66 protein-coding genes, 1 riboswitch and 1 other annotated feature (1 of these 68 only partly in view) are annotated in these 56256 nt (G+C 40.0%); of the genes, 6 read left to right on the forward strand and 60 right to left on the reverse strand.

Annotation, left to right across the window (positions count from 1 at the left end; all coding sequences use genetic code 11):
- Positions 1-401: 401 nt before the first annotated feature.
- The 7 genes from thiE to TT13_RS00035 all read right to left on the reverse strand — a co-directional run bounded on the left by thiE (position 402) and on the right by TT13_RS00035 (position 6863).
- Complete coding sequence (gene thiE / locus TT13_RS00005) at positions 402-1040, reverse strand: thiamine phosphate synthase (protein ID WP_052348504.1); 639 nt, start codon at positions 1038-1040, stop codon at positions 402-404.
- A 5-nt stretch (positions 1041-1045) separates the two neighbouring features.
- Positions 1046-1840, reverse strand: a complete 795-nt coding sequence (thiD, locus tag TT13_RS00010; RefSeq protein ID WP_027698068.1) for a bifunctional hydroxymethylpyrimidine kinase/phosphomethylpyrimidine kinase — start codon at positions 1838-1840, stop codon at positions 1046-1048.
- 10 nt (positions 1841-1850) lie between these two features.
- On the reverse strand, positions 1851-2591 hold the full coding sequence (thiM, locus tag TT13_RS00015) for a hydroxyethylthiazole kinase (protein WP_027698069.1): 741 nt from the start codon (positions 2589-2591) through the stop codon (positions 1851-1853).
- Positions 2592-2691: 100 nt separating this feature from the next.
- A riboswitch (TPP riboswitch) is annotated at positions 2692-2790 on the reverse strand.
- Between the two features lie 58 nt (positions 2791-2848).
- Entirely contained in the window at positions 2849-3376 is a 528-nt protein-coding gene (locus TT13_RS00020) for a ferritin-like domain-containing protein (protein ID WP_027698070.1), read from the reverse strand.
- 4 nt (positions 3377-3380) lie between these two features.
- Positions 3381-3608: a heavy-metal-associated domain-containing protein gene (locus TT13_RS00025; protein WP_027698071.1), complete on the reverse strand. Its 228-nt coding sequence runs from the start codon at positions 3606-3608 to the stop codon at positions 3381-3383.
- Between the two features lie 58 nt (positions 3609-3666).
- Positions 3667-5508 carry a heavy metal translocating P-type ATPase gene (locus TT13_RS00030; RefSeq protein ID WP_027698072.1) on the reverse strand — a complete coding sequence of 614 codons (1842 nt, stop codon included), beginning with the start codon at positions 5506-5508 and terminating at the stop codon, positions 3667-3669.
- A 194-nt stretch (positions 5509-5702) separates the two neighbouring features.
- The gene (locus tag TT13_RS00035) at positions 5703-6863 is read right to left on the reverse strand and encodes an ATP-binding protein (RefSeq protein ID WP_045476245.1); all 1161 of its coding nucleotides are present in this window, start codon (positions 6861-6863) and stop codon (positions 5703-5705) included.
- A 154-nt stretch (positions 6864-7017) separates the two neighbouring features.
- Between TT13_RS00035 and TT13_RS00040 the strand changes: the two genes are divergently transcribed.
- Positions 7018-8439, forward strand: a complete 1422-nt coding sequence (locus TT13_RS00040; RefSeq protein ID WP_027698073.1) for a C69 family dipeptidase — start codon at positions 7018-7020, stop codon at positions 8437-8439.
- Between the two features lie 86 nt (positions 8440-8525).
- Here the strand turns inward: TT13_RS00040 and TT13_RS00045 are convergent, their stop codons facing one another.
- The gene (locus TT13_RS00045; protein WP_027698074.1) at positions 8526-9854 is read right to left on the reverse strand and encodes an McrC family protein; all 1329 of its coding nucleotides are present in this window, start codon (positions 9852-9854) and stop codon (positions 8526-8528) included.
- A complete protein-coding gene (locus TT13_RS00050; protein WP_052348491.1) occupies positions 9835-11130 on the reverse strand; it encodes an McrB family protein in 1296 nt (431 codons plus the stop codon). The genes TT13_RS00045 and TT13_RS00050 overlap by 20 nt, the downstream gene beginning before the upstream one ends.
- 353 nt (positions 11131-11483) lie before the next feature.
- Between TT13_RS00050 and TT13_RS00055 the strand changes: the two genes are divergently transcribed.
- Positions 11484-12416, forward strand: a complete 933-nt coding sequence (locus tag TT13_RS00055) for a site-specific integrase (protein WP_027698075.1) — start codon at positions 11484-11486, stop codon at positions 12414-12416.
- Between the two features lie 187 nt (positions 12417-12603).
- On the opposite strand, the gene TT13_RS00060 is transcribed toward TT13_RS00055, so the two are convergent.
- From TT13_RS00060 to TT13_RS00075, 4 genes are read right to left on the reverse strand one after another with little or no spacing between them, the layout of a single operon-like run.
- Positions 12604-15699: a type I restriction endonuclease subunit R gene (locus TT13_RS00060; RefSeq protein ID WP_027698076.1), complete on the reverse strand. Its 3096-nt coding sequence runs from the start codon at positions 15697-15699 to the stop codon at positions 12604-12606.
- Between the two features lie 30 nt (positions 15700-15729).
- Complete coding sequence (locus TT13_RS11020; protein ID WP_027698077.1) at positions 15730-16881, reverse strand: restriction endonuclease subunit S; 1152 nt, start codon at positions 16879-16881, stop codon at positions 15730-15732.
- Complete coding sequence (locus tag TT13_RS00070; protein ID WP_027698078.1) at positions 16882-19479, reverse strand: type I restriction-modification system subunit M; 2598 nt, start codon at positions 19477-19479, stop codon at positions 16882-16884.
- Positions 19480-19482: 3 nt separating this feature from the next.
- Entirely contained in the window at positions 19483-19710 is a 228-nt protein-coding gene (locus TT13_RS00075) for a helix-turn-helix domain-containing protein (protein WP_027698079.1), read from the reverse strand.
- Between the two features lie 218 nt (positions 19711-19928).
- On the opposite strand from TT13_RS00075, the gene TT13_RS00080 reads away from it, so the two are divergent.
- Positions 19929-20477, forward strand: coding sequence for a restriction endonuclease subunit S (locus TT13_RS00080; RefSeq protein WP_278279331.1), 549 nt, complete (start codon positions 19929-19931; stop codon positions 20475-20477).
- A 157-nt stretch (positions 20478-20634) separates the two neighbouring features.
- On the opposite strand, the gene rpsI is transcribed toward TT13_RS00080, so the two are convergent.
- The 25 genes from rpsI to TT13_RS00200 form a co-directional block, all read right to left on the reverse strand.
- Positions 20635-21027 carry a 30S ribosomal protein S9 gene (gene rpsI / locus TT13_RS00085; RefSeq protein ID WP_027698080.1) on the reverse strand — a complete coding sequence of 131 codons (393 nt, stop codon included), beginning with the start codon at positions 21025-21027 and terminating at the stop codon, positions 20635-20637.
- Positions 21028-21050: 23 nt separating this feature from the next.
- Positions 21051-21494 carry a 50S ribosomal protein L13 gene (gene rplM, locus TT13_RS00090; protein WP_027698081.1) on the reverse strand — a complete coding sequence of 148 codons (444 nt, stop codon included), beginning with the start codon at positions 21492-21494 and terminating at the stop codon, positions 21051-21053.
- Between the two features lie 202 nt (positions 21495-21696).
- Positions 21697-22446 carry a tRNA pseudouridine(38-40) synthase TruA gene (truA, locus tag TT13_RS00095; protein ID WP_027698082.1) on the reverse strand — a complete coding sequence of 250 codons (750 nt, stop codon included), beginning with the start codon at positions 22444-22446 and terminating at the stop codon, positions 21697-21699.
- Between the two features lie 31 nt (positions 22447-22477).
- A complete protein-coding gene (locus TT13_RS00100; RefSeq protein WP_027698083.1) occupies positions 22478-23284 on the reverse strand; it encodes an energy-coupling factor transporter transmembrane component T family protein in 807 nt (268 codons plus the stop codon).
- A complete protein-coding gene (locus tag TT13_RS00105) occupies positions 23274-24140 on the reverse strand; it encodes an energy-coupling factor transporter ATPase (RefSeq protein ID WP_027698084.1) in 867 nt (288 codons plus the stop codon). The genes TT13_RS00100 and TT13_RS00105 overlap by 11 nt, the downstream gene beginning before the upstream one ends.
- Entirely contained in the window at positions 24116-24958 is an 843-nt protein-coding gene (locus TT13_RS00110) for an energy-coupling factor ABC transporter ATP-binding protein (RefSeq protein WP_027698085.1), read from the reverse strand. Before TT13_RS00110 ends, TT13_RS00105 begins: the two co-directional genes overlap by 25 nt.
- Before the next feature lie 239 nt (positions 24959-25197).
- A complete protein-coding gene (locus TT13_RS00115) occupies positions 25198-25842 on the reverse strand; it encodes a COG4705 family protein (RefSeq protein WP_242868498.1) in 645 nt (214 codons plus the stop codon).
- A 145-nt stretch (positions 25843-25987) separates the two neighbouring features.
- Entirely contained in the window at positions 25988-27661 is a 1674-nt protein-coding gene (locus TT13_RS00120) for an NAD(P)/FAD-dependent oxidoreductase (RefSeq protein WP_027698086.1), read from the reverse strand.
- A 101-nt stretch (positions 27662-27762) separates the two neighbouring features.
- Positions 27763-28674, reverse strand: coding sequence for a serine hydrolase (locus tag TT13_RS00125; protein WP_052348493.1), 912 nt, complete (start codon positions 28672-28674; stop codon positions 27763-27765).
- Positions 28675-28874: 200 nt separating this feature from the next.
- Positions 28875-29237, reverse strand: coding sequence for a 50S ribosomal protein L7/L12 (gene rplL / locus TT13_RS00130; RefSeq protein ID WP_027698088.1), 363 nt, complete (start codon positions 29235-29237; stop codon positions 28875-28877).
- A gap of 85 nt (positions 29238-29322) precedes the next feature.
- Positions 29323-29817, reverse strand: a complete 495-nt coding sequence (gene rplJ, locus TT13_RS00135; protein WP_027698089.1) for a 50S ribosomal protein L10 — start codon at positions 29815-29817, stop codon at positions 29323-29325.
- Positions 29818-29845: 28 nt separating this feature from the next.
- Positions 29846-29973, reverse strand: a sequence feature (ribosomal protein L10 leader region).
- 67 nt (positions 29974-30040) lie between these two features.
- Positions 30041-30733: a 50S ribosomal protein L1 gene (rplA, locus tag TT13_RS00140; RefSeq protein ID WP_027698090.1), complete on the reverse strand. Its 693-nt coding sequence runs from the start codon at positions 30731-30733 to the stop codon at positions 30041-30043.
- Between the two features lie 144 nt (positions 30734-30877).
- Positions 30878-31303, reverse strand: a complete 426-nt coding sequence (rplK, locus tag TT13_RS00145) for a 50S ribosomal protein L11 (protein WP_027698091.1) — start codon at positions 31301-31303, stop codon at positions 30878-30880.
- 245 nt (positions 31304-31548) lie between these two features.
- Entirely contained in the window at positions 31549-32100 is a 552-nt protein-coding gene (nusG, locus tag TT13_RS00150) for a transcription termination/antitermination protein NusG (RefSeq protein ID WP_027698092.1), read from the reverse strand.
- 103 nt (positions 32101-32203) lie between these two features.
- Complete coding sequence (gene secE / locus TT13_RS00155; protein ID WP_027698093.1) at positions 32204-32377, reverse strand: preprotein translocase subunit SecE; 174 nt, start codon at positions 32375-32377, stop codon at positions 32204-32206.
- 25 nt (positions 32378-32402) lie between these two features.
- On the reverse strand, positions 32403-32552 hold the full coding sequence (gene rpmG / locus TT13_RS11025; RefSeq protein ID WP_082816146.1) for a 50S ribosomal protein L33: 150 nt from the start codon (positions 32550-32552) through the stop codon (positions 32403-32405).
- Between the two features lie 94 nt (positions 32553-32646).
- A complete protein-coding gene (locus TT13_RS00160) occupies positions 32647-33198 on the reverse strand; it encodes a sigma-70 family RNA polymerase sigma factor (RefSeq protein ID WP_027698094.1) in 552 nt (183 codons plus the stop codon).
- 146 nt (positions 33199-33344) lie between these two features.
- Positions 33345-33782, reverse strand: coding sequence for an OsmC family protein (locus tag TT13_RS00165; RefSeq protein ID WP_027698095.1), 438 nt, complete (start codon positions 33780-33782; stop codon positions 33345-33347).
- Between the two features lie 107 nt (positions 33783-33889).
- Positions 33890-34705, reverse strand: coding sequence for a 23S rRNA (guanosine(2251)-2'-O)-methyltransferase RlmB (gene rlmB / locus TT13_RS00170; protein ID WP_045476249.1), 816 nt, complete (start codon positions 34703-34705; stop codon positions 33890-33892).
- Complete coding sequence (locus TT13_RS00175; protein WP_027698097.1) at positions 34692-35120, reverse strand: Mini-ribonuclease 3; 429 nt, start codon at positions 35118-35120, stop codon at positions 34692-34694. Before TT13_RS00175 ends, rlmB begins: the two co-directional genes overlap by 14 nt.
- Before the next feature lie 52 nt (positions 35121-35172).
- Positions 35173-36576, reverse strand: coding sequence for a dipeptidase PepV (gene pepV, locus TT13_RS00180; RefSeq protein WP_027698098.1), 1404 nt, complete (start codon positions 36574-36576; stop codon positions 35173-35175).
- Between the two features lie 4 nt (positions 36577-36580).
- Complete coding sequence (locus TT13_RS00185; RefSeq protein WP_052348494.1) at positions 36581-37915, reverse strand: hypothetical protein; 1335 nt, start codon at positions 37913-37915, stop codon at positions 36581-36583.
- 179 nt (positions 37916-38094) lie between these two features.
- Positions 38095-39504 carry a cysteine--tRNA ligase gene (cysS, locus tag TT13_RS00190; protein ID WP_027698099.1) on the reverse strand — a complete coding sequence of 470 codons (1410 nt, stop codon included), beginning with the start codon at positions 39502-39504 and terminating at the stop codon, positions 38095-38097.
- 165 nt (positions 39505-39669) lie between these two features.
- Positions 39670-40494: an ammonia-dependent NAD(+) synthetase gene (gene nadE, locus TT13_RS00195; protein ID WP_027698100.1), complete on the reverse strand. Its 825-nt coding sequence runs from the start codon at positions 40492-40494 to the stop codon at positions 39670-39672.
- Positions 40487-41989, reverse strand: a complete 1503-nt coding sequence (locus TT13_RS00200; protein WP_045476339.1) for a nicotinate phosphoribosyltransferase — start codon at positions 41987-41989, stop codon at positions 40487-40489. Before TT13_RS00200 ends, nadE begins: the two co-directional genes overlap by 8 nt.
- 737 nt (positions 41990-42726) lie before the next feature.
- Here TT13_RS00200 and TT13_RS00205 point away from each other — a divergent pair.
- The 3 genes from TT13_RS00205 to TT13_RS00215 all read left to right on the forward strand — a co-directional run bounded on the left by TT13_RS00205 (position 42727) and on the right by TT13_RS00215 (position 45365).
- Positions 42727-43560 carry a MetQ/NlpA family ABC transporter substrate-binding protein gene (locus tag TT13_RS00205; RefSeq protein WP_027698102.1) on the forward strand — a complete coding sequence of 278 codons (834 nt, stop codon included), beginning with the start codon at positions 42727-42729 and terminating at the stop codon, positions 43558-43560.
- 62 nt (positions 43561-43622) lie between these two features.
- Positions 43623-44666 (forward strand): methionine ABC transporter ATP-binding protein, encoded by a 1044-nt coding sequence (locus tag TT13_RS00210; protein ID WP_027698103.1) that lies wholly within the window; start codon positions 43623-43625, stop codon positions 44664-44666.
- A gap of 3 nt (positions 44667-44669) precedes the next feature.
- Positions 44670-45365 carry a methionine ABC transporter permease gene (locus TT13_RS00215; RefSeq protein ID WP_027698104.1) on the forward strand — a complete coding sequence of 232 codons (696 nt, stop codon included), beginning with the start codon at positions 44670-44672 and terminating at the stop codon, positions 45363-45365.
- Positions 45366-45818: 453 nt separating this feature from the next.
- Here the strand turns inward: TT13_RS00215 and rplQ are convergent, their stop codons facing one another.
- From rplQ to rplV, 22 genes are all read right to left on the reverse strand, one after another.
- On the reverse strand, positions 45819-46205 hold the full coding sequence (gene rplQ, locus TT13_RS00220) for a 50S ribosomal protein L17 (protein WP_027698105.1): 387 nt from the start codon (positions 46203-46205) through the stop codon (positions 45819-45821).
- Between the two features lie 38 nt (positions 46206-46243).
- The gene (locus tag TT13_RS00225) at positions 46244-47188 is read right to left on the reverse strand and encodes a DNA-directed RNA polymerase subunit alpha (protein ID WP_027698106.1); all 945 of its coding nucleotides are present in this window, start codon (positions 47186-47188) and stop codon (positions 46244-46246) included.
- Positions 47189-47239: 51 nt separating this feature from the next.
- Positions 47240-47626 (reverse strand): 30S ribosomal protein S11, encoded by a 387-nt coding sequence (gene rpsK, locus TT13_RS00230; protein ID WP_027698107.1) that lies wholly within the window; start codon positions 47624-47626, stop codon positions 47240-47242.
- Positions 47627-47656: 30 nt separating this feature from the next.
- Positions 47657-48022: a 30S ribosomal protein S13 gene (gene rpsM / locus TT13_RS00235; RefSeq protein ID WP_027698108.1), complete on the reverse strand. Its 366-nt coding sequence runs from the start codon at positions 48020-48022 to the stop codon at positions 47657-47659.
- A 41-nt stretch (positions 48023-48063) separates the two neighbouring features.
- Complete coding sequence (rpmJ, locus tag TT13_RS00240) at positions 48064-48183, reverse strand: 50S ribosomal protein L36 (RefSeq protein ID WP_004560245.1); 120 nt, start codon at positions 48181-48183, stop codon at positions 48064-48066.
- Between the two features lie 37 nt (positions 48184-48220).
- Entirely contained in the window at positions 48221-48436 is a 216-nt protein-coding gene (gene infA / locus TT13_RS00245; RefSeq protein WP_027698109.1) for a translation initiation factor IF-1, read from the reverse strand.
- 91 nt (positions 48437-48527) lie between these two features.
- The gene (locus TT13_RS00250) at positions 48528-49091 is read right to left on the reverse strand and encodes an adenylate kinase (protein WP_063893026.1); all 564 of its coding nucleotides are present in this window, start codon (positions 49089-49091) and stop codon (positions 48528-48530) included.
- A 2-nt stretch (positions 49092-49093) separates the two neighbouring features.
- Positions 49094-50401 carry a preprotein translocase subunit SecY gene (gene secY, locus TT13_RS00255; protein WP_027698111.1) on the reverse strand — a complete coding sequence of 436 codons (1308 nt, stop codon included), beginning with the start codon at positions 50399-50401 and terminating at the stop codon, positions 49094-49096.
- Entirely contained in the window at positions 50401-50835 is a 435-nt protein-coding gene (gene rplO / locus TT13_RS00260) for a 50S ribosomal protein L15 (protein ID WP_027698112.1), read from the reverse strand. The genes secY and rplO overlap by 1 nt, the downstream gene beginning before the upstream one ends.
- Positions 50836-50861: 26 nt before the next feature.
- Positions 50862-51050: a 50S ribosomal protein L30 gene (rpmD, locus tag TT13_RS00265; RefSeq protein WP_027698113.1), complete on the reverse strand. Its 189-nt coding sequence runs from the start codon at positions 51048-51050 to the stop codon at positions 50862-50864.
- Between the two features lie 11 nt (positions 51051-51061).
- Positions 51062-51565: a 30S ribosomal protein S5 gene (gene rpsE / locus TT13_RS00270; protein ID WP_027698114.1), complete on the reverse strand. Its 504-nt coding sequence runs from the start codon at positions 51563-51565 to the stop codon at positions 51062-51064.
- A 19-nt stretch (positions 51566-51584) separates the two neighbouring features.
- Positions 51585-51941, reverse strand: coding sequence for a 50S ribosomal protein L18 (gene rplR, locus TT13_RS00275; RefSeq protein ID WP_027698115.1), 357 nt, complete (start codon positions 51939-51941; stop codon positions 51585-51587).
- Between the two features lie 87 nt (positions 51942-52028).
- The gene (gene rplF, locus TT13_RS00280) at positions 52029-52565 is read right to left on the reverse strand and encodes a 50S ribosomal protein L6 (protein WP_027698116.1); all 537 of its coding nucleotides are present in this window, start codon (positions 52563-52565) and stop codon (positions 52029-52031) included.
- Between the two features lie 31 nt (positions 52566-52596).
- Positions 52597-52995, reverse strand: a complete 399-nt coding sequence (gene rpsH / locus TT13_RS00285; RefSeq protein ID WP_027698117.1) for a 30S ribosomal protein S8 — start codon at positions 52993-52995, stop codon at positions 52597-52599.
- Between the two features lie 45 nt (positions 52996-53040).
- On the reverse strand, positions 53041-53583 hold the full coding sequence (gene rplE / locus TT13_RS00290) for a 50S ribosomal protein L5 (protein WP_082816147.1): 543 nt from the start codon (positions 53581-53583) through the stop codon (positions 53041-53043).
- A gap of 31 nt (positions 53584-53614) precedes the next feature.
- Complete coding sequence (gene rplX / locus TT13_RS00295; protein WP_027698119.1) at positions 53615-53923, reverse strand: 50S ribosomal protein L24; 309 nt, start codon at positions 53921-53923, stop codon at positions 53615-53617.
- Positions 53924-53956: 33 nt separating this feature from the next.
- Positions 53957-54325: a 50S ribosomal protein L14 gene (gene rplN / locus TT13_RS00300; RefSeq protein WP_027698120.1), complete on the reverse strand. Its 369-nt coding sequence runs from the start codon at positions 54323-54325 to the stop codon at positions 53957-53959.
- 45 nt (positions 54326-54370) lie between these two features.
- Entirely contained in the window at positions 54371-54637 is a 267-nt protein-coding gene (rpsQ, locus tag TT13_RS00305; protein WP_027698121.1) for a 30S ribosomal protein S17, read from the reverse strand.
- Between the two features lie 18 nt (positions 54638-54655).
- On the reverse strand, positions 54656-54862 hold the full coding sequence (gene rpmC, locus TT13_RS00310; RefSeq protein WP_027698122.1) for a 50S ribosomal protein L29: 207 nt from the start codon (positions 54860-54862) through the stop codon (positions 54656-54658).
- Positions 54862-55281, reverse strand: a complete 420-nt coding sequence (gene rplP / locus TT13_RS00315; protein ID WP_027698123.1) for a 50S ribosomal protein L16 — start codon at positions 55279-55281, stop codon at positions 54862-54864. The genes rpmC and rplP overlap by 1 nt, the downstream gene beginning before the upstream one ends.
- A 2-nt stretch (positions 55282-55283) precedes the next feature.
- A complete protein-coding gene (gene rpsC / locus TT13_RS00320) occupies positions 55284-55940 on the reverse strand; it encodes a 30S ribosomal protein S3 (protein ID WP_027698124.1) in 657 nt (218 codons plus the stop codon).
- 13 nt (positions 55941-55953) lie between these two features.
- On the reverse strand, positions 55954-56256 hold the 3' portion of the coding sequence (gene rplV / locus TT13_RS00325; RefSeq protein WP_027698125.1) for a 50S ribosomal protein L22. 45 nt of this gene lie beyond the right edge of the window; 303 of the gene's 348 nt are visible here — the last part of the coding sequence; its start codon lies off the right edge, out of view; its stop codon occupies positions 55954-55956.

Genomic DNA, 56256 nt, shown 5'->3' on the forward strand with positions numbered 1-56256 from the left:
TTCGCAAATGTTTTTGCATCAAGTAAACTTGATGACCCTACACATTTGTTTTATCGAAACGTTATTCAGTTTTCAATGATCTACTTGTCGTTTGACGACTTGATATATACTACGCTACTTAATCAACGATGTCAACAACATATTTGCTCAAGTAAGTATATATCTTTTTGTCGAACTGACGACTTGATTTATAATACAGACATTGTTAATCAAAGTCAACAACTTTTGTCTTCGAGTTTTCACAAAGTTTACCTAACACTAAATAATTTGTTTTTTAAATTAGTCTCAAATGAATTAGCTTGCATTCTTTTAAGTAGATACATAAAAGTGTTTTTCTAATTTAATAAACTAAAAGGGCAGGTCCAGTCCGGCCTGCCCAACTATATCTTATCTATGTTCCACTACCATGATTGCTTAATTATTTCCATTGTCGCAGCTAAATCTGTCGTTTGTGTTAGTAATGAAATCATTGCTATGCCATCTAGACCAGTTCTTTTTAAAGTGGCTTGATTTTCAAGGTTAATTCCTCCAATACCAACCGTTGGTAAACTATTCTGAGCCAAAATTTCCGTTAATTGGGCCAAGCCTAATTCTGGTGCGGCATCTGCTTTAGACTGTGTCTTAAAGATTGGGCCTACCCCTAAATAATCTGCTTGGCTGCTTTGAGCCTTTTGCATTTCAACTGCGTTGCGAACTGAAAGACCAATAAAAACATTTTGTGGTAAAAATTCCCGAGCTAATTCTAATTGAACATCAGCTTGACCAAGGTGGACTCCATCGGCATCTACTTCTTTAGTCAATTTCACATCATCATTCACGATAAAATTTACACCAGCTTGCGCAGCAAATTCTCGTAAAGTCTGGGCAAATCTTAAGCGTTCATTATCATCAGCATAGATAGCACCTTTATCTCGAAATTGATAAGTAGTTATTCCACTAGTGATAATATTTTTAATTCGCTGTTCACTCTGTGGCAAGGTCAAGCCTGCAAAATCTTGTGGCCCAGCTATAAAATAACGTTTCAAAATTTGTTTATCCATCATATTTACCCATTAACCCAATGATTTAATGGTCCATGCCCATGGCCAATCTTAATGCCATCACCAATTGCTCGATTCATAAATTCTTTTGCAGTAGGCATGATTACTTCCAAAGACTTTCCTTTCGCCAAGCCTGCTGCAATATAAGCAGATAAAGTATCACCCGTACCATGGGTTCGTTTGGTATCGATTCTAGGAGCCTTATAGTAAATAACTTGGCCATCCTTGGTTAACAAAGCATCAGAAATAATATTTCCTTTCCCATGTCCCCCCTTAATCAAAACATTTGTTGCACCCATCGCTTGCAATAAATGCAATGCTTCAACCATATCTGCATCTGTCTCAATCTCTTGCCCCAATAATACAGCGGCTTCAGTCAGATTGGGCGTGATTAATTCAGCCAAAGGAAATAGATTATCCTTAATCAAATTAATTGCTTCATCTGCTAGTAACTTCGCACCACCCTTGGCAACCATAACTGGGTCTACAACTAAATTCTTCACTGAATTTTTTTCTAAACCTGTTATAACTGCCTGTGCTGTAGCTAAATCAAAAAGCGCACCAGTCTTTGCTGCCTTAATATCTAAATCATCAAAAACGGAGTTAAACTGTTCTGCAATAAAATGAGCTGATGTTGGTAAAATAGCTTGCACACCATAAGTATTTTGAGCAGTTAGGCCAGTAATAATACTAGCTGCATAAACCATCTGATTTTGAAAAGTTTTTAAATCTGCGTTTGCTCCGGCACCGCCACTTGAATCAATTCCCGCTATTGTTACGACCTGCGCTAAATTTTTCATCATTTCCCCCTTAATTTGCTTCATATAAACAATCTAGCAGTGCATTGATAAAGTTGGCCGGTTTTTGTTCAACTATCTGTGCGGCTTTGACGCCACTATTAGCAAAAAGTTCGGTTGCTTCAACTGCCGCAGCAAAATAATCTGCACTAACGGCACTAAACGTGCCAATTAGTGCTGAAAGCATATCCCCAGTACCAACATTAATCTTAAATAAATCACTATGTGCTGTAATCTTTATAACCTGTTGACCATCCGCAATAAGGTCAGTTGGCCCTGACTGTACAATAATCGCACCCGTTTTCTGTGCAGCGTCCAAGACAATCGCTTCATTAATTTGATTGTCTAAGGCATCAATGCCTTTACCGGCTACCGTTTGATTAGCAAACCAAGCAATTTCTGCTGCATTTCCGCGAATTATATTGACCTTAATTTCTTTGAGTAAGGCAGTTACAATTTCACCACGATAAGGTAATGTTACTGCCACCGGGTCCAAAATCACTGGTTTGTTAAGTTGATTCGCTAATTTCCCGGCCTCGATATAAAGCGGCAATAATTCGTCATTAAGCGTACCAATATTAATCACCAATGCCGATGCTATTTGCATTAATTCTGCAAGCTCATTTGAAGCCGTTGTCATTAACGGTGATCCACCTACATAACTAATCACATCAGCAACTCTCTGCTGGGTGACTGTATTTGCCAAATTCAAAACTAGCGGTTGCTTTTCACGTACTTGATTAATAATGCCCATCTATTTCCCTCCGATACTAGCACAGCACTTACTAGGACAAATAAAAAGCCAAACCGAGATACACCCGATTTGGCTAAATTCACTGCTTTAACTATTAATCAAAACGATAAATTCACTTCCCTACGCAAGTCTTAACTTAATCAGGTTCAAAGGGTCCGATTACTCGTCTCAGGCATACTTGCCCCCCCTAGTAAGAATATTTAATTGTTAAGTTCATTATGCCAACTTTATTGAACTTTTTCAAATAACCATCAATATTAATCATCATCCTCAGTCCGGCCTTCAAACAAAGATTTACCAAGTTCGCCCTGTAATAATCGGCACTGATGTTGATTAAACGCCAAAAGTGCAACCAATATTTGTGTCAACCTTTCCTGCTCAGCTTGCTGACTAAGTTTGATTGCCCGAGTAATAAACATATTCTGTACATCAAAATCCTTTACCGTCCGTTCCAAAATAAACGAACGGCTTTCATATTTGTCCTGTCCACTCTCTTGAATCATCGCATACTCAACATATTCCGCTAGTGTCGTTGGTACAAGTTCACCCAAATCAACTAAATGCTCACTAAGCTCTTCAAAATAGTTTAGTTCAGACTGTGCTAACTCTGTAAAAAGTTGTTGATCGGCAATTTTAGCTAAATATAAGTGTCCTTGCCGTAATTTATTCCAGGTAATAATTAAATTTGCTAAGACATGACTGACCATTGCACCAGCAGTTGGTTGCTGATGATCTAGTTTTACTTGCTCTAACTCGTTTGCATATAATTCGGCCGCTGTTGTCATAGGACTATACCTCACTAACCTTTGTACTAATCACTGGATAACCTAACTTTTCAACTATTCCAACTAAAGCAGCACTTGCAAGCAGACCAGAGTCAAAAGTCACCTTAACTTTACTAGCATTAAACAATACTTTTACATTGCTAACTCCAGCTTGTTTTACTAGACTCTTTTCGATTTTCACCATACATGATGGGCAGGTTAGCGTATCTAGTTGCATACTTATTTTTTTCATCGAATTTACCTCAGTTTCTTAACTTTTTTCAGCATTAAATAATTGAATTAACTTGATGCTAGCCAACTTTAAAGTAAGTTAAACGCATTGCATTCACAATAACGATTAAAATACTTGCTTCGTGAACAAACATACCGCTCGCCATGTGAATATAACCAAAGAACAGCATAATAAATAAAAATATAACCGTTAACACCGCGATAATAATGTTCTCAACTACATTTTTTTGTGCCTTTTTTGCCAGTCCATAAGCATGCTTTAGGCTAGCAAAATCAGCATTTATTAACACGACGTCGGACGTTTCAATTGCTACATCCGTGCCACTCCCCATCGCAATGCCAATATCAGCCAGTGTAAGTGCTGGGCTATCATTTATACCATCCCCAATAAAAGCCACTTTTCGACCGCTCTTTTGTAGCCTTTTCACAATTTCAGCTTTAGCTGTTGGCAACAAATCAGCTTCAAAACGATCTAGCGGCAGCTGGCTAGCTAGCATTTGGCCTGTCTTTTGACTATCACCAGTCAACATAACCAATTGCTTAATGCCCTGCCTTTTCAAACTATCTAAACTTGCAGTAACATTTGGTCGTAATTTATCGGTAATCGCAAAAATTGCACGTACATGGTCGTCAGCAAACAATACCGTCGACATTCCAGCTTTTTGGAAGGTTAATAAGTCAGCCTGCATTGCTTCGGTTAATTGCACCTCATGGGCTGCCAAAAGTTGCTGGTTACCAACCAGCCAAGTTTCCCCAGCGATTCGGCTAACGATTCCTTGACCCATACGAACCTCTGTTGTTTCAATTACAACTTGGCTAGCTATTTTTAAATAATTAACAATGGCTTTCGCTAGTGGATGATTGCTCTCTTTCTCAATTGCGACCAATTTTTCCTGTGTTGCTAAATTAAAATCATAACTTTTTACATTCACGACACTAGGTTGTCCTTGCGTCAAAGTACCAGTTTTATTAAAAAGCATGGTATCAACCTGAGCTAACGTATTTATCGTTTCGGCTCCTTTAATTAATATTCCATGTTTCGCGCCGTTACCAATTGCAGCCACCATCGAAACGGGTGCTCCAATTACCAGCGCTCCAGGGCAAGCCAAAACGAGCATTGTAATTGCTAAGCCTAAATTCCGACTAACTAAGCCCACCACAAGCGCTATTACTAAAATAGCTGGCGTGTAGTATTTAGCAAAGGAGTCAATAAAATTTTCAACTGAGCTCTTGCTATCCTGAGCCGTTTCGACCATTTCAATGATTTTCCCAAAGGTAGTATCTTCACCCACCTGCTTTGCAGTAATCCGCAACGTACCATTTTCAACGATACTTCCCATAAAAACCGTATCACCGATTTGTTTGTGTACCGGCATTGCTTCGCCGGTTATGCTTGCTTCGTTAACATAAGCACCGCCTTTACTAACAATACCGTCTACTGGAATTTGTGAACCAGTCTTAACAATCAACAAATCATTAACTGCAACTTGGTCAATATCAACAATTTCAGCGCTACCATTAGCTAACTCTCGTACAGCAGTTTTTGGCGCCAAATTAGTTAATTGTTTGATAGATTGGCGGGTTCTTTCTAGGGTCTTCTTCTCCAAAAAACTACCAAATAAAAAGAGAAAAGTTACCATTGCGGCTTCTTCATACTCGCCAATTACCATGGCGCCAATCACTGCAATTGTAACTAGCAGTTCAATTGCAATCACGCCAAATCGCAAGGCTTGATATGCCTTTATAGCAACCGGAACGAACCCAAATATGGCTGCAATAACTAATAAGGTTGTACTAATTTCAAACCAGGCCATTAAATGTGTACCCCAAGCAAGGCCCAACATTATCGCTAAGGCAGTTACTACTTGACCGTTATGTTTTAGCATAAATTTCTGTAGCATGCTCCAAACACCTACCCTCCTTTTATTTAACATACCTAGTTTAGGTGATTGGCACTTTATAAAACTTGTCGAGCATCAAGTTTTGCTTAAATAACTAAATAAAATGCAATAAAAAATAAGCTAATCAAATTCCACAGCTTAGTGCGTGCAAAATTCAATTAACTTATAAACACATCTATTCTAACTTGACGTCGTTATTTAACTGCTTTGATTTTAATAAATTCCAAAAAGCGATTATTTTGATAAACTGCTGCCTGCCCCACTGGCAACTCAGTTATTGTCTGTGCCTGCTCAGGTTGGATTGTCGTCAGGTAGCTTAGCTCATCCCGACTAACGATTTGATGAACTAATAAATTAGCAAATTGTGTCACCATTTTAACAGGTAAATCTAATGGTGATTGTGTTGTTAAGGTTAAGTTTATGCCATATTTACGCCCCTCACGTAATATTTGAAAAAGCCCATTTTCTGCAATCTTATCCGTTACCACCGGTAAATAACGATGCGCTTCATCTAGAAAAACCATCATAGGGAAACGCTCTTGATTCTTTGTTCGGCTCGCCAATAATCCTTGCATCAACAAGGAAACTAACTGTCCTTGTAAGACCGGTAAAGCTTTAAGGGCTGACAAATCAATTACTAGACTACGATGATGACTTTGATTTTTTGCGAATAATTGTACAACAAAATCAATTGCAGTCTTTACCTTCCTTTGTCCCGGCTTATTTGTCGCCGTAAACTTGAATACCGCACCAATAATCGGGTCATTAACTAGCTCCTGGAGTTTGATAATATCTGACCAATCTTCACGGATTGCCGCATAATCATATACTTGTCCCAACACTTGATAGTCTGCTCGCTCATCAGCAAACGGAACTACGTATTCTTCGATAATTTGTTGTGCAAGTAATTTCAAATCATAATCGTAGGCCCAATGCCCTAGCCGTGCCAGCTGACGACTATATTTTTTGATTGCGACATTAATTTTGGGATAAATAGTACCTTGCTGCGTAATATTTTTTTGAATACGCAAAGCAGCGATTGCCTGCGCTAACTTGCTTATAAACCGTTGATTTTCAGATAAACCAAAAATTTGATTAAAATCATTAGCCGATAAACGGCTCGCTTCAAAATAGCTATTCTCCGCCAGCTTGTATACAATCGCATTCGGGACCGTGCTATATTCACCAGTTGGATCAAGAATAATATTAGTTTGATTAGTTGCTTGAAGTTCATCAATCGCGGCTAGCACGGTGGTAGTTTTACCACTACCGGTTTGGCCAATTACTAATGTATGCGCATTATTAATTAGTGGTTTTGCTGCCAGCTTCGCAATTTCTACATCTTTTACCATCATCTAAAGTTCTCCTCAAAGCTTCTAGCTGGGTTCGTTTAATTAATATATTTCTTACTTGTTATTACCTTAATTATAAAGCGAATCCGGACATTAAACTTTTTTCGCTCACTTTTTAATAAAAAGCGTAAAATTAAAAAGAAAAAGGGGATTTAAAATGATTAAATTAGAAGACCGAATTAAAGGCTCATGTACTACCATTCTAGTCGGAAAAGCTGCATCACTTGATGGTTCAACTTTAATTGCCCGTAATGATGATGGTCATGAAGCCCTTGACCCACAACGTTTTGTGGTCGTTACACCTGAGCAACAACCACGGCACTACGAAGCCGTCCTATCAGGTTTAAAGTTAGACTTACCTGATAACCCACTCCGTTATACTTCAATTCCAAATGCCAATTTGAGCAATGGAATTTGGCCGGCAGCTGGTATCAATAGTAAAAATGTCGCCATGTCTGCGACCGAAACAATTACTACCAATCCGCGTGTTTTGGGACTAGACCCTTACGTTGCAGCTGGACTTGGTGAAGAAGACCTTGTAACGCTAGTGTTGCCATACATCAATTCAGCTCGTGAAGGTGTTTTGCGCCTCGGTGAATTGCTCAGCCAACACGGTACCTACGAACCAAATGGTATCGCCTTCTCTGATAACAACGAAGTTTGGTGGCTAGAAACTATCGGTGGTCATCATTGGGCGGCTGTCCGTATTCCAGATGATGCCTATGTAGTTGCGCCAAATCGGATGAACATTGATAAGTTTGATTTTACTAGTGCAGACACCCTAGCTTCAGATGACTTACAAAGCTTTATCGACGATAACCAACTTAACCCTGATTTTACTGGTTATAACCTACGGCACATTTTCGGTTCATCTTCAATCAAAGATACTGTCTATAACAACCCACGTACTTGGTTTGGTCAGAAGTTCTTTACCCCAGAAATTGGTACAGAATACGAGCCAACGGAACAAGATTTGGCCTTCATTATGCACGCCAATCGTAAAATTTCCGTTGAGGATGTTAAGTATGTATTGAGTAGTCACTTTGAGAATACTCAATACGACCCTTATGGTCACGGCTCAGTCAGTGACCGCAAGCGTTTCCGTCCAATTGGTATCAACCGTAACCACAATGTGCACGTTCTCCAGATTCGTAATAATGTACCTGCTGATATTGCTGGTATTCAATGGATTGCCTTTGGCGCAAATACTTTCAACACGATTGTGCCATTCTATACCAACGTTGAAGATACGCCAGCTAGCTATCGCGATGCTTCTGATACCTTTGACCCTACCAACATGTATTGGTTAAGTGCTACAACAGCCCTCTTGGGTGACACAAACTATGAGTTCTATATGGATATGCGCGATGGTTATGTACTTGAAGCCATGGCTGAATACCATGCAATTCAACATGAAGTTGATGCCCGTGTAACTGGTAGTGTTGATGTACCCGTCTTACTAGCTGATGCTAATGACCGCCTAGCTAAAATGGCCGTTAAGAAGCAGACTGAGTTGTTAGGTAAGATGGTCCGCTCAGGTTCAGAGCACATGACCCTACGCTTTAACTTCAACGACTAAGCGATAAATAATTTATTTTTAATGCAAAAAGCCATGACCAGTAGTGAGTTAACTCACCATTGGTCATGGCTTTTTCAATGTAACAGTTATAAATCATTCAACGCTGCTAATAGTTTGGCTTCGCTGATTTGCATTGCAGCTTTAAAGTCACTGTAAGTCATCCTATTTTGCGGGATGTGTAAGCCTAATTTGGTAACTGTTGCGTCCGTTCTTTCTACTACATTGTCCTCATAACTGGTCCCAGCGTTAACATTCAAAATGATACTATCAACGACCGCTGTTTCAGGATAAATATAAAAACCCTTTTGTGCATTAAACCGATACATATAAGCTAGAATTTGTTGGTAATCTTTACTACTAATATTCTTAGCCCATTTATATTTTGCATCAATAATTACCCGGTTAGCATTATTTTTACTAATAAAGTCTGGGTATATTTCGCCTGACTTTTTTCCAGCATGCGAGAATAAGTATTGACGGCCAAGGTGCTTTTTATTCTGGGGATGATAAAAATCATCGCCTAGCAATCCATTAACATACTCTTCCCAGAGCCAAGCCCCATCAAATAAAAAGCCTGCAATCTTTTGTTCGCCTATATTAACTTGTTGCCGCTGATGACGTAATAGCGAAATACATAAACGTTGTAAAATCTGATATTCGCGATAGTAACCATGGCGAAGCCTTTGCCGTTCATTTTCATTTAAAATATCAAGCCGTGCACGTCTATCATAGCTAGGCGTCGCCTGGACGATTTGCTGAACTTCATCACGTACTTGTTCGAGTAACCGGTCACCATAGGATAATTGCTTTATCGCTTCAAGCGTATGCCGGATTAACTCCGTCAAATAATTATCTTGAATAAAATCATCACTTTTATAGGCAAATTTACCGGTGAAAGGCATATTTTTGCGAATGTGCTCCGCAACATCAAGCGTCCCTTTAAGATTTGAATCGTTATAGTGATGTTGCACGTAGGTTTTAAAAAGGCCTTTACGTAGCGCTTGTTTTAAATAATGTGGAAATATGAAGCTTAGTAGGTTTAACGAGTTATCCGTCGTACTTGCATCAATGGGCAAATTCAGTGCATTGGGGATGTCTAATACCCGCTCAATTAAGTATTGCGAAAAATAATCATGTTCTTTATTTGCGAAGCGTGACTGAATTACTAGCCGTTCGTCGGCCTTACCAAGAAAACCCATTACATTTGAAGAGCGATAGTCATCATTAATTTTTTGTAAAACGAACTGGCCTTCTGAAAGGTCATCTGCTATTCTACCCTCATCTGGTAAAGCAAAAATACCACGCTGCTTCAAATAAGCTAAATTTTTATTAACCAATAACTGCCCTAGCTGAGGTACCGTAGCAATTTCACTAGGCATTACCTTACTATTATCTTTAACCCTCAGAATTTTCATCAGCATCACTCTGTTCTAGTTCAGGGTAACCATAAGCATTGGCAAATTGTTCCATAATAGCCTGTTCGTTGTACATTCCCCGCACATATTCAGCCAAGACTGGTTGTAAATAACCTGTCCAGAGTTGGTCAAAAGTTAATTGCTTTAGATTGAGAAAGTAGGCCGGACCAATCTGATAATTACGACCTAGTTCGGCAACACCATTAATCACTTGATTTAAAGCCGTTAGCTTTTTAATAGCTTGTTCCCGCTTTCCTTCATCCAAATCAGCTAACATCGCCAATCGTGTATCTGACGCAATCTCAATAAAACGAAAGCGGCGGTGCATAGCAAAATCAAAAACGCCAACCGAACGGTCAATATCATTCATAGTTCCAATAATATAAAGGTTCGCTGGAATCGAAAACTTCTTTTCAGGGTCTTCATGCAAATTCGCATACTGAGTTGCCACTGCACCAGCTCGGCCACGGTACCCTGGATCAATCGCAAAGAATAGTTCACCAAATATCTTGGCGACTTCACCGCGATTGATTTCATCAATAATAAAAACATAGGGCTTTAATGCCACCCGCTTGATACCACTAGTATCAGGTTGGATTGTTTGTTCTTTAATTGCTTTATAAATCGCTAAAATGTATGAGTAACCTTGGGTTGCATTAAGCTTACCAAAAAATTCTGTAACATCTTTTACTCGCTCAAAAGTTTGCTTAGCCTGCAACATCGCTCTAAGGTCATTAAGGCTAAGGATAAGCTTATCAGTAATGGTGTTTCCTGGGATTGAAACATAAATTCGTTGCTCATCACGTTTTGTAATATAAAACTCACGACCAGTCATAATAGTTAGCTTAATTTCATCAGATTCCAAAGTTGCAAAGAATTGCATTATCATATCTTCTACGGAAACTTCTTTTTCAAGCTCCAGCTTAGATTTTTGCGCATCATCAAAGTTTTTTTGCGCCTTTGCGACAAAGTTAGTAAAATTCCCCATCCGCAACTCAAAACCCATTGAGCCATCTGCATCCTGTTTTGGTCGTAAACCTTCAACAAAATCAGTGTAATCATAGCTGGGGTGGAACTGCACAAATTCAATCTGTTGCTGAGTTTCTTTATCAAGGCGTGTATAATCGTCAAATTCACCATTACTGATAATACTAGTAGCGACTTGCTTAGCTAGGTAAGTTTTCCCCGTTCCCGGTGCACCATGAAAAATAACATTTTTCGAATTAATTAAAGCATTTTTATAGGTATCTATATATTCGTTTACTTGATTTTTCATGGTACTTTTCCTAGTTCTAAATATTTTATATTGTTATTATCGTAACATATTAATTAGGTTTGTTTCGCCAATAGATTATGTTTTCTACAAAGCAAAAAGCTGTTTAATCAAAATATGATTAAACAGCTCGTTATATAAAAACTCTTACAGACTTATTCAACAAATTAAGAATTACTTTCTCGTAATAATACACATAAAACTAAAAACTATTTTAGTTTTAATGCGTCTTTAGCCCTGATATGTCAACTAAACTAAATAAATAGGCTAAAATTAAATTACTCTCCCGTAACGTACACTCCCTCGTCATTCTTCATCAGCATGAGCTATTAATGAACACAACAGAGGAGAACAATATGTTTGATGAAAGTAATCCACACGAACTTTTCCATATTTATTACAAACACTGGATTTCCGTTTACAAAGATGGAGCTATTCGAAAAGTTACAATGAATAAATATCTAATGACTTATCAATGGTTAGTTAAGCTCGTCCCAAATTTGAAAGTTAGCGAATTAACGCGTAGTGCTTACCAGCAGCTTTTAAACGAGTATGCCAAAGAACATGAACGCCAAACCACCATGGATTTCCATCATCAGCTTAAAGGTGCTGTCCTTGATGCCGTTGATGAAGGGCTCATTCAACGTGACCCAACCCGTAAAGCCATTATCAAAGGCAAAACACCGCGGGAAAAAAAGCCCAAATATCTCAATCAATTTGAGCTACACACCATGCTTACTCATTTAAATCTCTCACAAGAAATTAACTGGGATTGGTTTATTCTACTCATCGCAAAAACAGGAATACGCTTTTCGGAAGCTTTAGCAATAACCCCTAAAGACTTTGATTTTCCACATCAACTGTTATCCATCAATAAAACTTGGGATTATAAATTAGAAGGTGGCTTCTCACCTACGAAGAATCGTTCTTCGGTACGTAAGGTTCAACTTGATTGGCAAACCGTTATCCAATTCTCAGAATTAGTTAAAGACATGCCAGAAAGCGCACCTATTTTTGTTCAGGATAAGAAAAAGGTTTATAACTCAACCGTAAATGGCATCCTTGAACGTACTTGTAAAAAAGCGAATGTTCCTATCATCACTATCCATGGGCTCCGTCACACTCATGCTTCACTTTTATTATTTGTTGGTGTTTCAATTGCAAGCGTTGCCCGCAGACTTGGACATGCCAGTATGACAACTACTCAAAAAACCTATTTGCATATCATCCAAGAGCTCGAAAACCAGGACGTTGATCTAATTATGCGGTCACTTTCTGGTTTAAGCTAGACACAATAACCTAGCTCATACTGATGAAGGGTGATGAACTTGCTGTGATTACTGGAAAGGTATTTAATTTACTCATCTTTATTTAAAAATAATATATGGTTAGATATTTAGTTATCTTTTAAACTAGCTCAATTTCAGATTAAAGTATCAAGCATAAGTGTTATATCCTAAAATTTCTACTTTACGTTCAATTAAACTGTTGTTTTGTTTCTAGCAACCACTTAGGTAGTGCCTGAGTCAATCTCATGTTATGTCTAAGCTTGTTGCCAGCACTCTGATTTTTAGCTTTTGAAAAATCAACGCTCCGAATTATTTCATCAATATATGGTATAACATCACGATTTGAAATAACGTAGGCCGACAAAGAGTGACTCAGTAAATTGTCATCAATTCCCCATTCTTCTGCAAATAATGTGACAAGCGCATCTTCTTTATCTTTGCGCCAGTTCTCAAATGCTTCATCAAAATTAATGTTTGTCGAGATATGCCCCAATACAAGCTCTGTATCAACAAATTCTTTAAGTAAGCTAGCCTGCTCAGCCTCTCCCATACTACTCAATTCTTGAATTTGTTCATGAATGATGCGTAAAGTTTCACTATCCACACTTTGCACTGCACCATTCAAATCAACTTTTTTACCTATTAAACTAAGAATATGAGCCGCATTAATTACCTGTGTACCTTGAAGTTTAGTTTTACCAGCTAGCGTTTTAATTGGTTCAACTACTTCTTCTCCTCCAGTAGACGGAAAAAGATTCTTATATGCTCCCATGTATTGTAACCATTTATGTTCATCTAAACCAAAGGTAATATCATTCCATTCATATTCATAATATTGTTGAACAAAATTAAGTTTATCTAATGCAGCAAAAAAGGCTAATTTAAATACCGTCTTACCTTCTTCATCATCGCGTAAACTTGCCCATTCAGTCGGATCTTCTAACGTTACTACTAGTGCATCCATCTTAATTTTCAATTTTTTCACTGCGGTTTCATAAAAATCAACAATCGCTGGGCTACTACTTCCGCCACTTCCGTAAAGTTCTAAAGCCTTATTTACCGTTTCTTCAGTAATTCTAGGGTATTGGAAATTAATAATTGTACCAAACTCCTTATTTGGACCAAAAACACGATTGGTACGTGAATATGCCTGGATAAGGCCTTGTAATTCTAGTCCTCTGTCAACATACAAGGTATTTAATAATTTTGAATCATATCCTGTGAGTAACTGGTCAGCTACAATCACAAAATCAATATTCTTTTTACTTAACCCGCTACCACCATAAGGTAGTCGATTAATAATATCCTCAAAGTAGGCATCTTCGCCATGCTTTGCATCCCCTACAACATATTCTATACCGGTAAATTTAGCATAATCTTTAAACATATCTTTGATGACTTCACTTGCAACTTGCTCTGTTGAATTTTCATTACCGAAACTAAATGTCATAGCGATATTTGGTTTCTCATCATCTTCTTTGAACTTTTCTGCGATTTGCTTTTTGAATTCATTGTAATACGCAAGCACTCTGCTTTTATAAGCAACCGTCAGTATCGCATTAAATTCACCTTGTTGTGATTGATTTTGCCAATTTTCAAGAATCTCAGCTACCACGCGTGGAATATGCGTCTCATCTTGATAGATAAGAAGCCCCTCTTTGGCCGCATTTTTTTCAACTTCAACTTCTGACCAACTTTGAGTAATTCTCTCAATTTCCCGCTCTGGTAAATCGGGCCGCTCTAACCCTATTTTGTCTGTAAGCTTTTCTCTAAGATCTTCATAACTACGAAATTCGCCAGTATTTAAATAATCAATGTGAAAACCGAGAACATTCTTATCTCTAATTGCTTCATCAATAGTATATTGATGAAGTTCTGGTCCAAATAGCTTCTCTGTAGTATTAATGACCTCACTCTTCTCATTAAACTTACCTTTCACCTTATTTTCATCAAATAGCGGTGTTCCAGTAAAGCCATAAAAAAGTCCGTTCTTTTTGAAATAATTTTTTATATCTCCCATCATTTGTCCCATAGTCGTTCTATGAGCCTCATCAATAATAAAGATAATTTTTTTATCAGTCAGACTATAATCATGTCCTTCAACTAAAGACTTTATTAGAGCATTAAGCTTAAAAGTCGTAGTGACAACAATACCATGTTTTGATTCTCTTAAACTGCGTCTAAGCATATTAGTAGATTTTGTACCACTAACATCGACACTCTCATACGCTGCATAAGCTTCAAACTTTTCTGTTGTTTTATTATCTATTTCACGTCGATCCAACAAAAAAACAACTTTATCAAATCCCGCACGAATCGAAAGAAACAATGCTGTTTTAAAACTAGTAACAGTTTTACCTGAGCCCGTCGTATGCCAAACAAAGCCACCATGTGGAACACCACCGTTGTCCCAGCCAATGGCAGCAGCTTCAACAGCTTGCAACGCATAAACTTGATAAGGACGCATCAGCATATGCCGACGATTTGCCTCAACTTCTTTATCTTCATCAATTACAAGATAATCACCGACCATTTGGTGAGCCATTGGAATCATCAAGAAAGTTTCAACAACCTTTGCCCAATTATTAATTGGTTTATTGACCTTATCAGACCAATGAAAGACAAATGCAGGATTAAAATCATTGACTGATTTAGGCGTTGCAAAATAGCGGGTCTCAATCTCAGTTGTTATAACCATCATTTGAGAAAAGGCCATAAAACCATTTGTGTATTCACCATCTTTGTAATAACGTTTAAATTGACCAAAAGCTTCATCCAATGACTTATCGGTCCGCTTTTGCTCAATATTAATTAAGGGTAGTCCATTAATTAAAAGTACAATATCAAACCGATTGTTATTTGCAGTAACAACTTCTCTTGCTATCTTGTAGGAAGAATCTCCGCCGCTCACCTGTGCTCTCTTAAAAATAGTCAAGGCTATTTGTTGTTTTGTTACTTTTGGATTTGGGTCACGGTAGATACCATCAATTTTCCCTTTTGAATCTTCAATTGAAAGTATTTTAGCTGCTTCATAACTATTATTTATACGGTTAACTTTTGATAAAACTTGTTGAAACTCAGCATCAGTTAATTCAATACCTTCCAGTTGATCCGTATTTAGTCGATTAAGCTCTTTTCGCCAGTGCTTAATAAGATCTTCAACTGTAACTTTTTGTTTAGTTCCGTCTAATTCAGTCGGTAATTCCCATTTGTATTTGCTCAGTTCATTAACAAATTTCTGTTGAAAAATACGCTCAGAAGCATTCTTTGGAGCATTGCTCATTTGTTTTATCTCCTTTCACTTATATTAAATTTAGATAAATATTTCATTTAAGTAGGCTTGTTTCAAATTTTGAAGCTTTTCTAATTTTTGTTGATGAAGAGTGATGAGGGTATCTAGGTTACTAAAAAACGCACTAATCTTTCTCTGCTCTTCAACCTTTGGAGCTACTAAACTGAAATCAGTTAGCATTGGTAATCTCAAAGAATTTACCGTTGCCTTGACTGTAAATTTCATAGCATGCTGTTTGAAATTCTTTTGCATATAATACAAAACATATTTCCCATCTGTATCCGAATCAGCAAAATTGCTGATTTTATATACTCTTTGGTGAAAATCAAACTTCCCATTGATGTAATGATAAATTTCTCCAAGCCTTCCTTCACCTGGAATCAAAATTGCTTCGCCATCAAAAATATAACGGCTACTTCTTTCAATATTTTCTGATCGGACAAAGAATGGATATTCGCCATCTTCAACGGCATCTTGCAAATCACTTGACCCAGTTTTAATTTGAGTCAAATCCCCGAGTTTATACTGTTCCCAGGTATCTGTAAATCCAGTAAATCGACGTTTAGGTACACGTTCGCCTTCAGCAGGAAACATTTCAGAAAAGTATGCTTGTTTAAGTGCTTTTATCTTGTCTAACTTACGCTGATGAAGGGTGATGAGATGGTCGAGGTTATTGAAAAATAAACCTATCTTTTTTTGCTCTTCATCACTCGGAATCAAAATAGAAGCCTCTTTAATTTCGTTTGAATTGATACTTTCAAACGTTGAACCTGTGCTAAGCTTCGTCCAATAACCCGTTTTTTTCATCTTTCCAAGTAATTGAAATAAAAATTCGTTACCTTTAATTGCTGCAACACCTCGTCCTAAAACAACATCATAATCAGTTTTACCAATATCACCAACTGGAGCACGCACACTTAAAATCAAGTCATACTTTTTAGCTATTTTCGTTACTTGGGTAGTCCAAATTCTTGGAAAAACTTGTCCATTTTTCATATCTGCATTACCTTGCACAAGAATGTAATCATCAGGATTATTAGTATAATTTTCAGAGTTTGGAGACTGTCCCATTGTAATATCTGCTACATCTCCTAACTTCCGCTGTTCCCAAGCGTCCGCATTTTCAAATTCTTTAAATCGCCTTTTAGGTATTTTTGAATTATGAATAGTCATTTACATCACTTCCAATTCACTAAGCACTTTTTCAAATTCTTTTTCAACCCGACTCGTTTCTGCATCAATCTCTGCTAAAGTCGTTGAATAACGTTCATTTAGCATTTCTAGAGTGTCTAATTCCACTTTTAATGGAACTTCAGCTAGCGCTACTATTTTAGTTACTGTATTACCAAACCACTTTTCAAAAATTAAATTATCAATTTCTTCATTAGTCAAGTTTAAAATACGTTCGTATACTATCTCATTCAAGGCCTTTGTTTCATTTTTAATAGCTTTATTCTTTGCAGTCTTTTCTACAATGAGTTTATCAACATTCTTCAACAAATTATATTCTGGACTGTCTTTAATCACTAATTTCAGCTCCGTATTTACTTTCTTTTTTTCAAATGAGCTCTGAGCTTCGCCTTCATCGTTTTTTTTCAAAGTTTCGTAAAGGGCATTATATTCATCACTATCTTCTACTTTCGTAGCTTCAATCAATTCTGCTAACTCATTATTTATCTCAGCTATACGACTTTTTTTGTTTTCAATAGCTTCAAGCTCATCCGAATATAAACGTTTAGCAAGTAATTCATTTGGTACAATTGTACCAATCCAACCGTCCTGAACTTCTTCTTTATCCTTGCCTTTTCCCTTTTTTACCATATTTTTCTCACGAGATCTACCAGTCTCATAAAAACCTGTCATCGCAATCAATTCAGAATCATGAGTAAGTGTATCTTGCCAAACTTCTGCGATAACCTGATAACCTGCATATATGTCAATATTGTCAAACGTCGAAAGCAACTGTTTAATATCAATTAACATTTTATCTTTTAGATCTGTAAGATTTGTATTTTTATCGATTGAATGCAATATTCTCCAGTATTTTTGAACATATGCTGCTGTTTCAGCCTTAAGTGTTTCTGATTTTGATTGAACTCGACTATCGTTTAAAACAACATTTCTAATATCTGAAACCGACTCGTTAAGCTCAACATAATTAGTTCTAATTTCTGTAAAGTATGATGAAAAAACATCTCCAACAATTGTATTTAAATTTTTTAAATCTGCAATATTTTTCCTTGGAATCCCTCCTAAGAGATGAGCATCCACATCTTGAGAAATTTCATCATCAATCGCTACCACATATCGAGGTATGTTTAAATTGTATTCATTAGCAATAATTTCTTCTTGCGTTGATAAATGGCTGTATCCATCAATTTCTTGTTTTTCAACATATGTATCAACAATTTTTGCAATATCCTTTTCCTGTAACACATTTTGTTTTCCAATTTTAACGAAATTGCGAGAAGCATCAATAATCTGTATTGGATCAGTCAAAGCACGATTTTTCTTCAAAATCATAACGCATACAGGAATTCCGGTATTTGTAAATAAATTACTTGGCAAACCGATAACAGCATCAATCTGATTCTTCTCTATCAATCGCTTACGAATCTCGCCTTCCGATCCACCACGGAAAAGAACACCATGCGGTAAGACAATCGCCATTGTTCCTTGTTGACCTAGATGAAATAAGCCATGAAGCAAAAATGCAAAATCTCCCTTCGCATCTGGAGGTAGTATCCCCGCAATTTCAAATCGTGGATCAGTCACTTTTAACCCAGATTTGTTCCAGTTTTTTAGAGAGTACGGTGGGTTCATAACCACTGCATCAAATTGGATACCTTCACTTGAACGTTTTGGATCTTCGGGCCAGTCCTGCGATAATGTATCCCCATTATTAATGGTCATTTTTTCGGGACGCACCCCATGCAGGAGTAAGTTCATTCGAGTTAGATTATAGGTTGCTGTATTTTTTTCTTGCCCATAATAATTTAAATCTCTCTGCGCAGAAAGATTTAAATATTTTTTTACAGTAAGTAATAATGAACCCGAACCTACTGTTGGATCATAAATCGTCTTGATACTTTGCGTTCTGGCAACAATTTGCGCCATAACTTCGCTAACTTGTCGTGGTGTATAGAATTCTCCTGCCTTTTTACCAGATTCCATTGCAAACTGGCCAATCAGATACTCATATGCATCACCTAATACATCTCCCTTTTGCAAAGCAACCATATCTAAATCTTCAAATAACTGAATCAATGCTTTAATATTCTTACTACGCTCATTTAACCCACTTCCAAGAGCTGTATCTGTTAAATCCATAGTCGAATTTGAAAAAATTCCTTTAAAATCATCATTTAAATTATTATTTGGATTATTATTTTGATCATCATTTGATGCTATAGTACGTTCAAAATCATTCAAACTATCAATAACTTTCTGCACTTCAAAATCACCTGCATTAATATCTTTAATCCACGTTTGATAAAGATATTCCGGTAGGACAAAGTACCCAAGGACGCCTTGAATCATCTTATCTAGTTCAACACCATACTCTTCATGTGCTTTCGTATATTCCTCTAGCAAATTATCATCTTTTGATAGTCCAGCTGTTGATGCAAAAGTTTCAAGTGTTTTATCACTCAAAAACTTATAGAACATCAACCCCAACATATAATCCTTATATCGACTAGCATCCATTGATCCACGAAGCTCTGTTGCTCCATCCCACAATCGCGCTTTAATCTCTTCAGAAGTTATCATGTTTTAATCTCCCATCTTTTCTTTATTTATTGAGATTACATCTCCAATATCAACACCTAGCTCTACACAAATCTTCACTAAACTTTCTATCGCAATTGGTTCATCTCGCCCCATTTTTGCAATAACGTTACTGCTTACTTTTGCAGCCTCTTTCAACTGAGTTTTATTCATATCTTTATCAATAAGTAATTTCCAAAGTTTTTTATATGTAATTGATGTTGTTTCTGCCACTTTTAATCACCTTTTTAATCTCGTTGTTCTGATAAAAACTTTATTTACTATATCACATTATATCAAGATTTCTACTAACTATCGTGTTAATTTTATGAGATTCACTGTTAGAATATATGATTTACCTAATAAATAGTAGTTTTTAATTTTAATAATAAATTCTCTATTATACTACTGTCATTTATTAATGTAGTACACTATTAATCCAGTCTAGTTGTATTAAAGCTAACGCTTGGGAACAGCGGAAGCTCAACGAACTTGGTGACTTTAAAAATGGAATGAACTTCGGAAAAGAAGCAATGGATAAAGGATTTCCGTTCGTAAACCTTCAAGATATTTTCGGTAAGACCGTCCTAGACTGTAGCGATGATTTTGGGTTAGCTGAAAGTACAGAAAAACAAAGGCTGGATTATAATCTATTAGCAGGTGATATTCTTTTCATTCGTTCGTCTGTTAAACCATCAGGTGTTGGTGAAACAGCCCTAGTACCAATGAATTTAATCAATACCACTTATTCAGGTTTTATAATACGAATGCGATTTAATGTTAGTTTTGATAATGATTTTAAGCGATTTGCTCTAACATCAAAAGATATACGTAATCAAATCATGGCACGTGCAACTAGCAGTGCTAATACAAATATCAACCAAGATTCACTCGCACTAATAAGGCTTTCGTATCCAAGTATTCAGGAACAACAGAAAATTGGAAATTTCTTTGCCAAACTCGACCATCTCATCACCCTTCATCAGCGTAAGTCAAAGTGAAAATAAAAAGCTAACAAAGTAGCAATTTGTTAGCTTTTAACTATAGATTTTTATCTAAAAAAATTTTAATATGGACGATTCATGATTAACTTCCACTCCAAAACAAAAACCCCCGTCAAAAGACGAGGGTTTAAGCCATTGCCAAAACGATAAAATATTAACGCTTTGAGAATTGTGAAGCTTTACGGGCTTTCTTAAGACCTGGCTTCTTACGCTCTTTCATACGAGCGTCACGGGTCAACAATCCAGCAGCCTTCAAGGCTGCACGGAAGTCAGGATCCACTGCCAACAAGGCACGTGAAATTCCATGACGGATTGCACCGGCTTGTCCTGAGAAACCACCACCATTTACGTTAACCAATACATCATAGTTTCCTAGAGTTTCAGTTACGTTGAATGGTTGGATCATTACCTCACGCAAATTTGCGAAAGGAACGTATTGTTCTTGGTCACGACCGTTGATTGTGATCGTTCCGTTACCAGGTACCAAACGTACACGAGCAACAGAGTTCTTACGACGACCAGTTCCATAGTATTGTACTGTAGCCATTATTACTTTCTCCTTTCGCTAGTTTAGATGAGCTTGTTGATATCCAACATCTCAGGCATTTGTGCAGCGTGGTTATGCTCTGAACCAGCATAAACATGCAACTTCAAGCCTTGTTGGTGACCAAGAGTACCCTTTGGCAACATTCCATGAACTGATAGCTCAATCAAACGTTGTGGGTTCTTCTCACGCAAATCACCAGCTTGACGCTCCTTCAAACCACCTGGGTGATTTGAGTGGTGGTAGTAGATCTTGTCAGTTGCCTTTTTTCCAGTCAAAGCGACCTTCTCGGCGTTGATAACGATTACGTTATCACCAGTATCTACGTTAGGTGTGAAAGTAGGCTTGTTCTTTCCACGTAAGATTGATGCTACGACAGTTGATAGACGTCCTAATGCTACATCAGTAGCATCAATGACATACCACTTGCGATCGATCTCGCCTGGCTTTGCCATATAAGTTGTACGCATGGCGTATTCCTCCAATAATTCTGTTTGTTTACTTTACCAATAATTAAAAAGTCGTACCAGGACATTCCCATTGCGGTTGGTAAACAATACCGTTCTCTATATTACTAGCTTGAGTCCCAATCGTCAATGTGTAATCCCTAGTTCATTAACTATTTTTCTGGCTTTGGTCTAATCAATTGACTTTATTAAACCTACATATTAATCAATAATCAACTGATTTCAAATACAGCCCACTGGCTGGTGCTGTAAACCGAGCTTCTTGGCGGTCACGAACAGTGAACAAACGTTGAATATCATCAACTGGTCGAACCCCGTTACCAATTTCTAGCAAAACGCCCACCATAATCCGGACTTGATTGTATAAGAAGCCACTACCAGAAAATTCAAACCAAATTTCCTCATCCTCTGGGTGTGCTTCGATTTTAGCACTATAAACCGTCCGAATTGTTGTTTTAGCTTGGAAACCGGATGCCGCAAAGCTTATCCAGTCATGTTCACCAACATAGTCGCCAATTGCGGCCTCCATTTTGGCAAAATCCAACTTACGATGCCAGTGACCAGTGTACTTGTATTTAAAGGGGTCTTTAAACTCGGCCGTTGAGAAACGATACCAATAGGTTTTATCATGCGCACTATACTGTGCATGAAAATCATCAGCAACTTGCTCCGCAGCGGTCACCGTTATATCAAAGGGCAATTTAGAGCATAAACCCTTCCGCAAGCCCTCGGCTGGGACATCGAAAGGAAAATCAAAATGTGCGACCTGCGCTAAGGCATGTACACCGGTATCAGTTCGGCCTGACCCCTGCACGCGAATCCAGTTTTTGGGGCTACGTGCCATCATATTAACGACCCGCTCTATTTCACCCTGGACCGTCCGCTTTTCTGGCTGAATTTGCCAACCAAAAAATTCTGAACCATCATACTTAATTAAAATCTTATAACGGGGCATAACCGTCCTTCACTTTCTTATTGAATATGCCTTACCAACCTAGGAATCGAACCAAGAGCAAAAGGATAACGAAGGCCAAAAAACCAATTACCGCCAGGTTATCACGGCCTTGCCAAGTTAGAACTCGATACTTTGTTCGACTAATATTACCACGATACCCACGGGCTTCCATGGCATCCCCCAGCTCAATCGCCCGCTTGATTGCGTTAACAAAAAGTGGAATTAATAGCGGTACATAGGCCTTGACCCGTTTAACGATATTACCTTCGTTAAATTCAACCCCACGTGCACGCTGGGCATTCATAATCGTTTGGGCTTCATCCATCAAAGTCGGCACAAAACGTAAAGCAATCGACACCATTAAAGCAATGTCGTCGACGGGTACTTTGAGTTTCTTCAAAGGTTGCATTACCGCTTCTAAAGCATCAGCGACCTCTAGCGGTGGTGTCGTTAATGTTAACACCGTGGAGAAAAATATAATTAAAGTAAAGCGCACAAAAATTGCTAGTCCATTCACCACACCATCAGAAGTAACTGCTAGTACACCCCAATGTAACCAAACATGCCCGGTTCTAATAAATAGAATCTGCAAGGCAATCGTAAATAGCATTAACCATAAAAGCGGCTGTAAGCCTCTAGCAAAAACGCGAATACTAATCCCCGTCAAGCGCACGACCAGTAGTGCAAAAGCAGTTGCAATCACGTAGCCCAATAATGAATGGGCCATAAAAACAGCAAATACAAAGAGCACACTCAAGATTAGCTTAGCCCGTGCATCTAATCGGTGAACCCAAGAGTCCCCCGGCATATAACGTCCAATCAACATATTAGTGAACATTTGCATGACCTCCTAAGCGCTCAGCCAATTGGTCAGCAAGTTGCTCCATATCTAAAACATTCGTCAACTCAATGCCTTTGGCTGCTAATTGGTCAGCAAATTGCCGGGCTAGAGGCACATCCAATTGCCGAGCCTTTAGCCAAGCTTCATCTGCAAAAATTTCGCTAGGACTACCCTCTTGAATCACGGTGCCCTTTTCAAAAACAATCACATGGTCAGCATATTTAGCCACATCTTCCATTTGATGGGTAATTAACACCACCGCCATTGCCCGTTCACGTTGTAATTTAGCAAAAAGCTCCATCAATTCCGTTTGCCCAGCTGGATCTAAGCCCGCAGTTGGCTCATCTAGAATCAATAAGTCCGGTTCCATTGCTAAGACACCCGCAATTGCTACCCGGCGCATCTGCCCTCCTGATAAGTCAAAGGGGCTGCGCTCGTCATAGCTTGCCGCCATCCCTACCAAACGTAAGGCTTGGACCGCCGCTTGGTGGGCCTCATCTTCTGACTTGCCAAAATTTTTAGGGCCAAACATTACATCCCGAATAACACTTTGCTCAAAGAGCTGCGCTTCCGGAAATTGAAAAACCAAGCCAACATGCGCCCGCACGGCATTTAACTCACGTAACTTAGTTGCAGGCTCAATTGTAACAGTGCCAAGCTCAATTTTCCCTGCGGTTGGAATTAGCAAACCGTCAAGGTGCTGAACCATTGTCGACTTACCCGAACCTGTGTGCCCAATGACAGCCGTAAAGGCCTTCTCTGGAATCGTAAAATTAACCGCATGCAAGCCTGGTGTCGCAAAAGGTGTCCCTAATTGGTAGGTAAAGCCTACTTCTTTGAAATTGATTGCCATAGCCAAGCTACCATTCCTTCCATGGTCAAATATTCAGCCGGAACTGCAACTCCACGCACTGCCAGTTGAGCTTTTAATTCTTCAGCAAAGGGCACTGCTAAACCAAATCGCTTCAAGCTAGCTGCATCACCAAAGATTTGCGCCGGTTCCCCGCTTGCAATTAGTTCACCATCGTTAATCACAATAATCCGGTCCGCACTCGCCGCTTCCTCAATATCATGGGTAATTGAGATGACCGTTAAATCATCCCCCATGTGGGCTTTAAGCTTGCGGACAATTGCTACCATCTCACGCCGGCCTTGTGGGTCAAGCATCGCAGTTGCCTCATCAAGAATTAACACCTTTGGGCGAATTGCCAAGACTGAAGCAATCGCAACCCGCTGCTTCTGGCCACCTGATAGATGGGCCGGTTCACGGTCTGCAAACTCACTCATTTTCACAAGGTCCAAGACCTCAGCAACCCGTTTGAGCATCGTTGCCCGCTCAATACCCCGATTTTCCATACCAAAGGCAACATCGTCAGCAACGGTTGCCCCTACAAACTGATTATCGGGATTTTGGAAAACCATTCCCACGAGGTCACGAATCGTCCACATGTTTTCTGGTAACACCGGAACTCCCGCAATTGTAATCTCACCACTATCGGCAGCCAATAAGTAGTTGAGTAACTTAGCAAAAGTTGATTTACCGGAACCATTATGACCAATCAAGGCAACCCACTCACCTTGGTTAATCGAAAGATTTATATTATTTAATGCCGGTTTAGGATTATTTGGATATGTATATGACACATCTTGCAAAGTAATCAATTCAACCATGAAAGCACCCTCCTTTTAAAGTCAAATGTTATTTTACCAAAGTTTCACTTCAATAAGATAGTCTATCCTTTAAACATCATCTTTATAATTATACCCGCTCATAAGTAATGCAACAAAAAAACAGTTACTAGTGCCTGCCTAATAACTGTCTCTCCTAAAATTGGGTTGCTTTATTGTGGTTGCCTTTTGATAAATAAGCTAAGTAGTGGCGCCAATAGAACTAGCCAGATTAAACTCATCTAGCCGACGCCTAGTTGACCAGCATGCCAAGTATAAGCAAAATAGTTTGCAAAACTGGCGCCAATTGGTCGTGTGAGAATATAAGCTAACCAGAAAGTTAAAACTTCTGCCTGAGGCAAACGTAGGCGTAGGCCAAGAATAATTACGAACAGACCACTTAATAATACACCTGACCATAAAGTACCTAGTTTTAGAATATGCGCCATAAAGTCGCCTACGGCTGTACCTAATACAAAGGAACAAAATACAGTTATCCAGTAAAAAAGCTCTTTTGAACGACTCGTAATTTCATGAATTGATAAACTATGCTCTTTTTTAAACCATAAATAAAAGGCCAGCACCATTAAGCCACCATAAAGCACTAATTCTAACCGATATGATAGTCCCAGCCCATGACTTGCATCAGCTACAAAAGTACCAAAAACGGCTAAACCAACTAGGGTTAACCAATAATTGATGGGGCGATAGCGTTTTTGTCTTAATTGCAAAAAAAGAAACAAATCAAATAAGCTCAAACCAATTATCAAGTCTACCAACGGCCCCCAAGTATGATCAAAAAAGTCCGACCAAGATTCACCTAAGCCAGTTGTAATCAACTTAGCTAGCCAAAATGTTACTGTAATTTCTGGAACTTTATTCAACACATTCGACTGTCCTTGCATTGCACCTTATACTTAAACTCTCAATTTAATAAAAAAACACCTCTGATAGACAAAATTAATTTAATCCATAGCGGTGTCACCTTTATTTAATTAAATCAGCAAGAGCTTAAAAGTAGCTCAGTCATGGCTACATATCTAAATCATTATATTTAGATCGGTGCTCGCCATAACGGCGCTTGCCCCAACGCTTTTCTAAGTAAGGAATCACCCAGAAATCTAGGCCAACTGAGCGACCAGCCCCATTCATTAAAGCCAAGGAAGCCAATGGCATTAGCAGTGAAGATGCGGCCATTCCATGGCCCACTAAGACCATTATCATGCCTAAGACAAAGCCAAAGAAGCCAGCTAAGGTCGTAAAGAGGCCCAAGAATAACAACCAACCAGTTAAGGCCGCTAACAAGCCAAAGATACTACCGCCCCAAAGCGACGCAGTTAGAATCCAGATAATCCCCATTAGCATTCTTAAAGGCAGCGACCAGAGAACATTTCCTCGACGTGATGTCCAACCAAAGAATGGCGTTCTACCATCAGCTGTCCGGAAAATTTCGTCTAATAGATAGTGGTACATCTTGTAGCCAGAGGTTAAACGCGCATAAAAATAGAGATTGTTAGCGTGCTTAATCATATTACCGGTAAAACCTGAGACTGCTAGGCCTTTTTTAAAGGGAATCCCCAAGAAGCGTTGCACTTTTCCTAACGCATAATGCGAACCAAGTGAAATCACATATCCTGGATAGGTTCCTGTAAAATTTTTAACCTGTCCTCGTTCAAGTAAATCATAAACAATGTTTGGCACAGCTGTATCAGCGGCTGCTACGCCCATTTCAATATTCTGTGGAATCCAACCAGAAGCAGCATCATCTGCCACAATTGTTTTGGGGTCACGATAAGCGACCGCATCACCAACGACGTAAATCGCATCCTCCCCCTCTGCTTGCATGCGTTCATTGACCAAAAAACGCCCTTGTGGACCAGTCTTTAGACCCCAATGTTCGCCTCTTTGATTAACATGCGTTCCACCCGCCCAAATAACGGTCGCAGTCTTAACTTCGTAGCCACTCTCTAAGACAATGCCCTGCTCCTTAACTTCAGCAATTTTCGCTTCTTTAAATAAAAAGACTCCATGGCGGCGTAAATAACTCTCGCCACGCTCAACTAAATTTTCATCAGCTAACATTGATAGAATCGCTGGATTTTGCTCATAGAGATGGATGCTGATTTCGCTTTCCTTGATATTATTGGTTTGAGCCAAGACTCGTCTTTGCTCAAGCATATCACCTACCAGCTGAACCCCAGTAAAGCCACCACCAATCACCACCAAGCGAAGCTTACGTTCACGTTCATCATCATCTAAAGCCATCGCACCCTCTTGTACGACACGCTTAATATGCTGTCTCAAATCAACCGCATCTTCAAAAGAGCGCAGTGACTTAGCATACTCACTCACACCTTTAACGCCATGGTCATCAATACTACTGCCGATTGCGATAACTAGCTTTTCGTATTCAATTGCCCCGATTGAGGTAATTACCTGCTTAGCCGCTTTGTCCAATGTTTCAACTGAGGCTGTCACAATTTTAACGTTATCCGTATCATGGAATAACATTCCTAAATCGACCTGCACATGGCTCGCCGGTACTCGGCTGGTTGCAACCTCATGTAGCTGCGCCATATAAGTGAAAAAAGAGTGATTATCAATTAAAACAATTTGATAATCCGTCCGCCGAAAACGATTTGCTAATTTTTTAGCGGTAATAACCCCAGCGTAACCAGCGCCTACCACTACAATGTTCTTTGTCATGCTTGATTTCTCCCGTCCGATGGCTTCTTCACACCGTAACCTGTCATCTGTAATTCTAGCCTATCTAAGCTAACTTGTATATAAATTCACCTAGCTCTAGTCTAATCATGATGTTCTGTTAAGTATTTATAAGTTGCCGCCCCGAGGTGATCAATTTCTGAAATCCCCGCATCTTCACTGTCACTGCCGTAGGTGTAGACCGCAATGGTATAGTCCGTCTCACCATCTTTCACATGCCCAATTGAATTAACAATCCATTGACCATCATCGCCATATTGTAGCCACCCATTTTTTAACTCATAACTGGCATTTCCTGACAAGCCGCTTGAAATCCCCCAATTTTGACTATCATTCACATTGCCCATTAATTTTTTAATATAATTTCGCGATGTACTTGGTAAAACATCACCATTATAAAAAATTTCATTCAATAGTTTAACTTGATCAGCTGCTGTAGTCTGTGTCAAACCCCAGGCATCATCATGTGTATGTGTATCATTCATGCCCATTGTTGACCAAAAATCGTCTAAGGAACTTAAACCTTCTTCATCAACCAAATCACTAGTTGAATCATTGTCACTGTTCTCAATCATATTAGTTGCTAGTGCATCTTGGTCATCAGTTAACTGTTCATTGTTATTATTTTCTTGGTATAGCAGATTAGCTAAGACGGATACCTTGACGGTAGAAGCCATATAATAATTATCTTCCTTGCCAACATGATAGGTAAACAAGCCATTTGTACGATGATCATAGACCGCAATTGAAACATCCGGCGCTGCATCTTGCTTCTTTAAAGTTTGTTGCCAGACCTTGTCTAAATTACTTGTTTCAACGTTAGCACCAATCACATCCAATTTACTCAAGGTATCATTTTTCACAACCTGATTTACTGAATGGAGAGTGACCACCGCAAATATAATTGCCAACATGACCAAGCCAAAAACAATTGAGGTGCGCCAACGACGACGCTGCTTCCTCTTCTTTTTATTATTCCGCAGCCTTGATTCCATCTACTCGCCCACCAATCCAGTTTTAATTTGATAAAACAATATATTATAAGATGACACTCGTATATTTAGGGAAGCTTAACTTCCTTATTTTAAACAAAATTAAATACAAAAATAATATGTATAAAAAGAGGGCTCACAGATGTGAACCCTCTTTTTAAAAATATCACTCGTAAGCAACATTTTTTTATTAAATAACTGAATTACTTTACAGTTACAGAAGCACCAGCAGCTTCCAACTTTTCCTTCAATTCGTTAGCTTCGTCTTCTGAAAGACCTTCCTTAACGATTGATGGTGCGTTGTCAACTAGGTCCTTAGCTTCCTTCAAGCCCAAACCAGTTGCTTCGCGAACTGCCTTGATAGCTTGAACCTTAGCTGAACCAGCTGAAGTCAACTCAACGTCAAATTCAGTCTTAGCAGCTTCGGCACCAGCAGCACCAGCAGCGGCTACAGGAGCAGCAGCTGAAACACCAAATTCTTCTTCGATAGCTGAAACCAAGTCAGCCAAGTCCATGATCGTTGCTTCCTTCAATGAAGCGATGATTGAATCCTTATCAAAAGCCATGATAATTAATCTCCTCTATGATATTTGCCCGCAGGCGTTTTTTAGTAGTATGGGAACATTCCCGGATATCGCTTAAGCTACTCGCTTAGGCTTCCTTTGCATCTGATACAGCCTTAACTGCATAGGCAAAGTTGCGGACAGGTGCTTGCAATGTTGATAGCAACATTGACAACAAACCATCCTTGTCTGGCAAAGTTGCATAACGGTTGATTTCATCAATCGTAGCAATTTCACCATCGACAACGCCACCCTTGATTTCCAAGGCTTCAACGGCGTCAGCGTGCTTCTTCAAGATACGTGAAGGGGCAATTGGATCCTCTAATGAGAATGCAACGGCTGAAGGTCCAACGAACAAATCGTTCAAATCGGCAACATCAGCAGCTTCCGCAGCGCGTGTCAAGATTTTGTTCTTGATAACCTTTAGCTCAACGCCTTCGGCACGCAAATCAGCACGCAAACTTGTAGCTTCCTCAACAGTCAAACCACGCAAGTCAACGACGATTGATGATGCTGAGTCCTTAAACTTAGCAGCAACTTCTTCAACTTTTTGTGCCTTCACAGCAATAGATGCTTCACTCATGGTAATGTTCCTCCTGTTTAGATTTTTGATTCAAACCTAAAGACCCCCAGTACATAACTGCACCGGGGATCAAAAGCCACTTTTCAGTGTTTGAACTTCCTCGGCGGGGTATTAAGGCAAAGCCACCTGCGTCTTAGGTAGAATCGAGATATTACTCAACAACTCTACCAACTAAAAGAGAAAGTGTCAAGTTCATTTAAAATATAAGTCTCTGATTTCGAGATTACAATGAAGTAACGTCGATGTTCAAAGCAGGACCAAATGTTGAAGCAATTGAAACGTGCTGTACATAAGTTCCCTTAACGGCTGCTGGGCGAGCCTTCAAAACGATGTCAGACAAAGCCTTGATGTTTCCAGCCAACTTGTCAGCATCAAATGAAACCTTACCAACTGGTACAGCAACATTTCCGTCACGGTCTGTACGGTAAGTAACCTTACCTGACTTAGCGTCATTAACAGCCTTAGCAACGTCCATAGTAACAGTTCCAGTCTTAGGGTTTGGCATCAATCCCTTAGGTCCCAATGTACGACCGATACGACCAACTTGTGCCATCATATCTGGTGTAGCAATGGCAACATCAAAATCAAGCCATCCGTCAGCAATCCGTGAAACCAAATCAGCAGCACCAACAACGTCAGCACCAGCTTCTTCAGCTTCCTTAGCCTTATCACCTTGAGCGAAGACCACAACAGTTTGATCCTTACCAGTTCCGTTAGGCAAAACAACGGCCCCACGTAATTGTTGATCAGCTTGACGTGTGTCAACATTCAAGTTAAATGCGATTTCAACAGTTGCATCAAACTTAGCAAAGTCGATGTCTTTTACTAATTGTGCAGCTTCGGCAACAGTGTACAACTTGTCACTGTCAACCTTTTCAGCAGCTGCCAAATACTTTTTACCATACTTCTTAGCCATGGTAGCTATTCCTCCTTGCAAATGCGGTCAAACGGTCTCCGACCTCCCGCTTGATCATGCTTAGTTTCCTACGCGATCCGTGCTTACACAGTTCTAGGCGTGTCTTTTGTTAAAAAGTTAAGCCAATCTGGCCCAAGCTTTTAATTAACCTTCAACAACAAATCCCATTGAACGTGCAGTACCTTCGATCATGCGAACAGCTGCATCTACATCAGCTGCGTTTAGATCTTGCATCTTAGTCTCAGCGATTTCGCGAACTTGCGCAGCAGAAACCGTTGCTACCTTCTTGGTGTTAGGTTCTCCAGAACCCTTCTCCACACCAGCAGCCTTCTTCAAAAGAACAGCTGCAGGTGGTGTCTTTGTAACGAAGTCGAATGAACGATCTTCATAAACAGTGATTACAACTGGAATCAACAAACCACCTTGATCAGCAGTCCGTGCGTTAAATTCCTTTGCGAATCCCATGATGTTAACACCAGCTTGTCCCAAGGCAGGACCAACTGGAGGTGCAGGAGTAGCCTTACCGGCTGGAATCTGCAACTTAACAATACTTGAAACCTTCTTAGCCACGATTGTTTCCTCCTTCGTGCTTGTGGTACTTAATGGCGAGTTTCGATTTCCGCCTCCCACATACGTGTGTCGCCACACATACCTGAATATAATACTAAATCACTAGCCTTATTGCAAGTGTTTTGGGGGGATTAAAAAAATAAGTACGCTAAACCAGCTTGATTTAACGTACTTACTTCATCTATTACCTAACCAAGTCAAAAAAGCGGTGACTCTTTTTAATCTACTATATGAAATCAAGCTAATTAAACAATTGGCTCAACGTCATTAAAGGAAATTTCAGTTGGTGTCTCACGACCCATGAAGTCAACCAAAACTGTAACTTCTTGCTTATCGTTATCAATGGCTGTGATCTGGCCTTGGAAACCATCAAATGAACCGGCGATTACCTTAACGGTCTCACCAATCTCTGCATCAAGTTCAACAACCTTACGCTCTACCATACCCATTCGGTGCAACAAAGCTTCAGCCTCTTCAGGCAAAAGTGGCGTTGGCTTTGAGCCTCCTCCGTGTGAACCCACGAAACCAGTTACGCCAGGCGTATTACGTACAACATACCAAGCTTCATCGGTCATTGTCATCTCGACTAATGCGTATCCTGGATAATCGTTTTCTTTAACAACCTTCATCTCACCATTCTGCTCAACAGTTACTTCTTGCTCTGGTACGATTACGCGGTAAATGAAATCTTTCATTCCCATTGTCTCAATACGTGACTCAAGATTTGCCTTAACCTTATTTTCATAACCAGCGTATGTATGTAATACATACCACTGTTTGTCAATTGACTCAACCATGTTTTCCTCCAGAAAATAAATCCTAAATTGTTCAAACTAAAAAACCACCTCAAAAAGAGGGGGCTTTTCAAAATCGTCTTTATAACGATATTATAAGCTATTTTTAGTGTGTCGACAAGAAAGTAATTCCCTGCTGGAAAACCCAGTCAGCCAAGCCAAATGTAATGGCGAAAAAAGCTGAGGTCAACAAAACAATCCAAGTATAACGAACATTTTCGCTAAATGTTGGCCAGGTCACCTTTCTCATTTCTTCAAATACACTTGCAATAAATCGCATCACTATTCTCCCCTACTGAGCATGCCTACATCGTTTCTTTATGTAACGTGTGCTGACCACAGAACTTACAAAACTTTTTTACTTCTAATCGTTCAACACGAGTAGGCTTTTTAGCAACCATGTAATTTCTTGAACCGCAAACGCTGCATGCTAACGCAACCTTTTTAACTGCCATTAGACATACCGCTCTTTCTTTTTCTTAAAAATCTAATTTTCTTAAGTGTAGCATGGCTATTTAGCAAAGTACAACTTTAAATGCCTAAAATCATTTAAAGTAACTTTTGATTATTTTGCAGGTTTTCTTTTAAATCACGCCAAGTATTTTGAATGGTCGCCCGGCATAAGCCAAGCTGGCTGGCAATCTCTTTATTTGAATACCCTTGTAATTTTAAACGCATAATCTCCTGCTCACGTTTTGCCATCTTATTGATTAAGTCCATTAAATATGTCTTGGCTTCAAGCCGTTTAGTTACATTTACCCTTGGCCCTTGATAATCAATCACTTCAGTAAAATCTTCAAATAACTCATGCTCTTGCTGATTACGTTTTGGAAATTCTCGGCCAAAATAAGCCATCACTTTATTGACACAAGCCTTTTTAAAATATCCAGAAAAATAACGAATCTCTCTACCTGCCAAGTGTCGAATACAAAATAACATAATAATCCGACATTCTTGCAACCACTCATCATTATTCAATCGGTAGCTTAACTTACGATAGCACTGCCAGATGATACCGTAATGAGCTAAGAGTAGTCGTTCAAATGCTGGCTCATCCCCGGCTTGAGCCAAGGCAATATCTTCTGCTGTATAAGTCTTCATCCCACATACCTCCACGAACTTAGTATGCCGTTTAATGATATATATGGGGGAACCATGCAAAAAAACGGGTAAAAGTCATCTTAGCCGTTTACTTAACTGCCTAGTTAATAGGTCTACTTAAGTCTCATCTATAGTAACTTTAATTTTCACCACTCATCAACTAAAGTAAACGTTACATTTTCACTTGAACCTAATAGTTTTGCAACTGGACAACGACTTTCGGCCAATTCAAACATTGCTTGTGCTTTTTCTGCTCCAATTATATCAGTCGGAATATAGGCAGTTACATCAATAAAAAACTGTAACCCCCGTGTATCTGGTGCTTGATACACATCAGCCCGAGCCTTACTACGATGTTCATAACCATTACGTTTTTCAATTGCCTCTAAAGTTGCATTAAAACAAGTTACCAAAGCTAAACCAATTAATTGTTCTGGATTAGAGCCAGTTTCATCGGCTTGCGGACTTGCTACCGCCACTTTTAACCCATTGCGTCCATCAATATACGATTGACCAAATAAACCATCCTCATTAACTGCAACTGTATGATAGGTTGCCTCTGGTCGAGCAATTTTATTATCCATTGCGTTTCTCCTTGTTATCAGCTCAATTACCCTTCTATAATAAGCTAAATTCCCAACTTCGTAAACGCTTACAAATAAAAAACACCGTTAATCCGGTGTTCTCCATTTTATAATTTATGTCGGCTATTAAATCCTTGATAAATCAACAATGAGGCGGCAACTGACGCATTTAAGCTTTGCACGTGCCCAATCATTGGAATTGTCAACATCTCATCAACGGTCTTCTTTAAGAGTGGAGCAATTCCCTTTCCCTCATTACCAATAATCAACGCAGTTGGTCCTGCTGCATCCCATTGCCGGTAATCCTTACCGTTCATATCAGTACCAAAGACCCATAGGCCCTTTTCTTTAAGCATTTCAACTGTTTGTACTAAGTTAGTTACTCTTGCCACTGGTACATGCTCAATTGCCCCAGTTGAAGTTTTAGCAACTACATTCGTTAGTTGGACCGCCCGACGTTTAGGAATAATAATCCCGTGTACTCCTGCTGCATCCGCCGTCCGTAGAATTGATCCCAGATTATGTGGATCCTCAATGGAATCTAAAATTAGAAAGAAAGGTGCTTCACCCGCTGCTTCAGCTTTAGCAAAAAGCTCATCAATCGAAGCATAGGTATAAGCGGCAACTGACAAAACAATTCCCTGATGGTTTTGTCCATCGGTTAATTCATCTAATTTGCTCTTTGGTGTCTCTTGTATAATTAAGCTACGCTTTTTAGCCAAAGCTACAACTTCGTTTCTTAATTTATCGTTTAAACCAGTTTGCAACCATACCTTATTGATTTCAGTCTTACCTTTTAGTGCTTCCACACTAGCATGGTGGCCAAAGATAAACTCAGCTGGTTCATCACTTACTTTTGCTTGTGCCTGCTGATTTTCACTACGATTAGTGGTCTTCCCTTGCGCCCCTTTACTTTTTTTCATTGCCATTCGTCCTTGTCCGTCCACTTTCTACCTGTTGATATACCCACTCAATGATTACTTCTAAGCGTTCTGTCTGATTACTTGCTGCCAAATACCCAACCAAAGCTTCAAAACCCGTTGAAATTCGATAGGTCACCACATCAGTATTTTTTGCCTTCGTATGTGAGTTTGCATTCCGACCACGCTTAAAATAAAGCTGCTCTTGCTCTGTCAAGACATCATCTGCCAACATTAATTCATATAAAGCGGCATGCGCCTTAGCTGATACATAATTTTTGGCTGTCTTTTGTAAAAGATACGGCTTTGTAATTCCCTTAGCTAACAAGTGCTGTCTTATATATACTTCATAAACTGCATCGCCATAATAGGCAAGGTCTAAACCATTTAATTGCTCATAATTCATCTTTTCATTCATAAAAATCATTGTACCACACCACACTAAGCACAGTCCTTTTTAAACCAACACTTTAAAGTTGTTCAAGACCAATTAAAGCTGCAACAAAAATCGCCATGGTTCGCGTCATATTTGCAACTGGTATATGTTCATTTACTTGGTGACTAGTGACTGGTACATCTGGAAACTGCCCACCAAAGGCAACACCACGTTTTAATAAGCGAGCATAGGAACCGCCGTTTGAAGTCCTAGGAGCAGCATACATTCCCCGTTCACTTGCGTAAGCCAAAGAAAGAACACTAACAAGTGGATCCTCTAAAGGTACTAAGTGTGGCTCCATACTCCCTTCCTTGACTGTAATTGTTGCTTCTAGCCCGTTCAAATGCGCTTTAACCTGTTTCAAAACAGTCGGTAGTATGATTCCCTTTGGATAACGGAAATTTAAGGAAATATTTCCTTGACCATTCTGGTTAAATCGCATTATTGCTACGTTTACAGTTAAGTCGCCCATCTCCTCATCAAAATAGTTCAAGTCCAGATGTTCACCGGCAATATCATTATGGTATTCGGTTAATAGATTTAAAAATTTTTGGGCATCATCATTAAAATTATAGCGGTTCAAAAAGGCCGCCAGATAGGTCCCCGCATTTTTCCCTTCATACGGATATGCTCCATGTGCCTGTTGACCAACTAATTCGAGGCGGATTGTTGAACCTCTTAAGGTACAATTTCCCTTTAAAAATGGAAATTTAACCAAAAATTGCGTAAAATCACGGGCAATTTCTTCAAAATTTGGTGCTAATATTCGTGCCCTTGCAAGCCCCGGTACAACATTAATTCTATCGCCCGCCATAAAACGCTGAAGTATATATTCACCACTTGAACGACTGGTAAATCTCAATTGAACCGTTTGAAATGCTTTTTCACCATTGATAACCGGAAAAGCGCCATCTGGTGAAAATCCTAAGGTTGGTTCACCTTCTTGTGCAAAATAACGAGGTAAGTCTCGCCAACCATTTTCCTCATCTGTTCCAATAATCAACCGAATCTTTCTTTGACCACCAAGACCATGTTCTTTCATAAATTTCAACGCATAATATGCTGCCATTAAATCAGCCTTCATATCAGCTGCACCCCGACCATATAATTGACCGTCTTTAATCTTTAACTGATATGGTGGTGTTTGCCAGCCATCACCGGCTGGCACCACATCAATATGGCCTAAAATACCAATGGTTTCATCTGCATCTGCTGGGCCATATTCAATCCAAGTCACCATATTGTCAACTCGACCAAAACGAAAGCCGTCGTGAATTGCTAAGGCTTCCATCTCAGCTAAAGCTCGGACTAAATCAACACCAAACGGAGTTTGTGGATTACTTGTTTTAGGATCTAACACCGATGGAATCCGCATAATTCGTCCCAAGTCGGCGATCAAATCCTTTTCATATGCTTTTGTTTTTTCTGCCCAAATCATTTTTCTATCTCACCTCGCCACGCAACCGCTTCTGCATTTCTACCCGAATCACCTCAGGCAATAACAATTGTCGATACGCTTTTTGTCTAGCGACCCCAAATTTTCGAATTAATTCTTGCAAGTCATTTGCTTCAGGTGCTAGCTTCATCAACTGTGCGGCTGGGGTAGCGTTTACATCTGATAGACGCGTTGCAATTAGTTTTAGTCCCTTACTTAATTGTCCACCGACTAAATGATTGACTGCAGTTAACTCATCAATCATTTGGTTTACCAATTCCTTGCTCACGACTTCTTCACTCGGATTAAGCAATGCAATTTCATCAGCTTTCTGCCGGGAACGTTTAATATCATTTACTGAATATTCCTGATCTTTGATAAAAATCCAAAGGATTATCAGCTGGATTGCCGCTAAATCATCAACAGATAATCCATATTCATCAAACGGATTTGTATCGACTACCCGTAACTCCAAATATTTAATCCCATGTTCTAACAAAGTTTGGTAATTCTCCGCCCCCTTGAAACGCACCGTGCCATAGTATTCATGATTAGAGAATAACTTACCAGCTTCAATCGCAGCTTCGATCTGACTAACGTATTGTGCAAAATCGCCATCAATATTAATCACATTTTCAGCCTTGTTCACATAACCATATACACTATTACGTAAAGATCGAACTGCCGATAAATTTTGCGGTATTATCTGGTCAGCCTGATTTAGATTAAGCGGACTACTACCAAACAAATAAATAAATAACCAGCGATAGTTTTCAATCCCTTTAGCTAATTTAAAATAGATTTGATTGTTGAAAGTTATTTGGTTCTCTTGCTTACTAACCTCAAACATTGCTGCTAAAAGATTTGCGGATAAGGAAAAATTAACGTGCGGCCCACTGATTATTGCATGAACTGAACCATATCTCTGCTTTAAATAATCACGATAATCTTTTACCCAAAAGCGCTTAAAAGTCGTATCCAACCAAAATATATCAGCTTCATTTACTTTTGGTGGTAAAGAAAAAGGCCACAATATTTCATCATCAGCTAATTCATTGCGTGTCAAATTAACTAAATAAGTTAGCTCGTTATGTGCCGCCTGCATTGACGGTTGTGGTTGAGTCGTTAGTTCAATCATCCCCTCGCTATAATCTGATTTTAAAAAAGGATGTATCTGACGATTTCCAAAACTCTTAGGATAAGGTGCATGGCTCAAATGGCCGGTATTCTTTGCACGGTTGACTTCTAATTCTAAACCAAAATTTCCTTGCATTAGCCAAGCAGACCACTGACTTTGCTCACTATACAGTGCAAGTTTCTCTTGAAATTCAACTTTTTGCATCTTATGACCCTACGCTTTCTTTAAATCAAATGTTGAGCCCCTCTAATAATAATCACACTACGTTTAAAACATCATACTCTCATATTGCTCTCATTATTACACAAAAAAAGTCAGAAAGCATTGTTTAAAATTAATGCTTTCTGACCAATCACCTATTTACTTAACTACTGATACCTTGATTACCGGTGCCAGCGTGTGCCTTGTGCTGTATCTTCTAATATGATTCCTTGTGCTGCCAATTCTCCACGGATTTCATCAGAACGAGCGAAGTTTTTAACGACCCGGGCTGCATCCCGTTCCTGAATTAGAGCATCAATTTCTGCATCCAACAACTCTTCTTGTGCTAATCCATCTACACCAAAAATCATCATCAAATCAGCAATCGTTTGCAAAATATATTCAGCGACCTTATGTGAAACTACCGCTGCTTGACTATACATATTAGCCAATTCAGTTAAATTATATAGCTCAGTTAAGGCATTTTGAACATTAAAGTCATCATCCATTGCTGCATTGTAGGCAGCGACAAAACTATCAACATCAGCCATTACTAAGTCATCTTCGCTATCAATTGCATCTGTTAAACGGAACTGTAGGTTTCGATAACTTGTTCGAATACGTTCCAAATTACGCGCAGCTTGATCCAAATTTTTCTGTGAAAATGCAATTGGTCGCCGATATTGGGTTGTTGCCAAAAAGAAACGTAAAACCATTGGGTCATTACTATTAGCTAACATTGCATGCAAGGTTGTAAAGTTTCCCAATGACTTAGACATTTTTTCATTCTCATCGCCAACCGTCACAAAGCCATTATGCAGCCACTTCTCAACAAATTTTTCGCCCGTGTGAACTTCACTTTGCGCAATTTCGTTTGTATGGTGTGGAAAAGCTAAATCAATTCCGCCACCATGAATATCCAAATGATTGCCCAGATACTTAGTAGCCATAACGGAGCATTCAATATGCCAGCCAGGACGACCGGGTCCCCAAGGTGACTCCCAAGCAATGGCACCATCACCATTTGCTCCTTTCCATACAGCAAAATCCATAGGATCTTCTTTACGCGCTAACTCACCATCATCTAACCGACCAGCGGCATTAGATTCCATCTCTGCAAGGTCTTGATGTGCTAAAATCCCATAGCCTTTGAACTTTTTAGCGCGGAAATAAACATCTCCTTCAGCTTCATAAGCATAGCCCTTTTTAATTAGATCTAAAACAAAATCAATAATTTCTGGGATATGCTCTGTTGCTCTAGGCCGAACTGTTGCTGGCTTAATATTCAACGCTGCTGTGTCTTCATGAAATGCAGCAATAAACTTATCCGCAAGCTCTGGTACTGTAATACCATCAGCTGCGGCTTGCTTAATCATCTTATCGTCTACATCCGTAAAATTAGATACGTAATTAACCTGATACCCCCGATATTCAAAATAACGGCGAATTGTATCAAAGGCAATGGCTGAACGAGCATTACCAATGTGGATATAGTTATAAACTGTTGGGCCACAGACATACATGTTAATTATCTTATCATGTAGGGGTTTGAACTCTTCCTTGTCCAAGGTCATAGTATTAAATACTTTCATATGCTCGTGGTCCTCCCAATTTTTGTAGCTTCATTTTACCACGCAAACGACTTTCCACAAAATGCAGTTCATTTTAGGCAAAATCACTTTAAAAATTTCAGTTAATATATCAATCCGGTTAAAAAAAACGAGATAATTTACTTATCTCGTTCATCCTTTAAATATTTATTGCCACCATTCGTCAAAAACTGTAATTGGCCCTCGCCGCTTATGTTCTGACCGCTGATAAAGTTTTTCAATCTGCACTGCATCAGCCGGTGCTACATCTTTGCCTTCAAGGTAGTCATCAATTGCATTATAAGAAACGCCTAAGGCTTGCTCATCAGGTAAGGCTGGCCGAGCTTCTTCCAAATCTGCAGTTGGAACTTTTTCATATAAGTGCTCTGGAGCACCCAAATAAGTTAGGAGTTGCCGTCCTTGTCGCTTATTCAAGCGATAAAGTGGTGTAATATCTGCCGCACCGTCACCAAACTTAGTATAAAAACCAGCCAGGGCCTCTGCAGCATGGTCAGTTCCAACCACCACACCTTGACTAGCTGCAGCAATCCCATACTGTGCAATCATTCGTTCCCGTGCTTTAATATTACCCTTATTAAAGTCCGTAATTGTAAGACCAGTTGTGGTTAACTGGGCCATTATTCCTTCAACAGCAGGTTGAATATTAATTCGCATCATTTGATCAGCTTCCTGCCAAGCAATTGCATCCAAAGCATCTTGTTCATCAGCCTGTTCGCCATAAGGTAAGCGTACTGCAATGAATTGATAAGTTGTATCACCAGTTTCTTGACGCAATTCACTTATAGCCAATTGTGACAGCTTGCCTGCTAAAGTTGAATCTTGCCCACCGGAAATTCCTAAGACCAATGTTTTAAGTCCGGTTTTTCGTAAATATTCTTTCAACAAATTAATCGAGCGTTTAATCTCACTCGCTGAATCAATTTTGGCCTTAACACCTAAGGCCTTAATGATTTTTTCTTGCAAATCACGCATGATAGTCTCCCTGATGTTCATCGATTTCAATTCCAACTTCATTAACATAATTGCGGACATTACGAATCAAATTCATCTTATGATTCCAAGCCTTACTTGATAAATCAACTGGATATTCTTGTGGATTTAGATTCCGTCGGTACTCTAACCAAAGTGCATCAATTTGCTCCGCTGCATAGGCTTTAATTTCCTCAAGTGCTGGTAAATCATAGACCAATTTTCCGTCTAAGAAAATATCTTGTAAGAGTGGTCGGGCCTTATAATCAGTTACCCGCTTACTAACATACGTATTAACCGGATGGAACATAACCAAGCCACCTTTTACTGCCCGCGGATCTTCATCCCAAAGTGCAACATAATCACCCTCGGATTTACCATCTTTATTGCGTGTAATCCGCCAAACTTGTTTTTTACCAGGATTTGAAATCTTTTCAGCTGAACCTGAAATCTTAATTGTATCAACCATTTCACCGGTTTCATTTTCAACTGAAACGACCTTATACACTCCACCAAGCGCTGGTTGATCATAGGCCGTAATTAATTTAGTCCCAATCCCCCAAGTATCAATTTTGGCATCCTGCATTTTTAAACTAGTAATTGTAGTCTCATCCAAATCATTTGATGCCACAATTTTAGCATCCGGGAACCCAGCTGCATCTAGCATTTTGCGTACGCCTTTTGAAATATAGGCTAAATCACCTGAATCAATCCGTACACCAATAAAGTTAATTTGGTCGCCCATTTCCTTGGCAACCCGGATTGCAGCTGGCACTCCAGAACGAAGTGTATCATAGGTATCAACTAAAAAAACGACATTATGATGTGTTTGTGCATATGCTTTAAAGGCTTCATAATCATTGCGATAAATTTGTACTAAAGCATGGGCATGTGTCCCTGAAATCGGTATATTAAAAATTTTACCTGCCCGCACATTTGATGTTGCGTCAAAACCACCAATATAAGCAGCGCGTGTTCCCCAAATTGCTGCATCAAGCTCTTGTGCTCGCCGTGTTCCAAATTCTAACAAAGTTTGGTTGCCAACAACATAACGCATCCGTGCAGCTTTGGTTGCAATCAAAGTTTGGTAATTAACGATATTTAATAGAGCCGTTTCAATTAATTGCGCGTCAAAAACCGTTCCTTCAACTTGCACAATTGGCTCATTATTGAAGATAACTTCCCCTTCTCTAGGGGCACGAATCGTTCCTTTAAACCGCCATGTTGTTAAATAATCTAAAAAGGCCTCATCAAATTGACCTGTATCACGTAAATAACTAATATCAGTCTTGGAAAAAGTTAAATCTTTTAAATAATTAACTGCCCGCTCTAACCCCGCAAAAACTGCATAACCATTTTTAAAGGGTAGCTTTCGAAAGAATAATTCGTAGACTGCCTTCCGCTCATGGATATTTTTCATAAAGTACGTTTGCATCATCGAAAGTTGATAAGCATCCGTATGTAAAGTTAAACTATCATCTTGATATTCAAGAGTCATAGTACCCATCACTCCGTTTTTCCCTTGTATGTTAAATAATATTTTAACATGAATACTTTTGATATTTTATTAATGTTTTCTTACAGAAGGTAATTTAAGAAAATGTCGATATGAAAATATACTAGAAAATAAAGGCACCAAAATGCTTCCACAGCTGAATCAATCAACTTTTTATTTAAGATTAATTACTTATTAATTTTACACTTAAAGCAGTTATTACAAATGCCAATCACTAGTAAACTTATGATGCAAACTAAATTATTCACTATCTTAATAATGAGAGCTTCTACCTTTTTTAGCTCCTCCTTAATCACGTTCAATACTTAAATTAAAAATTAGTAGTTGACTTTATTCATTGTGACCAGTAATATAACAACCATAATATAAAACAAAACAAGTTGAGCAGGAAAGTAGTGTACATTCAACTTCCAAGAGAGACAACGTTCGGTGTGAGTTGTTAAGGATGATGTAAACGAAAATGGCCTGCAAATTGGTGTTGGTGAGCAGCAAGTCTGTAAGCGAACAACGGATTGGTCTACGTTACAAGACACACGAATCGGCATATCATCATATCGTTCCCTGCCCGCTCGTTGTTGAGGTCTTAAAGAGTAATTTTTAAGATAAAGTAGAATGGTAACACGGACGCTCGTTTCTATAACTAATTGATTATTGGTTATAGAAACGAGTTTTTTTGTTCAACTCGTTATTGTTTATTTACATATCTAGGAGAGAGTATTATGTCGAAATTATTTAAAGCTGGTGTTGTTTCAGTTGCTGCTGGGCTTACTTTTGGTTCATTACCTGTATTAACTAACGTTGCTCATGCCGATAGTAAGACCGTTACGGTTGGTGTCGTTGGTACTAGTGATAATGATCTTTGGAAGGTTGTTGCTAAAACTGCTAAGAAAAAGTATGGTATCACCATTAAGACCAAAGTCTTTACCGACTACACACAACCTAACCAAGCAGTTGCATCTGGCTCAATTGATCTAAATGCATTCCAACACGTCTATTTCTTGGATAACTGGAATGCTTCAAATAAAAACTCAGTTGTTTCAATTGGTAAAACAATAATTGCACCAATCCGTCTTTACTCAACAACCCGTAAATCAGTTAAAGATTTCAAAAAGGGTGATAAAATTGTCATTCCAAATGACGCAACCAATGAAGGTCGGGCACTTACCCTTCTACAAACAGCCGGCTTAATCAAGCTAAATCCAAAGGCCAAGCTACCAACACCAAAGGATATTACTAGCAACAAGCTTAACTTGAAGATTACTGCTGTTGATGCAAGTCAAACTCCATCAGCTTTGAAATCTAGTGATGGTGCAGTTATTAATAACACTTATTCAGAGGATGCAAAGATTAGCAATAAGGAATCAATCTACACTGAACCTGTTAACAAGGCTTCAAGTCAGTGGATTAACTTAATTGCCGCTAAGAAGTCACAAAAGAATAACAAGGTTTACCGCGAAGTCGTTAAAGCTTACCAAACACAAGCTACTAAGAATTACATCAAAAAGACATATGGTAAGTCAGAAGTTGCCGCTTGGGACATTAAGCTAAAATAAGTAACACCCCCTCCTCTCTAATGAGAGGATACATATATTTTTATTATGAAGGAGATTTTTAAATGCCTGTTATTGAACTATCAAAGGTTAATGTTACTTTTCAACAAAAAAATCAAACCATCGTCGCCGTCAAGGAAGAATCCTTAACAGTTGAACGTGGTGACATCTATGGGATTGTCGGTTACTCTGGTGCCGGTAAATCAACCCTTGTCCGGACAATCAACTTTCTACAAAAGCCAAGTAGTGGTACCGTCTTAATTAACGGTACTAATATTGCAAATTTAAGTTCAGTTGAACTACGTGAGCAACGTAAAAATATTGGTATGATTTTCCAACACTTTAACTTAATGGATGAGCTAACCGTTTTTGGTAACATTGCCCTGCCACTAAAGCACTCAAATCTAACCAAAGAAGCTAAAAATCAAAAAATCAAAAGCTTGCTTGAACTTGTTGGTCTAGCTGACCGTGCTGATAACTATCCGGCCCAACTTTCCGGTGGTCAAAAGCAACGAGTTGCTATTGCGCGGGCACTTGCTAATGACCCAGAAATTTTAATTTCTGATGAAGCAACTTCGGCTCTCGACCCAAGGACAACCAATCAAATTCTTGATTTATTAAAGGAGCTAAATGAAAAGCTTAATCTAACGATTGTCTTGATTACCCATGAAATGCAGGCTATCAAGAAGATTGCAAATAAAGTTGCCGTCATGGAAGCAGGTGCAATCATTGAGCGTGGTTCACTCCTAGAAATCTTTACTCAACCAAAAGCCCGTTTAACTAAAGACTTCATTAATACTGCTACTAACCGGGATGAAGCCTTGCAAAAAGTCCTTGAATTACTTGAAACTAAGCCTTTAAATGCTGATGAAGAGCTAGTTGAACTCCATTATGTTGGTAGTGAAACAGCTCAACCATTGTTATCAACGATTTATGCGGATTTCAAAGTCATGACCAACATTCTCTATTCAAATATGGAAATTCTTCGTCAGACCCCGGTTGGCACCATTATTGCCATTTTGAATGGTACACCTGAACAAATTCGGGCTGCTAAATCCAGCATTGTGGATCACAATGTTCAGTTAACTGTCTTAGAGGAGGGCAAATAAATCATGGGACATTTTATTGAAACCTATTTACCAAATGTTTACGCACTAGGTTGGACTGGCGATATGTCTTGGGGTCAAGCAATTTGGGAAACAATTTATATGACATTTGGCGCCGGAATTATTGGCGGTATTCTAGGCTTGATTTTTGGTTTCGGCCTAGTATTATCAGCTGAAGACGGTATCAAACCAAATCGGTCAGTTTATCAGATTTTTGATAAGGTCGTTTCAATTGGTCGAGCAATTCCCTTCATCATCATGTTGGCGATTGTCGCACCAATTACCCAGCTATTAACTGGCACAATTATCGGTCCTACCGCTGCCCTAGTTCCTTTGACCCTTGGCGTTTTCCCATTCTTTGCCCGTCAGGTACAAGTTGCTTTACTTTCAGTTGACCCTGGAAAAATTGAGGCTGCACAAGCTTTTGGTGCAACTGATCGTGACATTATTTTTGATGTATATATCCGTGAAGGTCGCTCTGAATTAATCCGTATTTCAACCGTTACCTTGATTTCAATGGTTGGTTTGACTGCCATGGCCGGAGCAATTGGTGGTGGTGGTCTTGGTACGACCGCTATTGCAACAGGTTATGATCGTTTCCAATTCGATGTTATGTGGGTTGCCACGATTATCTTGTTAATCTTTATTATCATCATTCAATTAGTCGGCGACTTACTTGCTAAGCGTTATTCACATAAATAGTTTATCAAGGGCCCCTAGTGCAACATAGGGGCCTTTTTTACTGCCTACTAACTTTATCTTACTTAACACAATCTTGCCTATACCGCTGGTACTAGTAAAAGTGACTATTCCATACTTCACACACTTATCTATAACTAATATATAAACCGTTAACAGTAACCTTATGCTTCTCCGTCAAATCAGTCATCCTTCTAACGCAGTTTCTTTACCATAATAATTACTGCTCATGTATCGCGTGCTCTTGCATATTAAAGCCTGCGGTACACAACAAAAAGTCCTGCTAAATGTCTGAATTTAGCAGGACTTTATTTTATCTGTTTATACAAAAAAACCTCACACATCAAAAGGTGCGGCTTACGCCATTCAACCTAGACTCGGCGCTTGGCCATCATCGTAGCGGTTTATACCTTAAGATATGAGAGATTCCAATGTTAGTGTTTACTAATATAAATATTAGTCAACCAATTCCAAGATGACCATTTGTGCAGCATCGCCACGACGTTGCACAGTCTTCAAGATACGAGTGTATCCACCTGCACGGCCCTCGAAACGAGGAGCAACATCGTTGAACAAGTGTTGCAATGCAGTTTCGGCCTTTACCTTGTTGTCATCAGTTGTATTAACATCAGCAACGACGTTACGTACGAAAGCAGCGGCTTTACGGCGTGAAGCCAAATCTCCGTGCTTACCTAGTGTAATCATCTTTTCAGCTGTGCGGCGAACTTCCTTGGCGCGAGCCTCAGTAGTCTCGATACGGCCATTGATTAGCAATGCAGTAGTCAAATCGCGCAACATAGCCTTACGTTGTGAGCTAGTACGTCCCAACTTACGGTATCCCATGAGTAATTCCTCCTTTACTTGGTATTCTATCGTTTAATCTAATCTTCCTTGCGGAATCCCAAGCCTAGCAAAGCTAGCTTTTCTTGGATTTCATCAAGTGATTTCCGACCGAGGTTGCGAACAGACATCATTTGTGTTTCTGAACGCTCTGTCAACTCTTGTACTGAGTTAATCCCGGCCCGTTTGAGACAATTATAAGACCGAACAGACAAGTCCAACTCTTCAATTGGAGTGTCGGCGTGCTTACTGGTTGGTACTTCTTCCTTGTCTACCATCACTTGTGTCGTCACAGCGCGCTCTGACATCTCAACAAATGAGTTCAAGTGATCGGCCATGATTCGGGCAGCCAATGAAACAGCTTCAGTTGGCGTCAAAGAACCATCAGTCCAAACATCCAAAGTCAACTTGTCAAAATCATCACGTTGACCAACACGTGTGCTTTCAACTTGATAATTTACGCGTTCGATTGGGGTAAAGATTGAATCAATTGCTAGAACGCCAATAGGCATTTCATCATGCAATTCCTTGTTTTGGTCCGCTGATACATAACCACGTCCGCGAGATGCAGACATTGTCATGTGTAACGTAGCCCCAGCCGCAACAGTTGCAATGTAGACATCACTATTAAGGATTTCTACATCACTATCACCAGTAATATCACCGGCCGTAACGGTTGCAGGGCCGGTAACGTTAATCTCTAGTGTCTTCTCTTCATCAGTGTCGATGCGCATTGAAACCTTTTTAAGGTTCAAAATAATTTGCGTTACATCTTCAACGACCCCTTCGACCGTTGAAAACTCATGCAAAACGCCATCAATCTGTACAGAATTGATTGCCGCTCCAGGCAATGAAGACAACAATACACGGCGTAGTGAATTACCAAGCGTAGTACCAAAACCGCGCTCTAATGGCTCAACAACAAACTTACCGTAATTACTATCTTCTTCCACCAGATTAATCTTTGGGTTTTCGAATTCAAGCATACTGTTAGTTACCCCTTTCAAAGCATTGTGTGAACTAGTTGCAACCGGCAATTAGACACGACGACGCTTTGGTGGACGTGAACCGTTGTGAGGTACTGGAGTAACATCCTTAATAGATGCAACTTCCAAACCTGCAGCGGCCAACGCACGGATTGCGGCTTCACGACCAGAACCAGGTCCCTTAACAGTAACCTCTACAGTCTTCATTCCGTTATCCATTGCACTCTTAGCAGCAGCCTCAGCAGCCATTTGCGCAGCAAATGGTGTTGACTTACGGCTACCCTTGAAACCAAGAGCACCAGCTGATGACCAAGCAACAGCATTTCCTTGAACATCAGTGATCATCACGATCGTGTTGTTGAATGTTGCGTGGATGTGAGCTACACCGGCTTCAACGTTCTTCTTAACACGACGCTTACGATTAGTACGACCTGCCATAATCAAGTAATCTCCTTTCTTAAAAATTAATTACTTCTTCTTACCTGCAATAGCAACAGCTGGGCCCTTACGCGTACGAGCATTGTTCTTCGTGTTTTGTCCACGAACAGGCAAGCCCTTACGGTGACGGATACCGCGGTATGATGAAATTTCTTGCAACGACTTAATGTTCAATGAAACCTCACGACGCAAGTCACCTTCTACCTTAATACCGTCAACGACGGCACGGATAGCGTCTTCTTGATCGGGAGTCAAGTCACGAACGCGAACATCTTCTGAAACGTTAGCTTCTACCAAGATTTTCTTAGCCGTTGTGTTACCGATTCCGTATACATAAGTCAATGCGATTACAACACGCTTATCACGTGGCAAATCGATTCCTGCAATACGAGCCATTACGATTACCTCCTATATAAATATATTTTTATCAAAATGCCTTAGGCACCTTGACGTTGCTTGTGCTTAGGGTTTGCTGAGCAAATCACCATTACACGACCATTACGCTTGATAACCTTGCAGTTATCACACATAGGCTTTACTGATGGACGAACCTTCATGATATTTACCTCCTAAATAAGAATTAAAATGATTTGTTTAACGGAAACGGTATGTAATCCGTCCCTTAGTCAAATCGTATGGCGACATCTCTACCGTCACACGGTCACCAGGTAAAATACGGATGAAATTCTTCCGAATCTTTCCTGAGACGTGTGCAAGAATGGCGGCGCCGTTTTCCAATTCAACGGTAAACATGGCATTAGGCAAAGTATCCTTTACCACACCTTGAATTTCAATAACATCGTTGGCCACGTTGCTGCCTCCTTTGTTGTGACAATTGAGAACGTAACGCACAATTATAACATAGACACACCCGGTTTAACAACCGACCATGCTATAAAAATTATGCCTTCGCTAAATTGTCGAGCAATACTTTAACATCTGCAAAAACAGTATCTAACTCACGAGCTCCATCGATTTTGCTTAAGATACCCTTGGCATCATAAAACTCAGCGATTGGCTCAGTCAAAGCACCGTTAACATCCAAGCGATTTTTGATCACTTCTGGGGTGTCGTCTGCACGACCACGGGCCATCATGCGATCAATCAAAACTTGTTGATCAGCTGTAAAGTAGATGACGGCATCTAACTTACGACCATCTTTAGCTAGCATCTCATCCAATGCTTTGGCTTGGTCTAGGTTGCGAGGGAAACCATCCAAAATGAAGCCTTCTTTGGTATCTGCTTGAGCTAAACGCTCAGCGACAATCCCATTGGTAACTTCATCTGGAACTAGGTTTCCTGCATCCATGAACGCCTTAGCTTTCAACCCAAGTTCAGTTTCGTTAGCCATTGCAGCCCGAAACATATCTCCAGTTGAAATATGAGGTAAGTTATACTGTTCAACAATCTTTGCAGCTTGGGTTCCCTTACCAACGCCTGGCAAGCCCAATAACATGAGATTCATACTCATTTTGCTTTGACTCCTTCTTGAATAAATCCAACATATTGACGCTTCATCATCAATCCTTCAAGTTGCTTAATCAAATCGATAGTAACACCAATAACAATCAGCAAAGATGTACCAGCCATTGCTAGCCGGCTATCCAACCCGAAGAAGTGAACTGCTAGCATTGGCACCAAAGCAACCAATCCTAGGAACAAAGAACCAACTACTGACAGGCGCATTAGTAAGCCAGAAATCCACCGTTGAGTAGATTCACCGGGCCATACACCCACAATATAGCTACCTTGCTTTTGTAAATTCTCAGCCATTTTTTCAGGATTAACCTGCACAAAGGCATAAAAGAACGTAAACAAGACAATCAGTACTGTATAGACAATTCCACCTTGCAACGTTTGAGTTGAAAGGTAAGTCATTGCCGTACCATACCAAGAGCTATCAGCAAAACGATTTGAAAATGCTTGTAAAATCGTTTGCGGCGTAACCAACAATGATGACGCGAAGATAACTGGAATAACTCCAGCCACATTAACTCGGAGTGGCAAGAACGAAGTTGCACTTGCCCCTGATGAGCGTCGCGTATATTGCATTGGAATCCGTCGAATTGCTTGGTTGACCCAAGTAACAAAACTAATAGCTAAAATAAAGAGCACAATCATTCCAACCATAAATGCAGCTCCACGCGCTGGATCCGCATTCTGGAGGACGTTTTCTTTATACATTTGGTACAAACCTGCTGGCACACGCGCAATAATACCAGCAAAAATCAACATAGAAACCCCTTGGCCAAGTCCACGATCAGTAATCATTTCCCCCAACCATACGGCAAACATTGTACCAGCAGTAAGAATGAAACCAATTAAAACATAAGTCTGCCAATTTGGTGTTTTCACCAAATGGATTGAACTCAATTGATTAAATCCAGCTGTAATACCGATTGACTGAACAAAAGCTAGGATGATCGTCAAATACCGGGTGACTTGGTTTAGCTTACGCCGACCAACCTCACCCTGTTTTGACCATTCAACAAATCGTGGCACAATATCCATTTGTAGAAGTTGTACCACGATTTGTGCAGTAACGTATGGTGAAACTCCCATTGCGAACAATGAGTAATTAGTTAATCCACCACCGCTAAACATATTCAAAATACTGCCGAGCCCAGAATTTGCTACCTCTTGAAGTGCGGCCGTGTTAATACCCGGCACTGTAATGTATGCACCCATACGATAAACAATCAGTATCATCAAGGTAAATGTTAACTTCTTACGAATATCTTTTTCCTTGAGCGATTTGAGCACGGTTGTCAGCATTAGATCACCTCAGTCTTACCACCAGCAGCTTCAATAGCAGTTACGGCAGCAGCTGAGAACTTGTTAGCTTTAACAGTCAATGATTTCTCAAGTTGACCATTTGCCAAGATCTTAATACCGCTTAATTCTTTTTTAACAATACCAGTCTCAACCAACAAAGCTGGTGTGATTTCAGTACCATTATCGAATTGGTTCAACACGTCCAAGTTTACAACTGCAAACTCTTTACGGTTGATGTTAGTAAATCCACGCTTTGGAATGCGACGGAACAAAGGCATTTGTCCACCTTCGAAACCAAGACGTACCTTACTACGAGCCTTTTGACCCTTTTGACCACGTCCAGCAGTCTTACCGTTACCTGAAGACTCACCACGACCCACACGATTGCGGACCTTACGTGAACCAGCGGCAACTTGGAGCTCATTAAGCTTCATTAGGTTTACCTCCTATTAATCTCAGCTTACTCGGCTACTAATTCAACAGCAACCAAGTGAGCAATCTTAAACACAGCACCACGTGTTTGAGGATTGTTAGGCAAAACTACAGATGAGTTTACCTTGTTTAGTCCAAGAGACTTAACAATCGCACGTTGGTTCGGCTTGCGGTGAGCAGCACTCTTCACAAGCGTTACTTTTACTTGTTCTGACATATCCTGCCTCCTTAATCAGCCAAGTGCTCAAGAGAGACTTGACGCAACTCAGCAACTTCTTCAGCGTTCTTCAATTCAGAGATAGCTTCGAAAGTTGCGCGCACAACGTTAATGGGAGTTGATGAACCTAATGACTTTGCAGTCACGTCGGCAACACCAGCCAATTCCAAAACGGCACGTGCAGCACCACCGGCTGCAACTCCAGAACCTTCAACGGCTGGCTTCAACAAAATGCGTCCGCCACCGAAGATACCCAATGAAGTGTGAGGAAGGGTCGTGCCAACAGTTGGGACAGCAATAATGTTACGCTTGGCAGCTTCAACAGCCTTACGGATAGCCTCAGGAACTTCTTGAGCCTTTCCAGTACCAAAACCAACGTGACCATTACGGTCTCCAACTACAACCAAAGCAGCGAAACGCAAACGACGTCCACCTTTAACAACCTTTGTAACACGGTTGATGGCAACAACGTTTTCTTCTAGTTCGCCGAGCTTCTTTGGATCGATATAAGCCATGATTTTTTCCTCCTTCCTATTAGAACTTCAAACCAGCTTCACGAGCTGCTTCGGCCAATGCTTGTACACGTCCGTGATACAAGTATCCACCACGATCGAAGACAACATCAACGATACCCTTTGAAGCAGCACGTTCAGCAACTAAAGCACCAACCTTAGCGGCTTGTTCAGTCTTTGGTGCAACTTCAACAGCTGCATCCAAAGTTGAGGCACTAGCAAGCGTCACACCCGCTACGTCATCAATTAATTGCGCGTAGATGTTCTTGTTAGAACGGTAAACGTTCAAGCGTGGGCGCTCAGCAGTACCAGAAATCTTTCCACGAACCCGAGTGTGTCGATGTTGACGCACTTTGTTCTTGTCTGACTTCGTAATCATTGTTCGTAACCTCTTTTTCGTATATTTGGAGATATACTCAGCAAGTAGTCAGGAATGTTGCAGTCCTTACTTAGAATAAATCTAAGATTACTTACCAGTCTTACCTTCCTTACGTGCAACAACTTCGCCTTCGTAACGGATTCCCTTACCCTTATAAGGTTCTGGGGCACGTACGGCGCGAATTTCAGCGGCCAAGTCACCGACCAATTGCTTGCTGATTCCTTCAACAGTAATAGTTACTGAATCAGGGACTTCAACAGTTAATCCTTCACGGGCCTCGAACTCAACAGGGTGTGAGTAACCAACAGTCAAAACAAGCTTATCGCCTTGCTTTGCTGCACGGTAACCAACACCGACTAGCTTCAAAGTCTTTTTGAAACCATTTGAGACACCCTCGACCATGTTTGCAACATTGGCACGAGTAGTTCCGTGAAGTGCCTTAGTGCGACCGTCGTCAGATGAACGAGAGAAAGAAACTTCTGCTCCATCAACTGAGAAAGTAATTTCTGAAGCGACCGTGCGTGACAATTCACCCTTAGGTCCCTTTACAGTTACAACATCGCCTTGACGTGATACTTCAACACCAGCGGGCAAAGTCACAACCTTATTACCAATACGACTCATCGGTAGACACCTCCTTATTAGATTTTATTTATTACCAGACGTAAGCCAATACCTCGCCACCAATTTTCTTGGCGCGAGCTTCTTTATCGGTGATAACACCTTCAGAAGTTGAGATGATAGCGATACCCAAACCGTTGAAAACCTTTGGTACAGCATCTGCCTTAACATAAGAACGCAAACCTGGCTTTGAAATACGCTTCAAACCAGTGATAACGCGTTGCTTATCAGCACTGTACTTTAGGAAGACACGGATGACACCTTGCTTGTCATCTTCAATGTATTCAACGTCGCGGACAAAGCCTTCATTCTTCAAAATTTCGGCGATGTCCTTCTTGATCTTTGATGCAGGTACTTCGACTGAATCGTGACGAACCATGTTGGCGTTACGAATACGTGTCAAAAAGTCTGCAATTGGGTCAGTCATAGACATTGATATTTGCCTCCTTGCAAAATTTACTGTTTAACAGTTAATTGATTACTTAGCGAATGGCATACCCATTTGGGTAAGCATTTCACGAGCTTCTTCGTCAGTGTTGGCAGTCGTTACAATAACGATGTCTAATCCACGAACACGGTTAACTTGATCGTAATCGATTTCTGGGAAAATCAATTGTTCCTTGATTCCCAAAGTATAGTTTCCACGACCATCAAAGGCCTTTGCAGAAACACCACGGAAGTCACGAACACGTGGCAATGATACGCTGATTAACTTATCCAAGAAATCATACATACGCTCACCGCGCAACGTAACCTTAGTTCCGATTGCCATACCCTCACGCAAACGGAAGCCAGCGATTGACTTCTTAGCACGTGTGATAACAGGCTTTTGACCAGCAATCAATTCCAATTCAGCAACAGCTTCATCCAAGTTCTTTGAGTTTGATACAGCATCACCAACACCCATGTTCAAAACGATCTTTTCGATCTTTGGGGTTTGCATTGATGAAGTGTAGTTAAACTTTTCGATCATTGAAGGTTGAACTTCCTTAACAAACTTTTCCTTTAAGCGATTCATGATAAAGATTTCCTCCTTCCTTTCCTTTGATTAATTATGCCAAAGTCGTTCCAGACTTCTTAGCAAAACGTACCTTCTTGCCATCTTCAACCTTGTAACCAACACGAGTTGGCTCGTTAGTAGAAGGGTCAAGCAATTGTACATTTGAGACGTGGATTGGAGCTTCAAGCTCGATAATTCCACCTTTTGGGTATTGGTTATTTGGCTTTTGGTGCTTTTTGATCATATTCACACCTTCGACAACAACACGGTCTGAAGCAGCGATTGTCTTAACAATAGTTCCTTCTTTGCCCTTGTCCTTGCCGGCGATAACCTTAACCTTGTCACCAGTCTTCACAAACATGCGAGGCTTCCTCCTTGATTTAATGATGGCGAATTACAATACTTCAGGTGCCAATGACACGATCCGCATGTAATCATTGTCACGCAACTCACGCGCAACAGGTCCGAAGATACGAGTCCCAACTGGGCTCTTATCATCCTTTACGATAACAGCAGCGTTCTCATCAAACTTGATGTATGAACCATCTGCACGGTGCATTCCAGATACAGTACGAACGATAACGGCTTTAACAACGTCACCTTTCTTTACAGTACCACCAGGAATGGCTTGCTTAACGGTTGCGACGATCATATCACCGATTCCGGCGAACTTACGACCTGAACCACCCAAAACCTTAATAGTCAAGATTTCACGTGCTCCTGAGTTGTCAGCAACTTTCAAACGACTCTCTTGTTGAATCACGATTCTGTCTCCTTTCCGCTATTGGTAAAATTCGAGATTAAACGATTAGATAATAACGGCCTTCTCGACGATTTCTACCAAACGGAAGCGCTTTGTAGCTGATGTTGGACGCGTCTCCATGATGCGTACAATATCACCTTCCTTAGCTTCGTTGTTTTCATCGTGAGCCTTGAACTTCTTCGTGTACTTAACACGCTTACCATATACGGGGTGGTTTTTGTAAGTCTCGATGGCAACCGTAATTGTTTTGTCCATCTTGTCTGAAACCACGCGGCCTTGGTAAACCTTACGTGCGTTACGAGCTTCAGTCATATCGGTCTCCTCTCTAGCTTACTTGTTCAATTCTTGTTGACGGATAACCGTCTTGATACGTGCGATTTGCTTACGTACTTCTGAAAGACGGGCCGTATTCTCAAGTTGACCAGTAGCAAGTTGGAAACGCAAGTTAAATAGCTCTTCTTTGTAGCTCTTCTCCTTGGCAACCAACTCTTCTTGGCTGAGACCCTTGATTTCGTTTTGTAGATCCTTGATCTTCATTATTCACCCTCCACTTGACGAGTCAAGATTTTAGTCTTAACTGGCAACTTGTTAGATGCAAGACGCAAGGCTTCGCGAGCAACCTCTTCTGGCACGCCGGCAACTTCGAACATTACCTTACCGCGCTTAACAGGTGCTACCCAACCTTCAGGCGTACCCTTACCATTACCCATACGAACACCGACACCCTTAGAAGTGTATGACAAATGTGGGAAAATCTTAATCCAAACTTGTCCACCACGCTTCATGTGACGTGTCATGGCAACACGGGCAGCCTCAATTTGACGGTTTGTAATCCAGTGAGACTCAGTGGCTTGTAATCCAAACTCACCGAAGGCAACCGTCTTACCACCCTTAGCTTCACCACGCATCTTACCACGGTGAGGACGGCGGTACTTAACACGCTTTGGTACTAGCATGATTACTTGCCTCCTTGCTTCTTCTCTGGCAAAATATCACCCCGGTAAATCCAAGTCTTAACACCTAGTTGACCGAAAGTAGTAGTTGCCTCATCCCATGAGTAATCGATATCTGCACGCAAAGTGTGCAAAGGTACCGTACCCTCTGTGTATTGCTCAACACGAGCAATATCAGCTCCGTTAATACGACCTGAAACTTGTGTCTTGATACCCTTGGCACCAGCACGCATTGCACGTTGCATTGCACCACGCATAGCGCGACGGAAAGCAACACGGCGTTCCAAGTCAGAAGCGATTTGTGATCCTACCAAGTGAGCATCCAAATCTGGCTTCTTAATCTCAATGATGTTGATGTGCACGCGCTCACCCTTTGCCACTAGACCTGACAATTGGCTACGCAATGCGTCAACTTCTGAACCACCCTTACCAATAACCATACCTGGCTTAGCAGTGTGGATTGAGATGTTTACACGGTTAGCTGTACGCTCGATCTCGATACGAGATACAGAAGCATCAGCCAACTTAGTCTCGATGTACTTACGCAACTTCAAATCTTCATGTAATGAAGTTACATAGTCCTTCTTGTTTGCGTACCACTTAGCATCCCAGTCGCGGATAATGCCGACACGCATACCAGTTGGGTTAATCTTTTGACCCATGACTCAATCCTCCTTACTTTTCTTTTACCACAATCGTAATGTGGCTAGTACGCTTGTTAATTGGTGAAGCAGAACCCTTGGCACGTGGACGGAAACGCTTTAGCGTTGGTCCTTCGTTTGCAAAGGCTTCGGCAACTACCAAATCTTCACGATCTAGTGAGAAGTTGTTCTCAGCATTAGCAACTGCTGAGTTCAACACTTTAAATACATCTAATGAAGAGTGGTTTGGCAAAAATTGCAAAATTGCATATGCCTCTGACACACTCTTACCACGAACTTGGTCAAGCACAAGGCGGACCTTACGTGGAGCGACACG

This window comes from Weissella oryzae SG25, assembly GCF_000691805.2.
Lineage (GTDB): Bacteria > Bacillota > Bacilli > Lactobacillales > Lactobacillaceae > Weissella > Weissella oryzae.

Excerpts from the sequence above, each read along its gene's own strand:
- thiE (WP_052348504.1), bottom strand. The coding sequence starts at position 1,040 with ATGGATAAACAAATTTTGAAACGTTATTTTATAGCTGGGCCACAAGAT.
- thiD (WP_027698068.1), bottom strand. The coding sequence starts at position 1,840 with ATGAAAAATTTAGCGCAGGTCGTAACAATAGCGGGAATTGATTCAAGT.
- thiM (WP_027698069.1), bottom strand. The coding sequence starts at position 2,591 with ATGGGCATTATTAATCAAGTACGTGAAAAGCAACCGCTAGTTTTGAAT.
- TT13_RS00020 (WP_027698070.1), bottom strand. The coding sequence starts at position 3,376 with ATGACAACAGCGGCCGAATTATATGCAAACGAGTTAGAGCAAGTAAAA.
- TT13_RS00025 (WP_027698071.1), bottom strand. The coding sequence starts at position 3,608 with ATGAAAAAAATAAGTATGCAACTAGATACGCTAACCTGCCCATCATGT.
- TT13_RS00030 (WP_027698072.1), bottom strand. The coding sequence starts at position 5,508 with ATGCTACAGAAATTTATGCTAAAACATAACGGTCAAGTAGTAACTGCC.
- TT13_RS00035 (WP_045476245.1), bottom strand. The coding sequence starts at position 6,863 with ATGATGGTAAAAGATGTAGAAATTGCGAAGCTGGCAGCAAAACCACTA.
- TT13_RS00040 (WP_027698073.1), top strand. The coding sequence starts at position 7,018 with ATGATTAAATTAGAAGACCGAATTAAAGGCTCATGTACTACCATTCTA.
- TT13_RS00045 (WP_027698074.1), bottom strand. The coding sequence starts at position 9,854 with ATGAAAATTCTGAGGGTTAAAGATAATAGTAAGGTAATGCCTAGTGAA.
- TT13_RS00050 (WP_052348491.1), bottom strand. The coding sequence starts at position 11,130 with ATGAAAAATCAAGTAAACGAATATATAGATACCTATAAAAATGCTTTA.
- TT13_RS00055 (WP_027698075.1), top strand. The coding sequence starts at position 11,484 with ATGTTTGATGAAAGTAATCCACACGAACTTTTCCATATTTATTACAAA.
- TT13_RS00060 (WP_027698076.1), bottom strand. The coding sequence starts at position 15,699 with ATGAGCAATGCTCCAAAGAATGCTTCTGAGCGTATTTTTCAACAGAAA.
- TT13_RS11020 (WP_027698077.1), bottom strand. The coding sequence starts at position 16,881 with ATGACTATTCATAATTCAAAAATACCTAAAAGGCGATTTAAAGAATTT.
- TT13_RS00070 (WP_027698078.1), bottom strand. The coding sequence starts at position 19,479 with ATGATAACTTCTGAAGAGATTAAAGCGCGATTGTGGGATGGAGCAACA.
- rpsI (WP_027698080.1), bottom strand. The coding sequence starts at position 21,027 with ATGGCTACAGTACAATACTATGGAACTGGTCGTCGTAAGAACTCTGTT.
- rplM (WP_027698081.1), bottom strand. The coding sequence starts at position 21,494 with ATGCGTACAACTTATATGGCAAAGCCAGGCGAGATCGATCGCAAGTGG.
- truA (WP_027698082.1), bottom strand. The coding sequence starts at position 22,446 with ATGCCCCGTTATAAGATTTTAATTAAGTATGATGGTTCAGAATTTTTT.
- TT13_RS00100 (WP_027698083.1), bottom strand. The coding sequence starts at position 23,284 with ATGTTCACTAATATGTTGATTGGACGTTATATGCCGGGGGACTCTTGG.
- TT13_RS00105 (WP_027698084.1), bottom strand. The coding sequence starts at position 24,140 with ATGGCAATCAATTTCAAAGAAGTAGGCTTTACCTACCAATTAGGGACA.
- TT13_RS00110 (WP_027698085.1), bottom strand. The coding sequence starts at position 24,958 with ATGGTTGAATTGATTACTTTGCAAGATGTGTCATATACATATCCAAAT.
- TT13_RS00120 (WP_027698086.1), bottom strand. The coding sequence starts at position 27,661 with ATGACAAAGAACATTGTAGTGGTAGGCGCTGGTTACGCTGGGGTTATT.
- TT13_RS00125 (WP_052348493.1), bottom strand. The coding sequence starts at position 28,674 with ATGGAATCAAGGCTGCGGAATAATAAAAAGAAGAGGAAGCAGCGTCGT.
- rplL (WP_027698088.1), bottom strand. The coding sequence starts at position 29,237 with ATGGCTTTTGATAAGGATTCAATCATCGCTTCATTGAAGGAAGCAACG.
- rplJ (WP_027698089.1), bottom strand. The coding sequence starts at position 29,817 with ATGAGTGAAGCATCTATTGCTGTGAAGGCACAAAAAGTTGAAGAAGTT.
- rplA (WP_027698090.1), bottom strand. The coding sequence starts at position 30,733 with ATGGCTAAGAAGTATGGTAAAAAGTATTTGGCAGCTGCTGAAAAGGTT.
- nusG (WP_027698092.1), bottom strand. The coding sequence starts at position 32,100 with ATGGTTGAGTCAATTGACAAACAGTGGTATGTATTACATACATACGCT.
- secE (WP_027698093.1), bottom strand. The coding sequence starts at position 32,377 with ATGCGATTTATTGCAAGTGTATTTGAAGAAATGAGAAAGGTGACCTGG.
- rpmG (WP_082816146.1), bottom strand. The coding sequence starts at position 32,552 with ATGGCAGTTAAAAAGGTTGCGTTAGCATGCAGCGTTTGCGGTTCAAGA.
- TT13_RS00160 (WP_027698094.1), bottom strand. The coding sequence starts at position 33,198 with ATGAAGACTTATACAGCAGAAGATATTGCCTTGGCTCAAGCCGGGGAT.
- TT13_RS00165 (WP_027698095.1), bottom strand. The coding sequence starts at position 33,782 with ATGGATAATAAAATTGCTCGACCAGAGGCAACCTATCATACAGTTGCA.
- rlmB (WP_045476249.1), bottom strand. The coding sequence starts at position 34,705 with ATGAAAAAAAGTAAAGGGGCGCAAGGGAAGACCACTAATCGTAGTGAA.
- TT13_RS00175 (WP_027698097.1), bottom strand. The coding sequence starts at position 35,120 with ATGAATGAAAAGATGAATTATGAGCAATTAAATGGTTTAGACCTTGCC.
- pepV (WP_027698098.1), bottom strand. The coding sequence starts at position 36,576 with ATGATTTGGGCAGAAAAAACAAAAGCATATGAAAAGGATTTGATCGCC.
- TT13_RS00185 (WP_052348494.1), bottom strand. The coding sequence starts at position 37,915 with ATGCAAAAAGTTGAATTTCAAGAGAAACTTGCACTGTATAGTGAGCAA.
- cysS (WP_027698099.1), bottom strand. The coding sequence starts at position 39,504 with ATGAAAGTATTTAATACTATGACCTTGGACAAGGAAGAGTTCAAACCC.
- nadE (WP_027698100.1), bottom strand. The coding sequence starts at position 40,494 with ATGCGTGATTTGCAAGAAAAAATCATTAAGGCCTTAGGTGTTAAGGCC.
- TT13_RS00200 (WP_045476339.1), bottom strand. The coding sequence starts at position 41,989 with ATGACTCTTGAATATCAAGATGATAGTTTAACTTTACATACGGATGCT.
- TT13_RS00205 (WP_027698102.1), top strand. The coding sequence starts at position 42,727 with ATGTCGAAATTATTTAAAGCTGGTGTTGTTTCAGTTGCTGCTGGGCTT.
- TT13_RS00210 (WP_027698103.1), top strand. The coding sequence starts at position 43,623 with ATGCCTGTTATTGAACTATCAAAGGTTAATGTTACTTTTCAACAAAAA.
- TT13_RS00215 (WP_027698104.1), top strand. The coding sequence starts at position 44,670 with ATGGGACATTTTATTGAAACCTATTTACCAAATGTTTACGCACTAGGT.
- rplQ (WP_027698105.1), bottom strand. The coding sequence starts at position 46,205 with ATGGGATACCGTAAGTTGGGACGTACTAGCTCACAACGTAAGGCTATG.
- TT13_RS00225 (WP_027698106.1), bottom strand. The coding sequence starts at position 47,188 with ATGCTTGAATTCGAAAACCCAAAGATTAATCTGGTGGAAGAAGATAGT.
- rpsK (WP_027698107.1), bottom strand. The coding sequence starts at position 47,626 with ATGGCAGGTCGTACTAATCGTAAGCGTCGTGTTAAGAAGAACGTTGAA.
- rpsM (WP_027698108.1), bottom strand. The coding sequence starts at position 48,022 with ATGGCTCGTATTGCAGGAATCGATTTGCCACGTGATAAGCGTGTTGTA.
- rpmJ (WP_004560245.1), bottom strand. The coding sequence starts at position 48,183 with ATGAAGGTTCGTCCATCAGTAAAGCCTATGTGTGATAACTGCAAGGTT.
- TT13_RS00250 (WP_063893026.1), bottom strand. The coding sequence starts at position 49,091 with ATGAATCTCATGTTATTGGGCTTGCCAGGCGTTGGTAAGGGAACCCAA.
- secY (WP_027698111.1), bottom strand. The coding sequence starts at position 50,401 with ATGCTGACAACCGTGCTCAAATCGCTCAAGGAAAAAGATATTCGTAAG.
- rplO (WP_027698112.1), bottom strand. The coding sequence starts at position 50,835 with ATGAAGCTTAATGAGCTCCAAGTTGCCGCTGGTTCACGTAAGGTCCGC.
- rpmD (WP_027698113.1), bottom strand. The coding sequence starts at position 51,050 with ATGTCAGAACAAGTAAAAGTAACGCTTGTGAAGAGTGCTGCTCACCGC.
- rpsE (WP_027698114.1), bottom strand. The coding sequence starts at position 51,565 with ATGGCTTATATCGATCCAAAGAAGCTCGGCGAACTAGAAGAAAACGTT.
- rplR (WP_027698115.1), bottom strand. The coding sequence starts at position 51,941 with ATGATTACGAAGTCAGACAAGAACAAAGTGCGTCAACATCGACACACT.
- rplF (WP_027698116.1), bottom strand. The coding sequence starts at position 52,565 with ATGAGTCGTATTGGTAATAAGGTTGTGACTTTGCCCGCTGGTGTTGAA.
- rpsH (WP_027698117.1), bottom strand. The coding sequence starts at position 52,995 with ATGTCTATGACTGACCCAATTGCAGACTTTTTGACACGTATTCGTAAC.
- rplX (WP_027698119.1), bottom strand. The coding sequence starts at position 53,923 with ATGTTTGTGAAGACTGGTGACAAGGTTAAGGTTATCGCCGGCAAGGAC.
- rpsQ (WP_027698121.1), bottom strand. The coding sequence starts at position 54,637 with ATGACTGAAGCTCGTAACGCACGTAAGGTTTACCAAGGCCGCGTGGTT.
- rpmC (WP_027698122.1), bottom strand. The coding sequence starts at position 54,862 with ATGAAGATCAAGGATCTACAAAACGAAATCAAGGGTCTCAGCCAAGAA.
- rplP (WP_027698123.1), bottom strand. The coding sequence starts at position 55,281 with ATGCTAGTACCAAAGCGTGTTAAGTACCGCCGTCCTCACCGTGGTAAG.
- rpsC (WP_027698124.1), bottom strand. The coding sequence starts at position 55,940 with ATGGGTCAAAAGATTAACCCAACTGGTATGCGTGTCGGCATTATCCGC.